Genomic DNA, 57,671 nt, shown 5'->3' on the forward strand with positions numbered 1-57,671 from the left:
GCATCTGCATCCCGTTTGTCTGAGTCATGCTCGCCCCGTCAGTGGTTGTCGCGCGATTCGCCGCGTAACTCGATGATGTTGAGAAACGGCGTCGCCGGTTCGAGGCACGCGCCGTTGCCCTGCTGACCTACCATGCTTCGATACATTTCCTCCCAGGGTGTCTGGTTCGCCAGCGACGGCGCAGACCACGCAGCCCGGCGCGCGGCGAGTTCGTCATCGGAGACCAGCAGATCGACGCGCCGCCTCTTCAGATCGATGCGTAGCCGGTCGCCTGTTTTCAGCAGCGCCAGCCCGCCGCCCAACACCGCTTCCGGCGATACATTCAGAATGGACGGACTGCCTGAAGTGCCACTTTGGCGCCCGTCGCCCATCGTCGGCAGCGTGTCGATGCCGCGACGGATCAATGCTGCGGGCGGCTGCATGTTGACCACTTCGGCACCGCCCGGATAACCGACGGGTCCGCAGTTCCGCATGACCAGCATCGAGTTTTCGTCGATGGCAAGTGCGGGATCGTCGATCCGTGCGTGATAGTCCTCAGGGCCTTCGAAAACCACAGCCGTGACTTCGAATGCATCCGGATCGTCGGGATTCGACAGGAAGCGCTCGCGGAACCGTGCATCGATGACGCTGACTTTCATCACTGCGTTGTCGAACAGGTTCCCGGTGAGCACGATATGGCCGCCTACGGGCTTGAGCGGCGCATCGAATGCCCGGATCACTTCGCGATCCGGCTCAGCGACCTGCGCCAGATTCTCCGCCAGCACGCGTCCGGTGACTGTCATCTCGCCGCCGTGCAACCGGCCCGCGGCAAGCAATTCCCTCATCACGCCCGGCACACCGCCGGCACGATGAAAGGCTTCGCCAAGGAAACGCCCCGCTGGCTGGCAATCGACGAGCAAAGGAATGTCGGCACCGACGCGCTGCCAGTCATCGAGCGAATGGGCCACGCCCATGTGTCGAGCGATCGCGATCATGTGGATCGGGCAATTCGACGAAGCGCCGATCGCGGCTGCGACGGCCACTGCGTTTTCGAAGGCCTTGCGCGTCATGATGTCCGACGGCCTGAGGTTTTCGCCGATCATCTGCACGATCCGCTTGCCCGTCTCGTACGCAAACCAGCCGCGCTCGCGATACGGCGCAGGCACCGATGCGCAACCGGGCAAAGACATGCCGAGTGCTTCGGCGAGCGAATTCATCGAAAGCGCCGTGCCCATCGAATTGCAGTGTCCCGCCGACGGCGCCGACGCCGCGACCTTCTCCATGAACGCCGCGTAATCGAGTTCGTCTCTCGCGAGTTCCTTGCGCGCCTCCCACACGACGGTGCCGGAGCCCGCCAGTTTCCCCTGATACCAGCCGTCGAGCATCGGACCACCCGAGAGCACGATCGCCGGAATGTTGACGGTCGCAGCGGCCATCAGGCAAGCGGGCGTGGTCTTGTCGCAGCCTGTCGTGAGTACAACGCCGTCTAGCGGATAGCCGTGCAGTACTTCGACCAGCCCGAGATAGGCCAGATTGCGATCGAGCGCCGCCGTCGGCCGCTTGCCCGTTTCCTGAATCGGATGAACAGGAAACTCGAGCGGAATGCCGCCCGCGTCGCGGATGCCGTCGCGCACGCGTTTTGCAAGCTCGATATGGTGTCGATTGCACGGTGCGAGATCGGAGCCTGTCTGCGCGATTCCGACGATCGGCTTGCCCGACTGCAACTCTTCGCGCGTAATGCCGAAGTTCATGTAGCGCTCGAGATACAGCGCAGTCATGCCGGGATTCGATGGATTGTCGAACCAGCGGCGGCTGCGCAGCGGCCTCGGCGCGCGTGCTGACTGATCAGATGTCAACGCTTTCTCCTCAGTCTGCGTATCAGGTGCGCAGCAGCGCTTCATATCGGTCGATGAACGACGCCACCGCTTCTTCGAGACGTTGCAAATCACCTTCGTCGTGTGCCAGTGTCAGCACGATGAAACCACGGCGCGCGACGTAGCATCCACGTTCAATCATGTGAAAGAAGAACAGGTCTTTGAGCGGCGTGTCGGCCTCGCCGAGGTCGTCGACGGAATGGATCGGCTGAGTGCCCGCATGCAGATTCATCAGCGACCCGATGCCTGTGAACTGCATCGCGACCTGGCGTTCGCGGCACAACCCGTTGATTCGCGCCCGCAACCGCTCGCCTTTTTCGTTGAGCGCAGCGGCAGCGCCCGGCGTATAGAGGCGAGAGAGGCCCGCGTATCCGGCTGCCATCGACAGCACGTTGTTGTTGAACGTACCTGCGTGCGGCGTGGCGCCAGGCAAGCGCGGATCGAACTGCGCCATCACATCCTTGCGGCCGCCAAATGCGCCAAACGACATGCCGCCGCCAATGTACTTGCCGAACGTCGTGAGGTCGGGACGGATGCCGAGCAACGCCTGCCGTCCACCGCCTGACAGGCGCGATGTCACGACTTCGTCGAAAATCAGCAACGCGTCGTGTCGTTGCGTCAGCGCGCGCAATCCCTTCAGGAATTCAGGTTCACCGACGATGCATCCACCCGCAACCTGTATCGGCTCGACGATAACTGCAGCGATATCGTCCACGTGTGCAGCGAAGACGGCTTCGACGGCGCCGAGATCGTTGTACGGTGTGACTACGAAATCGTGCGGCACGTTCACCGCGCTATTGCCACTACCGAAAGTCAGAACACCGCCGTGATAGCCGCCCTTGAAAGCTATGACCTTCTTGCGTCCAGTGAAGATGATCGATGCCGCAATGGCCATCAGGTTCGACTCAGTACCCGAGTTCGTAAATCGCAGTGATTCGACGGAATCGAAACGCTCCTGCAACAGACGCGCAAGCGGCACTTCCAGCGTATTGTGGCCCGTCAGATTGAGACCGTTATCGAGTGCCTCGACAATGGCTGCGCGAATCACGGGATGACTATGGCCATACATCGCCGTCGTGTACTCGGCGAGAAAGTCTGTATAGGCGTGACCGTCTACGTCCCACAAGCGCTTGCCCTCGCCGCGCGCAATCGTCAATGGGAACGGCGAATAGAACAGCACGGAACGGGTATTGCCGCCCGGCATCACGGATAAGGCTTGATGATGCGCCGCTTCACTTTTGGGATTCGCCTTTGCGAACGCACCCGAGGCGAGCGAAGCCGCGCGCGTGAGTTCGACCACATCCGGCTGCGATGGCAACACGTTGGTTATCGACATATGCATTCCTGATTCAATTGCTGAATACGTGTTCTATGAAATCGGTTATTCGACCGGCACGATCGATCCGCCCGCGGACCAATACACCGTCATCGGCGCCTTGATCCATTCGCCGCGTCGATCGAAGCGCACTTGCCCGAACAGGGTGTTGAAGGTTGTCTGATGAAGCGTCTTGTCGAGCGTTTCTGGCGATAGCGATTGCGCGGTCGCGATCGCCTCGCCCATCATCATCGTGGCGGCGTAGAAGGACGGTGCCTTCTGATCAGGATCGACACCATATGCGGTTTTGAAGCGGGCTTCGAAGCGTTTGCCATCGGGTAATGCGGCAAGCGGCACACCGCCTTGTGGACAGTACATTTTCTTGTCGAGCGCACCGTCGGCAAGCTTCGGAAACTCTCCGACGCACAGTCCATCGCCACCCATCAATACCGCGTTGATTCCAAGGTCGCGCATCTGCCGGGCCAGATAGGCCGCCTGCCCGTAATAGCCGCCGTAGAAAATGGCTTGCGGTTTCTCGAGCTTCACCTTCGACAGCACCGCTTTGAAATCGACGGTGTGATCGGTAGCGTATTCGCGCGCAACAATATCGATGCCCTGCTTCTTCGCCGTACTGGCAAACACATCCGCTACACCCGCACCATAGGCGGTGCGATCGTCTATCACCGCGACGCGCTTCAGATGCAGCGTATTCGCCGCATAATCAGCCATCTTTCCGCCAAGTACATTGTCGTCAGTGGTCAGACGGAATACGTACGGATAGCCGGGAACCGTCAATGCGGGATTCGATGCTGCGGGCGTGATCATGATCACCTTCGCATCGTTGTAGATCTTCGACGCGGGAATCGTTACGCCCGAGTTCCAGTGCCCGATTACTGCTAGCACACCGTTGTCTACGAGTTTCTGCGCGACGGTCACTCCTGCCTTCGGATCCGATTGATCGTCCACGGAAATCAATTCGAACCTGAGCGGCTGGCCATTCAGCGTCATATGTTTTGCGTTGAGGTCATCGACAGCGAGTCTCGCGCCGCGCTCGTTGTCCTTGCCGCTCGCCGCCTGCGAACCTGTCAGTGGACCTGCGACACCAATCTTCACCACCGTGTCGGCATGAACCGTCGCGGATGCCAACGCAACGCTCAGGCCTGCCACAAGCATCTTCATTGCAGGAATACGCATGATCATGCTCCCGTCACTCGTTGATGAGATGTTCCAGCACGCTGCGCACAGGTTCGAGCGTCGCGAACTCGTAATCCGGGCGTGCCTGGAAATCACCCAGTTTCTCGGCACCACGGTTGATCCACGCCACCTTGATACCGAGCGGCTTGGCACCGTCGATATCGGCCCACGTGCCGATCGAACAATGGAAGATTTCGTCGGCTCGCATCCCAAGCGTGGCAAGCCCGGTTTTGAAGATCGTTTCCGATGGTTTGTATGCGCGGGCCATTTCCGCCGTCGTCACTTTCGGGAAGTACTCAACCAGACGGCTTCGACGCCACAGATCCGTGTCCATGTTGGTAATCGGCATGAGCACGAACCTGTCGCGTGCCCAGTCGAGGAACGCGACGGCGTCGTCAAAAGGCGGCGATGATTCAACCAGATGTGTCAGCAGCAACTCAGTCAACGCGGCCATGTCCTGACCCGTGGTGCTGCCTTCATGTAGCGCCTCCAGACAATCCGTGAGCGCCTGTTGCGCGACATCGCGATAACGCCGGTACGCGTTGCTTCTGTAGCCCTGCACCGTGCGCCTGTCCCAGTCGGCATAGACATCGGCTGCTGTTTGCGTCGTCGTGAGCGCGAGACGCTGCAATACGCTTTCAATACCGCGAATACCGCCCGACGTCACATCGACGAGCGTGCCAAAGTAGTCGAACGTTAGTGCTTTGGGTTTCATAGGTTTCATCCATCATGTAGTAGTGCTAATTCAACAGAATATTGACCGACTTCGAGGCTGCCCTTCGACTCCAGCAGCCATGTCGACGCGAGCGACACAGGATCCCTTCTCGTCACGCACGAACCAAGCTAAAACCGTCGCGGATCCTCAGCGACGCTCTCGAAGTGAATTTAATGTACGCTGTACAATTAAATTGTGCAAGCGAGCCGATTTGCGGGTTTTCCCGGACGTCTCGCGCGATCGCAGTGTTTGAAGTAGAGTGACGCTCGTTCGAATTCACTGGCGAGAACTCACGTTGAGCAGAAAGGAAGAGTCAGCGGCGGCGACCGCGCCCGAGAAGAAGCGACGTGGCCGGGCCCCGAAGGATCAGGGACTATCGCGGGAACGTATCGTGGAAGCGGCCCTCGCATTGATCGATGCGAAAGGCTATGCATCGTTCAGCCTGCGCGATGTCGCGAGAGAGCTGGGTGTGTATCCGACGGCTATCTATTGGCACGTGCCGAGCCGCGACGAGTTACTCGTCGAAGTGATCGCGGTGGCATTGGGTGACCTTGTTCCGCCAGCACTGCCGGCCACGCGCTGGCGCGACTGGTTGAAGGAACTGTTCAATCGTTATCGCGACGCCGTGGCGCGGCATCCGAACATCGCACCGTTACTGGGTTCGCAGATCATTTCGAATGCCAGTATGAATCCCGTGATGGTCGAGGCTGTTCTCCAGACCTTGCTTTCCGCGGGCTTCAGGCCCGAAGATCTGATTCACGTGTACAACACGGTGATTACCGCGATGGTCGGCTTCGTGACGCTGGAATTCGCAAGCCACGGTGCTGACGAACGTGACGCATGGGAAGGCAGATTGCGCACGCGATTCGAAGAACTCGACCCTTCGGCCTTTCCCGTTCTGACGTCGAATGTCAAACGGCTTTCGAATCAGGCATTCATCGTACGCTGGAAGGGTGGTACCAATTCGTCGCTGAAACAGAGCCACGAGCGGTACATCGATGTCGTACTGGATGGGCTTCAGCGGCAATTACCAGGCGCCGCTTCTTAAGCGGCGACGCTTTCGCAGAGCAGAATCACTCCATATGCTCGATGCCGGTCCCGACGGCATCGCTGACGCGGGTCGCCCTCGACGTAACGCATCGCAGCAAATGTGTGTCCAATCAATCGCTTGCCAGTGTCGGCTCGCGGATTGTCCACAGGCTCATCCACTTTTTCTGTGGACAACTTCTATCGAAGGCCTCCGAACCAGGCGGATCTCGCACGAGAGCCGCTGCTGCCCGTGCCTTAGATGTGTTGGCTAGCGCCCTTATTTTCGTGCGATCGATCGGTATCGTTGGCTGTGCGCCGGCGGCACGCTTCGAACGACGTCTGCCACTTGCAATCCGCGCCAAACCTGTATAAATTCACAGTACTGTATATTGATACAGTATTTCCGGGGAGGTGATCATGGAGCACCTGGTCAGGGTCTACAACGAGAAGGATCGGCAGACGCTTGAGTGGCTTCGCAGACACGTTGGCGATGCGGCGATCGCCAGCGCCGTCAGTCGATATGCGGGGTCGGGCAAACCTTACCTCTCGGCTGTGTGCAGAATCCTGGGCGTCAGAGCGCCGGAATTTTCGACGCCACACAGGACTGCATCGAGTCAGATCGCCGAACACTCCCTGACGACAATCCGCAGCATTCTTGCAGCCCGAACGGTGTCACCAAGAGCGTTAGCCAGCTGGTAGGCGCTTCAGCGCTCCCTTGCTGGCGTCTCCATTCGAGCGGCTTCGCCGGAGGCTAGAGCCGAGCGAGGAAATCTCGAATCAACGGGATCATCTCGTCGGCCTTATCCTCGAGCGCGAAATGTCCCGTGTCGATAAGATGAAACTCGACATCCGGCAGGTCGCGCTTATAAGGGTGTGCCCCGTCTGCGGGAAAGATGAAATCATTCTTTCCCCACACGATCAGCATCGGCGGTCGATGCTCCCTGAAGTAAGCCTGAACCGTCGGATAGAGAGGCAGGTTGGTTCGATAATCAAATAACAGATCCAGCTGAATCTCATTGTTGCCCGGCCGGTCCAGCAAAGCCTGGTCATGAATCCAGTTGTCCGGCGCCACACGCGTGCGGTCGCTTACGCCGTCGGTGTACTGGAAAATGGTCGTCTCCAGCGTGAGTAGCGTTTGCAAAGCCTGTCGGCTCGCGCTCGATTCATCATTCCAGTATTGCTTGATAGGGTTCCAGAATTCCTTCAGTCCTTCGTCATAGGCATTGCCGTTCTGCACGACAAAGCCCGTGATCCGTTCCGGATGCTTCAATGCGATGCGCCATCCAACAGGTGCACCGTAATCCATCACATACAGCGCGTATCGGGTCGCACCCAATTGATCGAGAAGGCCATCCACTAGCGACGCAATCCGGTCGAACGTGTAGGCAAAGTCGGACCGGGAAGGCATATCGCTTTGGCCGTATCCCGGATAGTCCGGTGCGATGACCCGATAACGGTCGGCGAGTGCCGGAATGAGATTCCGGAACATATGCGATGAAGTGGGAAAGCCATGTAACAGCACAATGGTGTCGCCGTCGGCGGGCCCCGCTTCACGATAAAAGAGTTTGATGTCATCGACTACTGCAAAACGGTGATGGGTGACTGGAATAGCGACTTCCGATGTCGGATTAGTCATTCAAGCTCTCCTTTGACGATGCATTCCGTGAATGGATCTCTCTATCAAGCTAGTCCGCCGACAGTACCGGCGACGCGACGCCATTACTCCGACGTCGCTTACCCGGCGCATAGACGGGAAAACGCATGCATAAGCGCGATACCTTGTCGCGGACAGCATCCACAACCGCCGCGTTATCGATGTCGTCGAGAACATCGCACATCCAGCTAGCAAGTTCTCCAGACTCCAGTTCGGTGAATCCTCGTGTTGTAATCGCCGACGTGCCAATCCGGATGCCGCTCGTCACGAATGGAGACTGTGGATCGTTGGGAACTGCATTCTTGTTCACCGTGATGTGCGCGACGCCCAGCGCTGCATCCGCTGCCTTTCCCGTCAATCCTTTTGAAATAAGGCTAACGAGAAAGAGATGGTTGTCTGTTCCGCCCGAAACCACCTGATACCCCCGCCTTTCGAAGACCAGCGCCATTGCGCGCGCGTTTCTCAGTACCTGCTGCTGGTATTCGGTGAATTGCGGCTGGAGTGCTTCAAGAAGCGCCACAGCCTTGCCGGCAATAACGTGCATCAACGGACCGCCTTGCGTGCCCGGAAAAACAGCCGATGCGATCTTCTTCTCGATCTCCGGATTGGCGCGTCCCATGATGATGCCGCCGCGTGGACCGCGCAGTGTTTTGTGTGTCGTCGTCGTGACAACGTCCGCAAAAGCAATAGGGTTCGGATAGTGTCCCGTCGCGACTAACCCTGCGACATGTGCCATATCGACCAACAGATATGCGCCCACCTTGTCCGCGATCGACCTGAACCGTTTGAAATCCAGGAACCTGGAGTAGGCGGAAAATCCGGCTACCAGAACCTTAGGTTTGTGTTCAAGCGCCAGCCGTTCCACACTGTCATAGTCGATCAATCCTTCCGCGTCGACTCCGTACTGGACGGCCGAGTACAGCTTGCCGGAAGAACTGACTTTCGCGCCGTGCGTCAGATGCCCACCATCTTTGAGGCTCATGCCCAAAATCGGATCGCCAGGCTGAAGGAGCGCGAGGTAGACGGCTTCGTTCGCCTGCGATCCTGAATGCGGCTGAACATTCGCCCAATCGGCGCCGAAAAGCCGCCTGGTGCGGTCGATTGCGAGTTGTTCGATCAGGTCCGCGTTCTCGCACCCGCCGTAATAGCGCTTTCCCGGATAGCCCTCAGCATATTTGTTGGTAAGCACGGACGCCTGTGCTTCCATCACTCTGGGACTCGCATAGTTTTCGGACGCAATCAGTTCGATGTGCTCTTCCTGACGCTTCTGCTCGGCCCTGATAGCGGCAAAGAGTTCCTTGTCGAACCCTTCAATCTGCATGTCTGTTGTGAACACTTCAGTGGCCTCCCTGACGGTAATGTGCTGAGAGCCAAGCGCAATGCAATCCACAGGCTGACAATAAGCATTCATTCATGCACTGTCTTCCGGAATCACACTGGAAATATCACGTGAACACGCTGCACGGATAGCGAAATGCAGCGTGTGCTTAGATTCAAACTGGTCGTCTGCCATTCCGTCAAACAGATAAACCTCTTTGGGATCAGAACAAACCATGAGCCATCTTTCTCCGCCGGTAGAGGCAATCGATCGAACCCAGGGCAACGCCTACGCGCCCGTGACGCTAGTCGAATACGGCGATTTTCAATGCCCGTATTGCGGATCGATGTATGGCGTCATCAAGGCGGTTCAGAAATCGATGCAAGCGGATCTGCGTTTTGTATTCCGTCAATTCCCGTTGACGAATCTGCACGCACACGCGCTTCATGCAGCCGAATTCGCGGAGGCCGCTGATAGCGAGGGAAAGTTCTGGGAAGCGCACGACACGTTGTTCGAAAATCAGACTGCACTGGACGACAGTGCGTTGGCGCAATACGCGTCGCAAATCGCGATTCCGCTTCAACGTGTGCGCGCAGCGTTTAACGGCGATGACGACGAGCGGATCAAGCGCGACTTCAACAGTGGCCTCGAGAGTGGCGTGCAAGGCACGCCCACGCTCTTCATCAATGGGCGGCGTTATGAGGGAGAGCATGACGCGGAAAACCTGCTTGCCGCATTGCTCGTTGCGGCCCGGCGCGTGTAGGTACGGAAGACGGCGTCATTCCGCTAGTTCTCGTGCGATGTTCCCGCGCCGTAGCGCGCGGCCTTCCACTCCTGATAGCGATGCTTCGTCTGCGGTTTGACGAACAGGATGACCACTTCCGGGTGCGCCGAACGGATACGCGCTTCGATCTCCACCACACATCGTTCGAGTTGCGGTGTCCGCATCTCATCATCAAACTCGACGCTCAGCGCAACCAGAACCTGGTCCGGTGAAAGATGCACCGTAAAAACCCCATTGGCGCTCGCGACGCCTGGTTCGGCAACCGTCAGGTTCAGTATCGACGTCACGAGCGCGGGCGATGCGCCCTCGCCAATCAACAGACTTTTGCTCTCGTTCGCAATGATCGCCGCTACCGTTGCCAGCACCAGTCCGATCACGATGGATGCAACGCCATCCATCACATAGAGGTGGAACGTCTGCGACAGAAAAATTCCTGTGGCAGCCACGACGATGCTGATCAACGCGGCGCTGTCTTCGAGCAGGACCATGAAGGACGGCGGATCTTTGCTCTTGTGAATCGCTTCCCAGTAGCCATGTTTGCCACGCGTGTCCCGCAGCCGCCGGAAAGCGGTGAACCACGACACACCCTCGAATACGAACGAAAATGCCAGCACGAGGTAACTGACGAACGCGTATTCGATTGGCTTTGGCGACAAGACGTGCTGCGTGCCCTGATAAAGCGACACACCGGCGCCAAAGCCGAACAGCATCAGCGAAACAATGAAACTCCAGAAGTAAAGTTCGCGCCCATAGCCGAGTGGATGAATCGTGTCAGGACGCCGCTCCGATTCGCTATAGCCGTAGAGAAGCAGCGCTTCATTGGCTGAATCGACGATCGAGTGCACCGCCTCGCTCAGCATGGCGGCGCTGCCCGTCACGACTGCCGCTGCGATCTTCGTGCAGACGATCAGAATGTCGCCGATCAGCGCGATGTAGACGACCTTCCTGGAAGTGCTTCGCTGCGTCGCCATAGCCGTGGATGACCTGTAGTGTCTGTTCCGTCAGTAGACTCCGTTTGATTGTAGATGGTCTTTCAGGAACGACGCACGGAGGATGACGAGCGCGTCGTGCACCTGTTGCCCATCCGCAAAAATCGACTGATAGCCACATGCGCGCACGGCAATGCCTCAGGTGCGGAGAAACTCCAGCAGGTCCGCATTGACCTTGTCCGCAGCCGTCGTACACATGCCATGAGGCGCGCCCGGATACACTTTTAGCGTCGAGTTCTTGATGATCTTTGCCGACATCTTGCCCGAAATGTCGACGGGTACGAGTTGATCGTCATCGCCATGAAGAATCAGCGTTGGCACAGTGATCTTCTTCAGATCTTCCGTATAGTCGACCTCGAACTGCTTGACGCATTGATACTGCGCCAGAATCGAGCCGGCCATGCCCTCGCGCCAGAACTCCTCGATCGTGCCTTGTTCGATCTTTGCGTTCGGCCGATTGAACCCGTAGAACGCCATTGCGAGGTTCTTGTAGAACACGGAGCGGTTGTTCGCGAGATTGGAGCGAATCCCATCGAATGCGGATTCAGGCAGACCGTCTGGATTGCTCGCCGTCTTGAGCATGAGCGGTACAACGGCGCTGATCAACACGGCCTTCGCAACGCGCGACGTCCCATGTCGGCCCATATAGCGAGCAATTTCACCGCCACCCATGGAATGACCAACAAGCGTCATTTCCGTCAGATCGAGTGCGTTGATCACCGCGGCGAGATCGTCGGCATAGGTGTCCACATCGTTACCCGACGATGACTGACCTGAGCGCCCATGACCACGACGATCATGCGCAATCACGCGATAGCCGTTCTGTACGAGAAACAGCATCTGGGAATCCCACGCATCCGCATCGAGCGGCCATCCATGTGACAGCACCACGGGCTTGCCGCTACCCCAGTCCTTGAAGAAGATCCTCGTTCCGTCTTTTGCAATGACCGAGTCTGCCGTGAAGCGTTCGCCCGATGCATTCCGGGAAGTGGATGCCATGCGCTTGCGTCCTGTGGTGACGGTGGCCTCAGCCATCGCCATAGCAGGTGCTGCTATGGCAGCCATTGCGGCACCCGTGCCTACTGCGAGTACATACCGGCGATTCGATGAAAGGTTTCCAGAAAGAGTAGCCACGATTTCCCCTTGTTTTGCAGCGCCAAAAGTAGGGAACATGCTAGCGTGGACAACTCCTTTGTTCTTTCTCCAACGCACGGGTTTTAGTTGCTGAATAGGGGCGTTTAATTCTGCGTTAATCAGCAGATAAGAACCGACAGTAAGACAAGCGTTAAAGCGTTTTATCGAAACGTAAGTAATGGGTTTAGTGGCATACAAACGTGTTATCGGGTTTTCAATAATACGAGCAACTCGCGTGCGGCTAGCAGATCAGGTGTGTCGAAACCTTCGGTGAACCTGCCATAGACGGCCGCTAGCAGCGCTTCCGCACGGTCCGTTTCCCCAACTCCATCGAGAAGGCGAGCGAGACTCGTCGCCGCGCGCAACTCCCATGACAACGCGTCCTGCTCGCGAGCCAGTTGCATCGCACGCAGATAATGAGCTTCGGACGCCTCCAGCTGTCCCGACGCATCGATGGCCTGCAGAATGTCTCCCTTGATGCGCAACAGTTCCGGCATGCACCAGCGCTCTTCGTGCGCATCCGACCACTCCAACGCTTCATCGATCGTCGCATGAGCTTCCGCGTGACGGTCGAACGAGAGTAGTCCCTGAGCAAACATCCCCATGTACATCGGATAACGGATGATGAAGTGCTCCATTCTGTGCTGATCCAGCGCGTCGGACATGATCAGCAAGCCGGATGGATCCTTGCGCCGGATCAGCAATGCACCCTGCAGACAGCGCGCCATCGGGTCATAGATAACGAGACCGCGCCGCGCCAGGTGTGCTTGCAGTACTTCGAGCGCTTCTTCGGCTGCACGAAGATCTCCGAGATAAAAAGCCAATGGGACCGATGCAAGCACCAGCACGTAACCCAAGGTCAACGCGTGGCCAATGGCGTGAGCATCTTCTCTCGCATTCTGCGCGGTTCGAAGCGCATGCTCCGGGAATCCCTGAAGCCACAGCACGTTGGTCAGAATCGTACGCGCGGCGTTTCGCCAATCGACATGGAAATGCGAGAGTTGCGAACGCTGACGGGCCGCCACATCCCTCGCCAGCATGCGTTCGAGGCACGCTCTCGCCTCCACCTGCTTGCCAATGCGATGCAGCGTATAAGCGGCCAGGCGGTCGCCATCGGAAATCGCGACTGCATTGCCAATCGAATTGGCCACTAGCCTGAACTTCTGCAGAAACTCATCGATGACGGGCAGCTTTCCTGTATAAACCAGCCCGCAGCACGCGACGAACAACGCGCGCAAGTAGTACTCCTTGTCGCCGAGTTGTTCGGCGATATCGAGTGCGCATCTCCACGCGCTCTCGACCGTCGGCACCATGCCACATGTATAGAGCGTCGATGCGGCTAGCGCTTCATACAGTTTCATGCGTTGACGGTCTTGCTCGGGCGAACCGGCATCTGCTCTACCGAGCGCCTGTTCAACGCGATTCCGGCACTCTTCGAGCGAAGACAAATGGAGCCATGCGGGTATGGCAGACACCGTTAGCGCCACAGCAAGCGCCACGTCACCCTCCGCCGAGAAAGCCCAGTTCAGTGCCATGCGCACATCGTCGATCGCGCGCACGTGGTTCTCCAGCCATGCCGCGTCAGGTGGCTCGTTCCATCGATCCTCTGCCTGCGTGTACATGCCGTAAAAATGCGCGGCATGACGACGCGCCAGCATCGCGGTTTCCCCCGCCTCAGCAAGCTTGCGTCGCGCGTAGTCGCGAGTCGTATCCAGCAGGCGATAGCGCGTGATCTCGCCACAGACTTCGACCGAGACCATCGACATCGCGACCAGCTTCGCCACGGCGTCGACCACGAGTGACACGGGCGCATGATCGTCGACCACGACTTCGAGGACAGAGTCGAGCACGAACACACCCGCGAATATGCCAAGACGGCGTAGCGCAACCCGCTCGACCTCTGCCAGCAACTGATGGCTCCAGTCCAGCAACACCGACAGCGTCCGGTAGTGATTCGGCGTCACACGGCGCCCCGGTCCCAACGCGTGAATCCGACTGTCCAGCAGGCTCTGCAACTCACGAATGCCACATGTATCCACGCGTGTAGCAACGAGTTCGATCGCCAGCGCGATGCCGGCCACGCTATGACAGATGTCCGCTATCACAGCGGCGTTTTCGTCAGTCAGCTCGAAAGCCGAGCAGGTCGCGCTGGCTCGCTCCACGAACAGCGCGATGGCGGGATACTGCAACGCCTGTTCCGCCGTCAGATTTGCCGATTTCATCGCACTGTCGAGTGGCTGCAGTCGGTAAAGCTGCTCACCTTCTGTTTGCAGCGGCTTTCGATTGGTAGCCAGCACCTGCATCTGCGGGCTTATCGACAGTATGAGTTGCGCGGCTGCGGCGGCACCTTTTCTGACGTGATCGCAGTTATCCAGCACAACCAGTTGCGGCCGGTTCCGAAAGCGGAAATAGGTCGCCAGCGCGGACGCAATGTGGTGTTGCGCGGCAAGCCCGACCGCATTCGCAATGGCTTGCGGGACGACATCGGCATTGGAAAGCGTGGACAGATCGACGAACCAGACATCGTGCCGCGCAGCTTCCACAACGGCTCGCGCCACATCGCGCGCGACGGTAGTCTTGCCAATCCCGCCGGGGCCCGTCACCGTCAGCATTCGCACGCGCAGCATCTGCTCCATCAACGCACGCGTGGTTGCGGACCGGCCGACAGGACGCGCCAGCGCAGCGGAAATGTTATGCGCCACGTGTACCGAATGTTCCGGCGATGTCGCACCTGTCTGAAGCGGCTGGCGTTCTACAGGCGCCACGAACTGATAGACTCGGCCCGCAACAGTGGCGATATAGCGCTGACCTTGCTGCCCCTCTTCCAGCACGCTTCTCAAGGTCGCTATCTGCACTTTCAGGTTGGCCTCATCGACAGGCGTTTCTGGCCACGCGCGGCGCATCAGTTCCTGCCACGTCAGCGTCTCACCCGCCCTTTCGACGAGCGCAGTCAATATCTCGAAGGTCCGGCTGCCCAAAGGGACGCGGACGTCACCGCTGAGCAGCAGATGCTGCGCCGGCACGAGACGAAATGGACCAAACAGGAAAACCGCATACGAGGCATCCGGCCGATGGGTCACGTCAATTTACCGAGGGGTTTGAAAACGGGTTACAGGGTAACTCGCCGTAAATGTCGCGCGGATGGGGTGATCGGGATCGTCAACGATCGACTTGCGCCCGTTTCTGTTCGACCGGTCCGGTCGCTATCGTATCGGGCACGCCCTGCGTCATTGCCCCCGGGTGCGCGCGTATGGGTGTGTTCTTGAGTAAAGACTAACAAAGACTCTCGAAAGAATCCCGTTAATTGCGGATGCGTTTAAATGGACGCATCCACACCGAAACTTTAACGACGATTTACTTGACCGGACTGGCTGGGTCTATGTCTGGTATCGGGAAAGAGACGGCCTATGCCGTCGCATCCTGCAGCAACTCGTCGACGAGCCGCCGGCCAGCGGCGAAGCCGCTCAGGATTGCGTCTGCCAGCGTTTCAAGCCGTTGATTGCCGGTTTCGCCCAGACGGAGAGGAGGAAGAACCGGGATACTTTCGCCAATGCGGAGTATTTTCACCACGCTGACGAAGCACACGTCCGGCGACACAACACCCTTATCAACGGGCTCGGTGCACGCTTCGATGCAAATCCTGATGTAGTACCCTTTGTAAGGATAGGCGCGTTCCATATCAGGTTCTCCTGCATGACTTTTCAGACGCGCTGAAGCGCGTCGCGTATCAGCACCGTGCCACCCGCAAATCCGATGATCCTGTTCGTCAGCTTTGCCTCGAGCGCCGCGAGCAAAACAATCGCGACATCTTCCCGCGTCACTGGGGCCAGCGCCGAGCCAGCATGCGAAACGATTTCGATCGTTCCTGCCGCGGGATCGGTTGTGAGCGCGCCTGGACGCAAGATGAGGTAATCGACGCCGCTCGCTACCACGTAATCGTCGGATTCGCGTTTCATCTCCGAGTAATGCCGCAGCGCTTGCGGCGATTGCTCCGGGTCATACGCGAGTAACGCGCTGATCACGACAAGAAGCTTCGTACCGTGTTGCTTCGCATAGTCTGCGGATTTCATCACCGCGTCGCGGTCGATCAGACGTTCCTGCTCCGCGCCTTCCGTCTCCGCGGAGCCGGCGGCGTAGATCACCGTGTCCGCGCCGCCGAATGCTTGCGAAAAGTCAGCCGAAAGGTCCGCAATAACAGTCTGACCACCCAGACGTTCAAATTCCGCACGCTTCGCCGCGTTGCGGATCATCGCGCGGAAAGGGATCACCGCATCGTGCAATTTTTCGGCTATCAGTCGTCCGGTACGTCCGCTTGCTCCGATCAATAACGTGCTCACGAATCTCGCTCCTCGCTCAACCCGCGCTGACTACCAAAGCGCGCCGATCGCAGCTTCGGCAACCTCTATGTCCTGTTCGACGGTGCCCGAACTGGCTCCGACCGCGCCTACGATGGTGCCCTCATGGAAAACAGGAATGCCGCCGCCGAAGATCACCACGGTTCCGGAATTGCTCTGCTGAATCCCGTAGAGCGGCTTGCCCGATTGAGCGAGTGTCGCGAGTTCGGACGTCGACTTGTCGAAAATTCGAGCGGTCACGGCTTTATCAATGGCCAGATCGATGCTGCCGATCAACGCACCATCCTGACGGACAAACGCGATCAACCGTGCGCCCGAATCAACCACCGCGATGTTGTATGCAATGCCGAGGCTCCGCGCCTTTGCCTCGGCCGCCGACAACATCCGCTTTGCATCCTCCAGCGTCAGACTTTCGCAGGATCGTGGCATCTCATCCTCTGTTTGCTCATGGGTCCGGTTGCGCCGCCTCCTGGGAGACAGCCAAGGTCGAGGGCGTGAAGGCCATGAAGACGCATCGAAACAGTGCCGCAACAAACGTTCATGACCGTTCCCTGTAGCGCAAAACTAATTCAATTACAGCGACCTTGTCGGCTCCTCGTGCGTGTACGCAAGACGTCCGATCCCGCAATCGGTGAGCAGATTTCCAAAACAACCGCTCGACGTCGCGTTTCGTGTATCTCCGCTACACTGTGCCTTCCCTCACCTGCGCACAGGTGAACCGTCATGACGTCGGTTGTCAGCATCGTGTTGTGGTCCATGCGTCACCGGATTAGCGTGATGGCGTTTTCGCTCGTCCTCTCGATACTGAGCGGCTATTACGTCGTCCATCACTTCAAGATCAACACGGACACCGACCGTCTCCTGACCGTCGACAAACGGTGGAGTGCATTGTCGAGTTCGATGGATCACGCCTTCCCGCAGCGAGGCGGATCCATTCTGGTTGTCGTCGAAGCAGATGCACCTGAATTCGCCGATACCGCCGCCACCGAGCTTGCAGACACACTGAGAAAAGACACGAAGCAGTTCGTCTCCGTCACGCTGCCGACAGGCGGATCGTTCTTCGAACACAACGGCCTGCTGTTTCTTCCCGTGCACGACGTGCAATCGACGACGACCCAACTGGTCCAGGCACGCCCGCTACTCAACGCGCTCGCTCACGATCCGAGCCTGACGGGTCTTGCCAATCTGCTCACCACTACGTTGCTGCTTCCGTTGCAACTCGGACAGGTCAAGCTGAGTGAGATGGCACCGCTTCTCGAACGCAGTGCTACGGTGCTGGATCGCGTGCAGGCCGGTCGACCCGCTGTGTTTTCGTGGCGCGCCGTGGCGGATCACACTCTGAAACTGCCGGCGCGTGCCTTTGTACTCGTCCAACCCGTGCTGGATTATGCGTCGCTCAGGGCAGGCGGCAGCGCAACGGAAGTAATACGAAGTGCGGCATCCTCGTTGAATCTCGACAGCAAGTTCGGCGCGCGTGTGCGGCTCACCGGCGAGCAACCGCTTGCCGACGACGAATTCGCGTCCGTTCAGGATGGCGCTGCATTCAATAGCATCATTACGTTCCTCGTCGTGCTTTGCATCCTCTGGGGCGCGCTCAGATCGTTCAAGCTCGTGCTGGCCGTGTTCATCACGCTGGTTGTCGGCCTGCTCGTGACAGCCGCAATCGGGCTGATGATGGTGGGTGCATTCAACATGATCTCAGTCGCGTTCATGGTTCTGTTCGTCGGCCTTGGCGTCGATTTTGGTGTGCAGTTCACAGTCAGATATCGGGAACAACGCTTCAAGGATTCGCGTCTGCTGACCGCACTGGTCAACACGGCGCAAACACTGGGAACGCGCTTGCGCCTCGCTGCGATTGCAGTAGCCGTGAGTTTCTTTTCGTTCATTCCCACTGCTTACCGCGGCGTTTCGGAACTCGGCAAGATTGCGGGCGTCGGTATGGTTGTCGCCTACCTGACGAGCGTCACGCTTCTGCCTGCGTTAATCAGAGTATTTCGTCCGCACGAAGAGAAAGTCTCGCCGGGCTTCCGGCGACTCGCGCGCGTCGATGATTTCCTCGACAGAAACCGCAATCCGGTATTGATCGTGGCAGCGTGCATCATCATCGGCGCATCGCCGCTTTTATTGCATCTGCGCTTCGATTTCAACCCGTTGCACCTGAAGGATCCGCATACGGAATCGATGGCGACGCTGCTCGCGCTGAAGGACTCGCCGGAAATGGGCGTCAACAATGTGCGCGTGATGGCAGATTCATTGAAGGACGCCGACACGATCGCCGCGCGGTTGTCGAAGCTTCCCGAGGTCGGCAGAACGGTCACGCTGACAACATTCATTCCGGGCGATCAACCGGAGAAGCTCAAATTGATCGCCAGTGCTGCGCAGGTCTTGCAGCCCATTCTCTCGCAGACGCCCTCTCCTGCCGTGACCGATTCCGTGCGGGTAGACGCCTTGAAACGGGCCGCGAACCAGTTGTCATTAGCGGCCGACGATCACCCTGGACCCGGCGCCACTGAAGCAAAACACCTTGCGCAAACGCTGACCCGACTCGCCAGCGCGTCGAGCGCAACACGCGATCGAACCGACTACGCGATGACGGCGCCTCTGAAGATTGCGCTCCATCAGTTGGCGATGCTGCTGGATCCCGCCGAGATCACCAGCACGAATTTGCCGCCCAGCATCGCAAAAGACTGGATTGCCGCTGACGGCAAGAGCATCGTGGAGATATCACCCAAGGTATTGCCAGGCGCCGATCCCAACGACGACGCGATGTTGCGACGTTTCGCCAAAGCCGTGCGAGTTGCCGAGCCCAATGCAATCGGTGGCCCGATTTCAATTCTCTATTCCGCCGACCTGGTGATCAAGGCCTTCCTCGAAGCAAGCGGCTATGCGCTGGTATCGATCGTCGTCATCCTGTGGTTCGCGCTGCGCCGCGTCGACGACATCCTTCGGACGATTGTGCCGCTGCTGGTTTCCGCCTTCCTGACTCTTGAGCTATCCGTCGCGCTGGGGCTCGAATTGAACTTCGCGAACATCATCGCGCTGCCGCTCATGCTCGGAGTTGGCGTGGCATTCAAGATCTACTACGTGATCGCGTGGCGCGGCGGCGAAACGCGGCTGCTGGAATCGAGCCTGACTTACGCGGTTGTGTTTAGCGCAGGTACCACAGGCGCCGCGTTCGGCAGCTTGTGGTTTTCGCATCACCCTGGCACGTCGAGCCTCGGCGCGCTGCTCGCACTGTCACTCGTGTCGACGCTGATTGGTGCAGTGATCTTTCAGCCTGTGCTGATGGGAAGACCGCGTGTCACGCAGCTGAAATCGACAGCGCAAGCGGGCTGAAATCGTCGGGCACGGATCGTCTTTCCGCGATCCGGTCACGCCGTTTTCAGCGTGAAGCTGAACGTCGAGCCGCCGTCGTCATTGTTCACCGCCCACAAACGCCCGCCGTGCGCCTCGACGATCGAGGCGGCAATCGCGAGGCCCATGCCCATACCGTCCGCCCGCGTCGTGAAGAATGCGTCAAACAGGTGCGGCAAATGTTCGTCCGTGATGCCCGGCCCGTTGTCCTGAACGGAGAGAATCACACGGTCGGATTCGCCACGCTCCGCAGCAAGAACCAGCCCGTGTTTCTTCGATACCGTGGCCATCGCCTGCAAGGCATTCGTGATCAGATTGACGAGCACTTGCTGCAATTGAACCCGGTCGCCCGCCACCGCGGAAACGTCGCGTGCAACGTGCGTCGACACGCGACACCCGTGCATTTCGAGTTCCGGGCGCAGAAACACCAGTACTTCCTGAAGCAGACCTCTGACGTCGATCGACACCATTTCGGGTGGCGTACCTTTTATCAGCCGCCTGACTCTGCGGACGATATCGGCAGCCCGCGTCGCGTCCTCCCGCATTCTCGCGACGAGCCGTTCGACTTCTTCGATGTTCAACGGCGTGCGGTGCAGCCATCCCAGGCACGCGTCGCCATTAACCACCACGGCTGTGAGCGGCTGCCCGACTTCGTGCGCAATAGAAGCACTCAACTCGCCAAGTACGGTGATCCGGCTGGTCCTCGCCAGATCGTTCTCCAGCTGGCGCAATTTCATGCCCGTCTGTCTTGCTTCGGTAACGTCCATCACGGCACCGACGAATTGCCGCTGCCCTCCTTGCGCCGCCACCGAATGACCGACGACCCGCAGGTATTTGATCCGATTCTCGGGAAAACGCAAACGGTACTCGATATCCAGACTATCGCCGCCTGCTTCGATCTGGGCGACCATCGCATCGAAAACAGGCAGGTCGTCGGGATGGACTTGCTCACGCATGCCTGGGATGGTTGGCACAACGCTCACGTCTTGCTCGAAGATCCGGTACGCCTGCGCTGACCAGAAGACCGTACCCGTTCCGGCCGTCCATCCAAGACTTCCCGTGCGGCTTAGCCGTTGAACTTCCTCCAGAAACTGCGCCTGGCTTTTCCGGATCGTCTCTTCAGCACGCTTGCGCCCGGTGATGTCGTTGTCGGTCTCCAGTATCGCGCGTGGTTTTCGTTTATCGTCGCGCTGCAGGGTCCATCGGCTACTGACGATGATCTGCGTCCCGTCACGTCGGGTATGAACAAGCTCGCCTTCCCAATACCCGCTTTGAAACAATGTCTGCTGCAGACGATCGCGCGCTATCGGATATACGCTCTTCAGCAAGGTATCTGCCGGTTTGCCTACGGCCTCGTCACGCGGCCATCCATATAGATCTTCCGCGGACTGATTCCAGTAGCGTATGACGCCATCCGTCTCTCGCACGAATACGGCATCGTGAGTCAGATTCAGCAAACGGGCCTGCTCGCGCTGAATCTGTTCGGCGCGCCGGATCTCTCTGACCAGTGATGTAACGGCAATCGAAGTGACGAGGAATGCAACAAGCGGCAGAAGATCAGCCGTCTTCGCGATTGCAAAGCTGAAGATGGGCGGCGTAAAGCAGACGTTCAGCAGAAGCGCGCCCGCTACGGAAAAGATCGCAGAAGAGACGAAGCTATCCAGCAACGATAGCAACACAATCGCTATCAGCATGCAGAAGCCTGCGGTTGCAAGCTGCAACTGCAGACGCAGGCACACCCACGCGATCAGCCCGACGATCGCACACCCGCCAATCCAGAGTGCGATCAGATAGAACCATTGACTCCTCGCTTCGGACGAACCAAGTGTTCCCACACTTATCTCCGGGACCACGCTCTTCACAAGCACAGAACGATAATGCCACGAGTGCCTGAAGAAAGAATACTGGGTCCCGTCCCGTCCGGTTCAAGGCCGCACCAGACCACTCACGCCAACGGTGTTCGGCATGGTGTCAGGACGTTGTTCCATCTTCACCGCAACGACAAATACCTAATAACTCGAAGCATCGCTGAAGTTTTCCATCCCGCTTCCATTGCAGGTATCTGCCGTAGCAGGTCTGCATAGGCGGAAAACTCAACGGCAGGCGCTTCCAGCTTTCATTGTTCAATTCGATCCATAGAATGGCATCGAGAATCTGTCGTGGGTTTCGCCTGCGTCTGCCCGTTACCTGCTTCTCTTCGACTGTGAAAATGGGCGCTACCAGCGCCCATTCTGCATCCGTCAGCGGTATCGCCAACGACTTTCGCCTTCCTGTCATCGTCTCCCCGATTCGACCCGCACCTGCGCAGGTTTCCCTTTCCCCCGTTTTTGCGTTTTCGAACGACGCGCGGTCGAATCAAAACGCATGGGAACGTTACTGCAGCGTATTCGTACGGGTTAGTTAATCCTGGTTAATCGTGGTGAATCGCCTGAATGAATATGAAGGTGGGCTATCCGCGTTGCCATACCGCGTTTGGGGAGTAATCGGTAGAGGTTCGATCCGGAGACAGTTAGTTGCGCATTCAACCACTTGCAGACCGGATCGCTCGGGCCATTTCCAGTTTGCACGTTTTTTGAATGCGCATTGCGAAGGGCATCTTTCGAGGACTTCAATTACTTTCATCGCAACCGGATCGCGTGCAGGTCGATAAGCGAACGGTAAAGCTTTCACCCCCGATACAAACGTTTCACCCCGTGTGCGGGAACAGTCATGGATGACAGATCGAGTTCGAATCCTTCCGCCACCAGGTCGATCGTCCTGATCGCGGTCGTCGTAATCGTGGCGGTTGCAGCGTTTATCTACACGGCGGGATGGCTTTCGCCCGCACGCATCAGTCCGGCACAACTCGTCGACAGCCTCGCGCCGCCGGGCGGCCCCGCGTTGGGACTTCGACGCAATCACGCGAAAGGCATCTGCTTCACGGGCACGTTCCAGTCCAACGGCGACGCCGCAGCGCTGTCGAAAGCGCCGATGTTCGCCGCGGGCTCCTATGCCGTCACAGGTCGATTCAATCTCGGCACGGCCGACGCAAAGGCGCCCGACGGTGCCGTACCCGTACGCGGCATGGGGTTGCGCGTCGTCACGCCGGATGGCAGCGAATGGCGTTCAGCAATGATCGACGCGCCGTTTTTCGCCGTCGCCACGCCCGAGGCGTTCTACGCCCTTATGCAGGCGCTCGCGAACAGGAACGACCCGAATGCGATGAAGCAATTCATTGCCGCACACCCGGAATTCCCTGCCTTCTACACGTGGCTGACCACGACACCCAAGACCGCTTCCTATGCGCAGGAGCGCTATAACAGCCTCAACAGCTTCGTTTTCACCAACGCGGCAGGACAGGACAACGTGGTTCGATGGTCTTTGGTGCCGGAAGCAAAACCGCAAACCTTGACTGCCGATGAACTAAAACAGCGTGCGCCCGACTTTCTCGACACGGACATCACCCAGCGGGTCGCCAGCACGCCGCAGAGGTGGACGATGATCGTCACCGTGGCGAATCCCGGCGATCCCACGGCCGATCCGAGCAAGGCCTGGCCAGACGATCGTCGCCAGGTGACAGCCGGCACGCTGGTCGTGAGCGCCATACAGCCCGAGGCCGACGGGCCATGCAGAGATCTCAACTTCGATCCGACGGTGCTTCCAACGGGTATGCATGTGTCGGACGATCCGTTTCCCGCTGCGCGTTCAGCCGCATATTCCGTGTCGTTCAACCGAAGAACGGCCGAAGACAAGTTCTATCCGCACACCGCCGCGCGAGGATCAGCACAATGAGCCCCTCCGAAAACCGCTTCACGCCGCTGCAACGCGCGCTCCACTGGATCATGGCGATATGTATCGTCGCGATGCTCTTTATCGGTGTCGGCATGGTGTCTACCATTCGACCCGATTACCTGACACTCGTGTCGGTGCATAAGCCACTCGGCGTCGTGATACTCGTGCTTGCGCTTGTGCGCCTCGCCGTGAGGCTGGTGCGCGGCGCGCCGCCATTGCCGGAATCGATGCCGCAACCCATGAAACTTGCGGCGCATCTATCGCATCTCGCCTTTTACGTGCTGATGATTGCACTGCCGATTCTCGGCTGGGCCATGTTGTCCGCGGCCGATTACCCTGTTGTCGTCGCCGGTATTCGGTTACCGTCGATTGCCCCGCATAGCAACGACCTGCATACGCTGCTTTGGAACGCGCACAGGTTTCTCGCACTATGTTTCTTCGCGCTCATCGTGGTGCATGCCGCTGCAGCGCTCTTCCACGCTCTGCTGAGACGCGACGGCGTGTTTCAATCGATGGCGCCATGGAATGTCGATCAGCCGTCGCTTCCCGTCGGTAATCCGGCGGCTGTATCGCAGGAACGTAGCATCAGGCAGCAGTAGACCCGTTCTCGACAGTCGGTGTGCTGTGTCGCACGCTAGAACTTGTGCAGCAATCCGATTCGAAGCGCCAGTTGCGTGTTGGCGCCAATTCCTGAGTTTCCAATGAACGTGGAGCTTGCGCCTATTTCGGCCTGAACAGGCACCTGCTGCCCGTCGACCTCATTGCTGCCCGATGCCTTCTGATAGATCGCGAGTGCATAAATCTCCGTGGTTTTACTGAACTTGTAGTCGATAAAACTGTTGATCTGATGCCACCGTCCGGTCCATCGACCTGACAGCGCGGAAAACGTGTATCCCAATCCACTCGTAACCGCGGACGTAAACGCGTACTTACCGCCAATTTCATAGTTGTTCAGCGTAGAACTTTGCCCGTCGATCGCGACGAGTTGCGTATGGGTCCAGTTTCCCCATATCGCGCCGATGTCGGCAACGTACCGGCTGCCTATTCCAAGCGTCTTGATGTTGCGAAGCGGACCGGTGTCGACGTTCGCAATGGTCGCGGTGAAAGCGGGTGTTGCGCTCGCCGGGAAGCGGATGTTCGTATAGGCAATACCGAATCCGAACGACTCGTTGTCGTAATTGGCGCCCACGCTATAGGTTCTGGATGAGCCTTCGCTATTCACCGTGCCCGCTGCACTCGAAGGAGAGCCAGCGAACTCGCCAGCCTGATTCGAGAAACCATACATGACGCCAAATCTGAAACCCGAGACGTCCGCGCTCGTGAACCTGACCGCGTTATTGATGCGACTCGTCACCAGCTGATCCAGGTCATTGATGTGATAGGCGTAGTTTCCGGCTGGACTCTCGTGTGCAATCGTGTAGTTGTGGATGAAGTCTCGCGAAAGCGTGTATTGCCGGCCAAATGTCAACGACCCAATGGACTTTGCTTCAAGGCCGACCCACGCCTGCCTTCCGAATAGCGCGCCGCCCTGCAAGATGGTTCCCGTCCCGACCGCAAAGCCACTTTCGACCGTGAAGATCGCCCGCAGTCCATCTCCGAGATCCTCGACACCACGAATGCCCCAGCGGTTCCCCTGCGCGACGCCGTCCGCGAATCGCACCAGAGATTCGTGACCCGTCGATGTGGCGACATGGTTGGCGTAGGTCACGCCCGCGTCGATCAGGCCATAAAGCGTTACGCTGCTTTGCGCCCGCGCCACCGTGCACGTCAGACAAAGTGGAATGATCGCGAGGCGCCATCTGAGCGCGTCACCTGGCATGGCCGGGGCCGGTTTTCGAGAGCTGCACTACGCGGCGACCGCCTGCTGCGCTCTCTGCGACGTCACGATAAAAATAACGAGGCCTGCCAGCGTGAGCGCAAAACCCGCCCACACCGCCGATAGCAATCCCCAGCCTGCGGCGACAGCGACACCGCCTGCCGCCGCCCCTATGGCATTGCCGACATTCAATGATGCGAGATTCATCGCGCCCATCAAGGTCGGCGCTTCCGGCGCAAATCGCGTGAGACGCACCTGAATGGTGGGAATCGCCGCCATCATCGTCGCGCCGACTCCAAATAGCGTCAGCATGAGCACCCACTCATGCGCGCCGAAAATGGCGAGTACCGCCAGCACGACGAGCGCGCAACCGAAGCCGAGCATCAATCCCAACGCATCGTGCATGTCCGCGAGTCGGCCTCCGACGAGATTGCCGATAGTCATGCCGACGCCAAACAGCGCGAGCGCAAGCGGGATCGTCGACGGCTTCAGCCTCGCGACATCCGTCACGAAGGGGCCGATAAACGTATAGACGGAAAAGATGCTCGCAACGCCAACGGCGGCAACGATCATCGTCGCCCACACACGAGGCTTTCTGAGTGCGCCCAGCTCCTGCCCCAGCGGCCCGCCATTGAGCGCTTCACTGCGAGGCAGCCACGCCCACAGTGCGACGAACGCAAGCGCTGCGAGCACCGCGACGGTCACATAGGTTTCGCGCCAGCCCAACTGTTGCCCCAGAAACGTCGCGAGCGGCGAGCCGACGATGGTCGCGATGGTCAGTCCCAGCATCACCATGGCAAACGCCTTGCCGGAGCTGCCTTCCCCGACGACGTACGACGCCACCACGGCTCCCGCACCAAAGTACGCACCCTGCGGCATGCCGCTGATGAAGCGCGCAACGGCAAACATGCCCAGATTGACCGCCGCCGCAGACAGCAGATTGCCCACGATAAAAAGGCCGATCAGGCACAGCAGCAAAGTCCGCCTGTTGAGACGGCTTGCCATCAAGGTAACGAGCGGCGCACCGATCACGACGCCAAACGCGTAAGCCGTGATGGCATTGGTCGCTTCCGAAATGCTCAGATCGAGACTCGCGGCAAAGAGCTGAATGATGCCCATGCTCGCGAACTCCGATGTGCCGATACAGAAGCTTCCAAGCGCCAGCGCAAATAGCGTCAGGCCACGCCTTCTGGATTCCGACTCTTGCGTGCAGTGAACCTTGACCGTTTTGCACTGCGCTTCATAGGCTTTCTCGTGCACGATAGTCTTCCGCTTCTCGTTGACGATATCCGAATGTATCGGACATTAATCAATGCAGATGCGAATCCGTTCATATCGGGAATTGGCCATTTCGTCGGGAAAGATTGCGGCCTCGCGCATGCCCATACTGAATCGAAACGCATTACCCGATGTATGGACCAGAGGTGAAATGACATGCAAGCGGAAGACCATTCCAGCCAATGGGCACGATTCCCCGTCTCGTTCGATCAGTTCGAAGCCGAAGGACGTGCCAATGAACCCACACTCCATCTCAACGCTGTGAGCCGCGTCATGATCGTCGCCGTGTGGGCGTGGTCACTCATCGAAGCTTATTGGGAACTCGGGTACGAAATAAATTCCCTGCATATAGGGATAATCGTGCTGTCTAAACTGGTTCTCTCTGCGTTCGCACTCGCGGCTTTATTCAGTTCGTCGGCCGCTATGATTGCGCTGGCATTCAGCTGTGTAGTCAGCATCGTGGTGATTGGCGTCACGTTACCCGATATGTTTTCGATGTCGCGAGCTTTCTTTTATCTCTCGCTGATCGAAGTGGTGGCCAAGGTGACGCTCGTCGTGACCATTGCCTGTCACTATGTGTCCGATCATCTCGAGGACAGCGAGTCGCAGGCATGGCCGGTCAGATGATCTGTGTGCCACGTCGTGGCACACAGGCGCGCTATGGCGCAAACCATCCGTCTACTTCGTTCTGGTTCTTGCGCATCCACTCTCGCGCCACTTCCTGCTCGGGCTTGTGATCCACGACCAGTTCGCGCTCCAGCTCCGTGACAACCGGAATGCTCAGACGGACCCGCCCCAGCACGACACGGCTGCGTTCCGGCAAGGACATCCACACGGCCTTGCGCACAACCACAACGGCCCGGTCCGTGCCAAACACGCCCTGCGGATCCTTCAGAACACGCATCGAGTACAGCGCGTTGAGATATTGAGGCTGCCAAAGCGGCATGACCATCCACTGCTTCGCCGAATACGCCGAACCCAGCTTCGAGGCCCAATCCTGCGCTGACGCAACATGCAGCGTATAGCCCGCCTCTGTCAGGCCATACTGCTTCATGATTCGCTCCGAGCCGATCATCAGTCCCGAACCGGGCCCCACGCCGGCGATGTCCTTGTCCATTCGCGCGACGACTTCCGGGCGACGCAGATCGTCGATGCTCGACACCGTCGATTCAGGGATATACGAGGGAACGGCCCAATATAGTTGAGCACCCGTGTAGAGCGTCGCCGCTTCGACCAGGCGATCAGCCAGCGGCTGTTGTAGCGGTCCGTGTGCATGTGGCAGCCATGACGCTACGAGCACATCGACCTGGTCTTTGCCGAGCGCCGCGTAAATCTGCGGGTGATTCCCCTCGACGATAGTCACGCGATGTCCAAGCCGTTCCAGTACTTCAACGACGACGGCCGCTGCGACCTTGTAGAAAGTGAGGTTGATCTCCCCAACGACGAGCGGTTGAGGAGCACTCTCTGCGCCGTCTGCGTACGCAGCCTGGTGAAGCGACACCGACAAAACGCACGCAGCGAGCAGCCGCGCAAAAGAACGCATTTTCATTGATGAAGTGTCCGGCATGTTTGCATGCCGCTGCGCCCCGACACAGACAAGACATGCTAAAGAAGGCAGATATCGCGGTAGTCGACCGTACGCCTGTAGACGTTTTTATCTAGCCACGATACGTACGTGTATTCGACATAAGCGTTGCTGCAGACAATGATCCAGTTGTGAAGCGTGTGTGGCATGACGGTACTCCCGGGACAAAAAAGCAACGTGCGTGTGCGGACCGGGAAACATCTGACAGCCTTGCACTCGCACTGTCCCAAGCATAGTCACCGTCGTGGGCGAGTTCTACTCTACCGTGGCATACGGTTGAATTTCGTCGACGTAGCGGGGCTATACCGCGGTATAGCCCGCAACTTCAGGATTGCTCGCGATATGAATGTTGGACTGGCACGCGTGCAATTCACTACGCAATCGAATCCACAATGCCGCCGTCCACGCGCAATGCGGCGCCCGTCGTCGCGGACGCTTGCATCGAGCACGCATACACGACCATGTTGGCTACTTCTTCCGTGCTTGCCGCGCGCTGGATAATCGACGAACCACGTGTAGCAAGAACGAATTCATTCAGTTTCTGCTCTGGCGTCTTGCCTTCCTTTCTGGCGGCTTCGGCGACCATTTCAAGCGCGCCGTCCGACAAGGTCGGTCCTGGAAGCACCGAATTGACTGTGACGCCCGTGCCTGCCGCGAACTTCGCGATACCGCGCGCGATGCTGAGCTGCGCGGTCTTTGAAAACCCATACGCAAGCATGTCGGGCGGGATATTGAGGCCCGACTCCGACGAGAGAAACACCACACGGCCCCACTTTCGATCCATCATGCCTTGAAGATAGGCGCGGGTCAGTCTCACGCCGGACATCACGTTGATCTGAAAGTAGCGCTCCCAGTCTTCATCGCTCGAACTGAACAGATCGCCCGGTCCAAAGACGCCGAGATTGTTGACGAGAATATCGGTGCTGGGCACGGTCTTCACGAACTGATCGACGCCCGCGCGCGTTCCGAGATCGCCCACTACGCCTTGCAGTTTGGCGTTCGGCACGGTCTCGCGAATTTTTCCAATTGCACGGTCGACTGCCTCCTTGGACCGTCCGTTCACGATAGTTTCCGCGCCCGTTCCCGCGAGGCCTGTCGCGATAGCGAGACCGATGCCCGCGCTCGATGCGCTAACCAATGCCGTTTTTCCAGAAAGATCGATATTCACAGTGTCGGCTCCATTGAAGTGAGATGCAGTCCTGTTCGTCGTGTGGCCCGAAGAAAGGGCCATTGATTCTATGTCGCAAGCCTACGGTTTGTCAGAGTGCCCTTGTGCGCGAGCCACGCGCTCTACTCGAATTGATTTCAGCGATTGAATCTTGACGCACTGATCGCGAACATCAGCAGACCTGCCAGTGTCAGCGCGAAACCAGTCCACACAGGAGAGAAGAGACCCAAGCCCGCGCCGATCGTCATGCCGCCAGCCCACGCGCCAATCGCATTCGCGACGTTCAACGCGGCCATGTTCATCGCGCCCATCAGGGTTGGCGCTTCGGGCGACATGCGCGTGAGACGCACCTGGATCGTCGGAATGGCAATCAACGTGGTCATGCCCATGCCAAACAGTGCTGGCAACAGCAACCACGGATGCGCACCGAACGCCGCGAGCGCGGCCAGCACGAAGAGTGCCGAACCAAAGCCGATCACGAATCCACGCGCGGGGAATGCGTCCGCGAGGCGCCCGCCGATCAGATTGCCCGCTGTCATGCCGAGCCCGAACAGCGCAAGCGCCAGCGGCACCATCGACGACGTCAATCCCGCGCCATCCGTGACGAACGGTCCAATGAACGTGTACACCGCAAAGATGCTCGACACCGCAAGCGCCGCGACGAACATCATCATCCAGACATTGGTCCTGCGCAGCGCGCCCAGTTCCTGCGTAATCGAACCGCCGTTCAACGTCGCGGAACGCGGCGTCCAGCGCCATAGCGCAGCGAGCGCCAGTGCCGCGATGGCTGTGACGGCCAGATAGGTGTCACGCCATCCGAGGTGCTGTCCGAGAAAGGTCGCGAGAGGCGAGCCGACAATGGTCGCGACGGTCAGCCCCAGCATCACGAGCGAAAACGCCTTGCCTGCCTGGTCCTTGCCGGCGATGCTCGATGCCACGACCGCACCCGCGCCAAAGTACGCACCCTGCGGCAAGCCTGCGATAAAGCGCGCCACGCTGAGCAATGCAAGATTGGGCGCAAGCGCCGAAAGCAGATTGCCCGCGACGAAAAGCGCCATCAGCGCGATCAGCAGCGTTCTCCGGTTCATTCGCGCAGCCGCGAGCGTCACAAGCGGCGCACCGAGCACGACGCCGAGCGCGTAGGCGGTAATCGCGTGACTCGCAATCGCGATGTCGACATGCAGTCCCTTCGCGAACAACTGAAGGATGCCCATGCTCGCGAATTCGGACGTGCCGATTGCAAAACTGCCTAAAGCAAGGGCGAAAAATGCCAGACGCTGGCTGCGGGTGACGCGCGACGTTTCGGCGCGTGCAGCGGGCAACACGATTTCGGTGATATCGGTTTCCATCGAAAGAACTCGGAGTTATGGCGCTAGCGTCGACGCGGGCCGCCGGATGCAGCGGCGCCCGCGTGCGACAGATGAATCAGGCCTCGCCCGATCCGGCAAACGACGCTGCCAGCGTCTTCAAGCCATCACGGTAGATACCTGCAAAGAGCTTTGTGGCATCTTCGTCGCTGACGCCAACCGGCGTGAACTCGCCGAACCATTCGACCTGCGTCGCGCCGTCTTCGACTTCCTGCACGCGCAGCGTCGCGCGGTAGCCTGTCACAGGAAACGGTGCCTGCAGAATCGAATACGTGTAGCTGCGTGCAGTGTTGTCGAATGCTTCGAGCCGTTCGACGATCACCTCACCGGCGAGATTCGACAGACGGCGCACGCGCCCGCCTTCACTCAGTTCGCTACCCGGTATGTACGGAAGCCAGTCGGGCAGCGAGTTGAAGCCGCCAATCAGTTGCCAGACAGCATCGGGCGATGCCGCCATTCTGGTGGATGCGTAGGCGCGTGCCATGATCGATTCCTTAAGCCTTGTCGATGGGAAGCGGCGCGTTTGCAGCCACCAGTTTCTCTTGACGCATCTCTTGCCAGAACCCGGCAGGGATCACTTCCTTCACGGCTGCCTGATCCTCTGCAATCCGTTCGGGACGGCTCGCACCCGGAATCACGGCGGCGACTGCGGGATTAGCCAGCACGAACTGCAGTGCTGCGGCCTTCACGCTGACGTTATGGCGCCGTGCAATCTCCTTGATGCGTTCGACCTTCGCGACGATCTCAGGCGATGCCTTCTGGTACTCGAAGTTCGGACCGCCCGCGAGAATGCCCGAGCTATACGGACCGCCCGCAACGATCTCGACCTTGCGCGCCGCCGCAGCCGGCATCAGACGCTGCAATGCGCGATCGTGATCGAGCAGCGAGTAGCGGCCTGCCAGCAGGAAGCCGTCCGGTTGCGCTTCGGCGAGATCGAGCGTCAGTTCGCACGGTTCGACGCGGTTGACACCCAGACCCCAGGCCTTGATCACGCCCTCTTCACGCAGACGCGTCAATGCACGGAACGCACCCTTGCGCGCGGTTTCGAACACCGACAGCCATTCGTCGCCGTAGAAGTCCTGCGCAACGTCGTGCACCCAGACGATCTCGATACGGTCGGTCTTCAGGCGCTTGAGGCTGTCTTCGACCGAGCGTAGCGTGGCATCAGCGGAATAGTCGTTGACGATCTTGTTCGGCAGACCCGAAGCGAACACGCCGCCCTTTTCGCCGAGGTCGCGGGCGCTTACGTCTTCGACTTCATCGAGAATCACGCGGCCGACTTTCGTGCTCAGCACGTAGTCGTCGCGCTTGTATTGCGCGAGCGCTTCGCCCAGACGCAGTTCGGACAGGCCCGCACCGTAAAAAGGGGCTGTGTCGAAATACCGCACCCCGTTTTGCCACGCGGCTTCGACCGTTGCGAAAGCCTCTTCGTCGGGGATATTGCGGAACATGTTGCCCAGCGGGGCGGCGCCGAAGCCCAACAGCGTACCGGCGGGCAGTTTGTCCTTGATGCTCATGGTCTTGCTCCTGTGATTGAGTCAGTGGAAGCAAGTCTACGGTGGCGAGTTAAGTCTGTCTAAGACATAATATGGAACATCTGAGTCCCAGGAGGTCTTAAATGCTGGACATCCGCCAGTTGCACTATTTCGTGGCAGTCGCCGAAGACGAGCACGTTGGACGCGCCGCCGAACGTCTGCACATTTCGCAATCGCCCCTTAGCCGCCAGATTGCGCAACTCGAAGAAAAGCTTGGGTTGACGCTGTTCGAGCGCTCGCAGCAGCGCATTCGCCTGACGGTGGACGGCCGCACCTTCCTGGAAGAAACGAAGGCATTCCTCACGCACGCGAAGCGTCTCGAATCGCTCGCGCGGCGGCTGGGACAAGGCGATGAAGGCGGTCTGTGCATCGGCTACATGGAGAACGCGATGCACTCGGGCGTGCTGCCCACTGCGCTGAGAAAGCTGCAGGAAGACCGGCCTGATGTGCATATCGCGCTGTACAACTATCAATCGGCTGAACAGCTGACGGGGCTGCGTCAGCGCAGTCTGGACATCGCGCTAGTCTGCGAGCCGCCCGCCGCCGACGATCCCGAACTCGAAGCGGCACAGGTACTCAACGATCCGATGCTGCTGGCCATGCCTGAAAGCCATCCGCTCGTCACAAGCAAGCGCCTGACGCCCGACGATCTCGCAGCGCAAAAGTGGATCGGCGTGATGCATAAGGCTGGTGAAGAGCGCCACGACAACTTCATCGCGGCTTGCGCGAGCGCGGGTTTCGCGCCCAACATCGCGCTCGAGGCGACCGAACCGCTTGCGGCATTGGGCCTTGTCGCGGCCGGCCTCGGCATGACGATGGTCCAGCAGAGTCTCAAGCATCAGGCGCCCGACGGCGTCGTGCTGCGAGAGGTTTCATGGTTCAGCTACCGCAGTGCGCTGTGGGCCGCGTGGCACCGTGTCAATCTGCGGCCTCTGGTTGAACACTTCCGCAAGACGCTGGTGAGTTCGAGCGCCATGCTGACCACGGTGCCTGCACAGACGCTGCGCGCAAAGGGTACTGCGCTCACGTAAGCACGCTGGGAACGCAACGTTCCCAGTGCTTGCATTCGCTCGCGAGCGGCTGCAATCGTAAGCCCTGTTATCGCGCGACAGCGATAAGCGGATGCGCGCCCGCCTTCAATTTATTCAAAGCCCTATAGGGCGAAATGGCAAATTTCCTCTGATCGCGAAAGCCGCCCTACGGCAAATGCGTCAAGATCGGCCCACATAAAGCGAACTCTCGCGACGGTGTCTCCTCGGGCAGATTCATCTCTGTCCCTTCGTGCCCCGCGTTACCGCGCGGGCACCTTTTCTTCCAGCGATCAATCGCCTGAATAGCAACAGGGCTGCTTGTCCAGCATCGGAGGTCGATATGAAGCTCATCCACGCTGTCTGTCTCACGTGCGCACTCGTGCCGATGGCCGCCTACGCGCAATCGCAACCGCAACCGGCCGACGCGAGTGCGGTCCATGCGCAGTCCGATCAGGCGCAACAAAGCGCCACGCATCGCTTTCTGCGCGACATCAAAGCGGCGAGCGCGAACGATACGTGCGTCGGTCCCGTCAGCTATTGCACGATCTTCTTTGGTAGCTGACACGATCGCGTCCGCGGTCTTCAGATGCCGCCGTGCCGTGCGTCGACATCGAGAATGGTTGAGCATTTCAAGGAGGCTATCTTGGCGAAACCTGCGCTCTTCACGCCCATCAAACTGGGAAAGCTCGAACTGGCAAACCGCATCGTCATCGCACCGATGTGCCAATACTCGGCGACAGACGGATGCATGAATGACTGGCATCTGGTGCATCTCGGCCATCTCGCGATATCCGGCGCAGCAATGCTGACCATCGAGGCGACGGGCGTGCTACCCGAAGGCCGCATTACTTACGCGGATGTCGGCCTTTACGACGACGCAACGGAAGCCGCAATGCGCCGCACACTGGACGCCGTCCGCTACTGTTCCGACATACCCATCGCCATCCAGTTGAGTCACGCGGGCCGCAAGGCGTCGACGGAAGTCCCATGGAAAAAGAGCATGCAGTTTGCGCCCGGTTCGCAACTGGGCTGGCAAACGGACGCGCCTTCGGCGGTGGCATTCTCTGAAGATCATGTTGCGCCCAATGCACTCGATCGCGATGGCCTGAAGCGCGTGCGCGACGCCTTCGTCGCCGCGGCACGCCGCGCGCACAGAGTCGGCATCGATGCGATTCAGCTGCACGTGGGCCACGGATATCTGCTGCATCAGTTCATTTCGCCTTTGTCCAATCATCGCGACGATGAATACGGCGGGTCGCTGGAGAATCGCATCCGTTATCCGCTTGAAGTATTCAACGCGGTCCGCGACGCGTTCCCCGCCGACAAGACGGTGACGATCCGGATCTCAGGCACGGACTGGGTCGAAGGCGGCTGGGATATCGAACAGACCGTCGAGTTTGCGCAGGCGGCCGAGAAGCTTGGCTGTGATGCCATTCATATCACCAGTGGCGGCTTGCATCCGGCCCAGCAGATTCCCGTCGGGCCGAACTATCAGGTGCCGCTCGCGCGCACCGTCAAACAGGCCGTGAAAATGCCCGTGGTCGCCGTCGGATTGATCACGGGATTCGAGCAGGCCGAAGCCATCGTGGGAACGGGCGATGCCGATCTGATCGCCATTGCACGCACCATCCTGTATGACCCGCGCTGGCCGTGGCACGCCGCAGCGGAACTCGGCGCAAAGGTCCGCGCGCCGAACCCCTATCTTCGTTCGCAGCCGCGACGGTTCAAAGACCTGTTCGAGAGCGAATAGATTTCACGCAAGCGTGCGGTTATTCCAGTTCCTCGGCCTGCGTTGCCAGATCGAACTGGAATACCGCGCCGCGCGGTGTATTCGCGAAGACGCGCAGCGTACCGCCATGGGCCTCGACGATCGTGCGGCAGATCGACAGGCCCATACCCATGCCCGTCTCCTTGGTGGTGTAGAAAGGCTCGAAGAGTCGCTCGGCATCCCGTTCGAGCCCGGGGATTCCCGGTCCGGTATCGCTCACCGTGACACGTACATGGTTCTCGCCATGAGCACTGGTCGCAATCGTCAACTCGCGTACGCCGTCGTCGCACTCGCTCATCGCTTCGACGGCATTGATCGTCAGGTTCATGATGACCTGCTGCAACTGCACGCGATCGCCTTCTACGGCAGGCAGATCCCGTTCGAGGTCGGCATAGATCGACACGCGGTGTTTCGCCGCCTCTCCGCGCGTAAGCCCGATCACCTCGCGAATCGCATCGTTGATGGCGAGCTGTTCGGGACGCGCGGGCGTCTTCTTGACCAGATCGCGGATGCGCCGGATGACGTCGTTGGCCCGCGTGCCGTTGTTCACGACGCGCGTGAGCGCCGCGCGCACTTCGACGAGGTTGGGCGGTTGCGCATCCAGCCAATGCGCTGCTGCCTGCGCGTTGATTACCGCTGACGCAACCGGCTGCCGTATTTCATGGCTGATGGAAGCCGTCAGCTGGCCGAGCGTCGATATCCGGTTCGCGTGCGCGAGTTCGATCTCGATCTCATGAAAGCGTCGTTCGCTTTCGCGTGCAAGCGCTTCTGCCCGCTTGCGTTCCGTGAGATCGACGACGAATGCCACCACCTGTTCCGGCGCGCTCGCAAACATTGCCGCACCTAGCAGCACGGCGACGCGGCTGCCGTCTGCCCGGATGTATTCCTTTTCGACGGGCGCGAGCGCGCCAGTTTTGCGCAACTCGGCGATGGCCAGCATATCCTGGTCGTGCCACTCGTGCGGCGTGATGGCGAGGCAACTGATTCGCCCCGCTGTCAGGTCATCTCTGCTATAGCCAATGATGCGAAGGAACGCATCGTTGGCCTCGTAGATCGGGCTGTGCAGGTCCCAGATGAATACACCGATAATGTTCGCATCCACGAGACTGCGAATGCGCGCTTCACGCTCAGCGAGATCACGATACAGCCGCGAATTTTCGAGCGATATCGCCGCCTGCGATGCCAGCAGCTTGAGCGCCGCCACGCGGCTCGTGGTGAAAACGTGCGACGTGATGCTGTTCTCGAGATACAGCAATGCAATCAGCTTGCCCTGATACACGAGCGGCATGCACGCAACCGACAGCGTGCGATGCTCGCGAAGATATCGATCGGACAGAAACTCGTGCTGTCGCGACACATCGTTCAGGATGACGTTTTCACTCGTTCTCAGCGCATAGTGAATGATCGAAATGGGCAACGCGTCCGATTGCAGCGGGCGTCTGTCGAGACTGACCTTGATCGCATCACCCACGGTTTCGGCCATCGCCTCGACGCGCAACTGCGCACCGCTGCCGACGATCAGCAGACCGCGCTCGGCGCCGGCATGCGCAACGGCCGTGCGCATCACCGTGTGAACCAGATTGTCGAGCACGATTTCACTCGACACTGCCTGCGAGAGCTTGAGTACCGTCGTCAGGTCCAGATGTTCGACAGGCGCTTCGATACTGCTCGCTGCCGCAAGCCTGTCGTCGTGCTGCGCGAGTTCGGGGTACAGGTCGTCCAGCTGTTTGACCTTGCCTTTTGCGCCCCATTGCACGTAGGCATGGCGCGCGTTGCGCAGGTACATGTCGGCGATCTGCGCGAGACCGCGCGCCGCGTAGAAACGCGATGCTGCCTGACACGCAATGGCCTCGTTGTGGACGAAGCCGTTTGCGCGGGCCGAACGGATCGCGAGGTCATAGAGCTTTTCGGCATCGTCGATATTGCCTTCGATACGCGCCATCTCCGCACCCACGAGCGCCGCGCGATTTTCGAAGTTTTCGGGGCAATGCAGCGCCCAGACTTCCAGTTGCTTCCGGTGCCGGGCCATTGCGTCGATATGACCGTGCCGGGCTGCGGAATCGGCATCGTGCCAGCAGGCGCCATGGCTCAGCGCGCCGTAGAAATGAAACTCTGCCGTCTCGAACTGGGACGTTGCAACCCACAACACGCGCTCTGCGTTCTTCTTGGCATTCAACGCTTCGGCGAAATCGTCGGCCAGATATCTTGCCTGTAACTTGCGCGCCCAATAGTCGAACTCCGGCAATGCGAGTGTGCTCGAACTGGAGAAATGCGCTTCGAATTCGGCTTCGTCGAACTGCTCGTCGTCGAAGCAGCCGAAGCGCGCGGTCGATCCGCGCAGCGTTCGCACGAAGCCACGATACGTCACCAGCATGTCGTTGACGAGGCCGAATCGGATCTGGCTTGAAATGGCCAGCGCCTTGTCGACCTCCGCTTCTACTTCGCCAAGCGGGTCGCCCACGGAGACGAGGTTCTGTATCAGGTCGCAGCAGGTGTAGAGCGTGTAGGTCAGATCGCCGCTTTCGCTCGCGATATCGAACGCGCGCCGGATCGGCTCGCGTCCTTCGCGCACATGTCTCGCCCAAGGCACGGCGATATTGCCGAACGACGTGGAGGTTCTTGCCTTGAAACGCGTCAGACCGCGGTGCTCGACGAGGTCATAGCCAAGGCGCCCGAAACGGTACCCCATTTCGTATTGATCGAAGAACGGCCCGGCATACGTCGACAGCCATACATACGCGTAACAGGACGCATCGGAATTGCCGTATTCAAGACTCAGATTGACCATGCGGCACAGGACCAGCGCGCACAGATTCTGGTCCGTGAAGAATGCCGGCGTCACGATTTCGGTGAGGACGTCGAGCGTATCCATGACGTCTTCATCGCTCAGCAAGGGCAAATCGATCAGTTGCTCGATCTGCCGCCCGCCGAGTAAGGACATGATCCGCTCGTACTCGATGCGCGCGGTGCGCAAATCGGGATGCGGCGACCAGTCGGTCCCTGCGCGGTGCAGATACTCCAGACAGATTTCTACGCTGCGCTCGCTCTGATCGAGCGTCGTGTACAACGTGATCCGCAAGCGCGTCACCAGCGCGACATGATGGTTCGTCCTGACGCGTTCATCGAGTTCCGAGAGTCGCATTTCTGCCGAGCGCATCTTCCCCGTCAGTAGTTCACATTCGGCAAGCAGATACTCGATGCAAAAACTGAGCTGGTAATGCGTGTTCCAGTCGTCGTCGATCAACAGCGAGCGGCCGGCGGAGAGGAACGTTAGCGCGGAAGCATACGCCGTCGATGCCTTGGCTCGCCGTGCGGCCATCAGATTGAGCGCCGCCACGCGCTCGCGCTCCGCGCGATTCGTGATGAGGTGAATCGCGCGATTGAATTGACTCACTATGTCGAAGACGTCCTCCTCCAGTTGCTCGGGCGGCGTACGCAGCAACAGGAGTCTTGCGATGCGCAGATGCTTCTCCGTGCGCGCTTCTTCGGAAATGAGTGCATAGGCGGCTTCCTGGACGCGGTCGTGCAGGAAACGATAGCCGTCGCCCGCGCGTAGCACGAGTCCCGCGCGCACGGCGTGCAGCAGCGCATCACCCAGTGCTTCACCCGGCAGCTCACAGATCGTCTCGAGTACAGAAAGCTTCGACGCATTGCCGACGCAGGCAAACTTTTGCAGCGCGACCTGCGTTCTCACGGGTAGACGCGTCAGCTTGCCGACCATCAGCTCGACGACATTGTCCGTGTAGCCCTTCGCGTGGATTCGGCTGATATCCCATGACCAGCGCACTGCCGCATGATCGAACGTCAGCAGCCCTTCATCGGCGAGAGAAGACAGAAACTGGAGCGCGAAAAACGGATTGCCGCCTGTTTTCTGGGAGATGACGCGCGCCAGCGGCACGGCTTTCGTGGACGAGCAGCGCAACGCGTCCTTGACGAGTTGCTCGAGATGTTCGGATGCCAATGGCGGGAGCACGATCTCCTGCACGGGCACGTCCGATGCACGGATGCTTTCGAGCGTGCGGGTGAGCGGATGAACGGGCGAGACCTCGTTGTTACGGTAAGCACCGACTAGCAACAGATGGCGCACATCACCCTGAATGAGCAGATCTTCGAGAAAATCCAGCGTTGCTGCATCGAGCCATTGCAGGTCGTCGAGAAACAACGTCAGCGGGTGTTCGCTACGCGCGAAGACCGCGATGAAACGTCGAAACACCAAATGGAACCGCCGCTGCGCGTCCTGCGGTGACAACACTGAAACGGGTGGCTGTTCGCCGATCACGATCGCCAGATCCGGCACCATGTCCACGATCAAACGTCCATTAGGACCCAAAGCCTCGCGAAACGCGTCGCGCCACACCGCAAGCTCGCTTTCGCCCTTGCTCAGCAGCACGCGCACACCGGCCTGAAACGCCATTGCGAGCGTCGCATACGGAATGTCGCGCTTGTACTGATCGAACTTGCCGACCAGAAACAGGCCGCCGCGCGGCACGAGCACCTTGTGCAACTCGTTCACTACCGCCGATTTTCCGACGCCCGAATAGCCCGTCACGAGTACCAGCCCGACAGGCTCACCCTTGACCACGCGATTGAACGTCGCGAGCAGCGCATTGACTTCGGCTTCGCGTCCGTAGAGCTTTTCGGGTATCAGCAGCCGGTCATACGTGTCATATTCGCCAAGCTGGAAATCCGCGATCTTTCCATGCGTGTCCCAATCGGCCAGACATCGGCGCAAGTCGTGCGCGACGCCGCCTGCTGTCTGATAGCGGTCTTCCGCCGTCTTCGCCAGCAGCTTCATCACGATTGACGAAATCACGGGCGGAAGCGCCGGCGCCAGCAGCACGGGCGCGGGCGCCTGCCGCGCAATGTGACAGTGCACCAGTTCCATCGGATCGGTCGTGCCGAACGGCAGACGACCCGTGAGCATCCGGTAAAAGACAACGCCGAGTGAATAGAGGTCGCTGCGCAAATCGACTGAACGGTTCATGCGGCCGGTCTGTTCGGGCGCCATGTACGCGAGCGTGCCGGCAATGAACTCCGGCGGGTCTGGCGATTGCCGCTCCTGCTGCAACGCCGAGGTAATGCCGAGTCCCGTGAGGCGAATCACACCGCTGGATCGCTCCACCAGAATATGCGTCGGATTGATGTCACGGTGCACGAGTCCGCGCGCATGAAGCTTGCCGACTGCGGAGGCGATGTTGATCGCAAAGCGGAGGAAACTGACGGGATCGAATGGCGTGGGGAGTCTTTCGAGCGGCTCTCCGATCCAGTCTTCGAGCAGCAGTGCTGTTTTCCCCTGATCCCGCAGCAGTTGCAGCGGCCGCAACGCAAATGAAGCATCGAGCTTGTCCGCCAGCGCGAATTCGTGCGCAAGCCGGTCAATGACCTCAGCGGCCGGATGGGCCCGTGACGGACGCACGACGCGAACGGCCTCGAAGCTGCCGTCATCCGTTCGACGCCGTCCTCGACAGATTACGTATTCGCCGTCTTCCCAGGAATCTGCGAGGAGTTCGACGGCGACGGCATCGGAGGGAGGGGTCAGAAGATTCAACAAACACTCCCTGATAGCAGCCGCGCGCGGTGGCGTCTGGTGCGGTGGCCGTTGAAATTTTGGCTGCGGTCGTGCCCGACGAGGGTCGCAAAAGACAGTGCGCCTGCCGCCCGTTCGCTGATCAGTGTGACGACGCACTGGGTGCGACGAATCATCCGGGCGGCAATCGTCGTATGCGATTACAAAGAAAATGACTTCTGCACTACTCTACGCGCAAATTAAATCCGATGCTTGATTGGGTCAGGCATTGCGCTCCTTCCGTATTTGACCTCGTCTTATTTGCCCTCAATGAGTGCAGTCCGTCTGGTGTCGGCCGTGTCTTTCAGGTACGGCGGCTGACCACGCCCGACGTCTTCCGTCGGCCCTGACAGCGCAATATCTTCGATAGCATTCAAAAGCCTCTTGGCTTTACGTTGTGCATTCGGCGGGACGGCCACGAGTTCGCGAACCATAGTCTCAGTGAGCATTTCCAGATCGCTGTCGACGACGAATTCCGTCGCAATGCCCCACTCGTAGGCTTGCGCGCCGCGAATATGCCTCGCGCGCATGACGATATCTTTCGTGCGCCCCACACCTACCAGTTTCTGAAGCCGCGCCGAGGCGTCGGCGCCGGGAAGCTGACCTGCGTTTTGCGCCGACAGCGCGTACATCGTCGTTTCCGTGGCGATGCGAAAGTCGCATGCCAGCGAAAGCTCGAAGCCCGCGCCGAAGCAATATCCGCGATTCGCCGCAATCACGGGCTTGCTGCAACGAGAAGGCGCTTCCATATTCCAGGCGAATCGGGAAATGTACTCGGGCGAAGCACTGGCCGTCTCGTCGATAACGTTTCCGCTGCAAAAATGTTCGCCCTGTGCGCGCACGACGATGACCCGCACTCGCGGGTCGTCGTCCAGCACTTCGAACGCCGCGCGCAACTGTTCCCATTGCATGCTCGACACGAGATTGAATGGAGGGCGGTCGAGGATGATGTCTGCGCGCAACTCGTTCTGATTGATGTCGATGCGAAAACCGTCTAGCGCCGGCGAGATTCTCGGCATCTGATGAGAAGGCCTGGTCATGAATAGTCCTTTTGTACGTCTGTCGAAAGATCAACGAAACGTATGATGAAAGGCGCGATCCTGTGACTTGCACCGCGATGTGTCTTTCGAACGGCCGGTCGTTGCGTGACGGGAGGGCGCAGGTCGGTTAATCCGTGTATATGTCCGCCAGAGATGCGCCATGCTCCGTGGCTATACTTTGGCATGGGCGTTGGCTAGCCGCCGCTTAAGCGTGGTTAAACGTGGTAAAGGTCATTCAGGTGGGAATGCTCGTGCGGCACTGAGGCACCACTGAAGCGCGACTGTTCGCGTCGCCGGTACGAGCGATGCAGCGGAAGCCGCAAGGCAAAGCCCGTACGGCAAGATTTCGTAATGAGGGTATCGCATCGCACGCCCCGAAAAGGGGCATGCGGTTTTTGTCATCGTTCAGGGCGCGTGCGTTGCTTTCCTTAATTTGGCAACCTCGCTCGCGCTGACTGCCGGCGCACCGTTGTTCCAGGCCGCGCGGATAAACGTCAGAACGTCCGCGATCTGCTGATCATTCAGAACGGGCGCATATTTCGGCATCGGATAAGGCGCCGGAATACCGCCGATCACAATATCTTCCGTGCCGTTCAAGGTCACGTTGATCAGCGAAAGCGATTGGGTCTCCAGCACGTTCGGATTGCCCGCTAGCGGCGCGAGCAGTGGCGCGAAGCCCCGCCCATCCACGCCATGACAATGCATGCAGAACGCCGTATAAACGCGCCCGCCTGCATCGTTCGCCGGACGATTCAACGAAACCTTCGTCGCCTTTGCATCATAGGCATACGCGGTGGCGCCCGAATCGTTCACCGCGGGCAGCGACTTCAGATAGCGCGCGATTGCGGCAAGGTCGCTGTCCGACATGGCCTGCATGCTGTTATTGATGACGCTCGTCATCGAACCGAACGCCGACGCATGCTGGTTTGCACCCGTCTTCAGAAACTGCGCGATATCGGCTTCAGACCATCGCCCCAGACCGGCGTTATGCGCACCCGTCAGATTCGACGCAAACCAGTTGTCGACGGGAGCGCCTGACAGATACAGGCCGCCGCTTTCATCGAGCGCTTTCTCCTGAAACCCGATGCCGCGCGGCGTATGACATGAGCCGCAATGCCCGAGACCCTGTATCAGGTACGCGCCGCGATTCCACGCCACGTCCTTGCCAGGCTTGTCCTGATACACGCCCTTGTCGAGGAACACCATGTTCCAGAACTTGAGCGGCCAGCGCATATTGAGCGGCCATTTGATATCCGGCTCGCGGTTCGGCTGCCTGATGGGCCCGACGCCGTGCATGAAATACACGTACAGCGCGTGCACGTCGTCGTTGCTGACTTTCGCGTACGACGGATACGGCATCGCCGGATAAAGATTGTGGCCGTCCTTCGCGACGCCCTCGCGCAACGCGCCCCCGAATTCTTCCTCGCTATAGCGTCCAATCCCCGTGTCCGGATCGGGCGTGATGTTGGTCGAGTAAATTGCGCCCATCGGCGTCAACATTTGCAGGCCGCCTGCAAAGGGCTTGCCATGTGGCGCCGAATGACACGCGATGCAATCGCCCGCCTTCGCGAGATATTCGCCGCGTTTGACGAGCGCGTCATCGGCGCCGGCCGCGTGCGCGGAGAGAGCAATGATCGATTGGACGGCAGCGACACAGGCGGCTGCCTTCAACGTGGTTTTCATCGTCGGCCTCCGCTTATACGTTCACGAGCTGGTTGCCCACGGGCAATTGACGCAAGCGCTTGCCCGTCGCCGCGTAAATCGCGTTCGCGATGGCGGGCATCGCCGCCGCCGTTCCCGGTTCGCCGATACCGCCCGGCGCCTCGCTACTCTTGACGATATGCACGTCGATCACCGGCGATTCATGGATGCGCAGAATGCGATAGTCGGTGAAATTGTTCTGCTGCACGCGGCCGCGATCGATCGTGATCTCGCTGTAAAGCGCCGCCGTGATCGCGAAGATAATGCCGCCCTGGATCTGCGCTTCGACGGTGTTCGGATTCACCACCATGCCGCAGTCGACTGCGCACACCACGCGATTCACCTTCACTTCGCCCTGATCGACGCTCACGTCCGCGACCATTGAAAAGAAGCTGCCGAATGCATGCATCACAGACACGCCACGCCCCTGCCCCTTGGGCAGCGTTCCGCCCCAACCGGCCGCCTGCGTGGCGACATTCAGCACGTTCAAGGCACGCGGCGTTTTGCCCAGCAGATCGCGCCGGTACTTGACGGGATCGATCTTCGCCTGCGCCGCGAGTTCGTCGATAAAGCTCTCGACCACGAACGTGCCGCGCGTCGGTCCCACGCCACGCCAGAATGCCGTCGGAATCGCGCGGGGTTCCTGGCGCACGTAGTCGATCAGCTGATTCGGTAGGTCGTAGGGCAGATCAGCGGCGACTTCGACGGCGTCAGGATCGACGCCGTTCTTCATCGCGCCAGGCGCGAAACGCGCGAATATCGACGATCCGACGATGCGATGCTGCCACGCCACCGGCTTGCCATTCGCGTCGAGCCCCGCCGAGATCTTGTCGTAGTAGTACGGGCGATACATGTCGTGCTGGATGTCTTCCTCGCGCGTCCACATCACTTTCACAGGCACGTTCAACTGCTTCGCCACTTTCACGGCCTGCGTGACCATATCGAACTCGAGCCTGCGCCCGAAGCCGCCGCCCAGCAGAAAGTTGTGCACGACGATCTTGTCCGGCGACAGTCCCGTCACCTTCGCGCCCGCATCGCGCGCGCGTGTCGGCACCTGCGTACCGACCCAGATATCGCAGCTATCCGGCTTCACGTGCACGGTGCAGTTGACCGGCTCCATCGTTGCGTGCGCAAGGAACGGCTGCTGATAGACCGCATCGACACGTGTACTCGCTTTTGTGAAGGCATCGCTCACGTCGCCGTCCTTGCGCGCGACGGCGCCCGTGCCCTGCGACGCTTTCTCCAGATCGTCGACGATCGTTTTCGTCGACACCGTCGCGCCCGCGCCTTCGTTCCATGTGATCTTCAACGCAGCCGCGCCGCGTTTCGCGGCCCACGTGTGATCGCCGATCACCGCAACGCCGTTGTCGATCTTCACGATCTGGCGCACGCCGGGGATTTTTTTCGCCGCCGTATCGTCGACGCTCGTGAGCGTGCCGCCGAACACCGGGCAGTTGACGATCGCCGCATGGACCATGTCGGGCAAACGTACATCGAGGCCGAAGATCGCGCTACCGTCCACCTTCTCCGGCGAATCGAGACGCTTTGCCTGCGTACCGATCAGCTTGAAGTCTTTCGGGCTTTTCAGCGGTACGTCTTGCGGCACCGACAACTTCGCCGCTGCATCGACCAGTTCGCCGTACGCGACGCTGCGCTTCGTGTCCGCGTGGATCACCTGGCCGTTCTCCGCATGGCACGACGCCGGATCCACCTGCCATTGCTGGGCGGCTGCATTGATGAGCAGCACGCGCGTGGTCGCGCCCGCGCGCCGCATCGGCTCCCACGCGTAACGGATCGATGTCGAGCCGCCCGTCAGCTGGCCACCCAGCAGCGGGTCCATGAAGCGCTTTTCGTCGGGTGGCGCGTGATCGATCGTGATGTTGTCGAGCGGCACTTCGAGTTCTTCCGCGATCAGCATCGGGATCGACGTGTACACGCCTTGCCCCATTTCGACCTTGGGGACGATGAGCGTGACCTTGCCCGCCCTGTCGATCTGCACGAACGCATTCGGTGCGAACACGCCGTCTTGTGGCGTCTCGACGCCGTCGCCGCCGATGACCGTCTTGCGCGCGTCTCCTTGCCCGCGCGCGGGCATCGTGAAAGCCAGCAACAGTCCGCCGCCTGACATCGCCGCGACGCTTGCGCTGAACTTCAGAAAAGCGCGGCGCGTGACGAGTGCCGAGGTGCAATCGGGCGCTTTGCCATTCTGTGCTTCGAGCAGTCCTTGTGACATGTCACGCCTCCTTCGCGGCCTGCTTCACGGCCGCGCGGATGCGCTGATAGGTGCCACAGCGGCAGATATTGCCCGCCATGCCAGCGTCGATGTCGGCGTCGTCCGGATTGGGAATCTGGGTGAGCAGCGACGCTGCCTGCATCACCTGTCCGGACTGACAGTAGCCGCACTGGACCACATCGAGTTCGCGCCATGCAACCTGCACCCTTTTGCCGACGGGTGTATCGCCGATGGCTTCGATCGTCGTGATCTTTCTGTCGCCGACCGCCGCGACGGGCAACACGCACGAACGCACCGCGACGCCGTCGAGATGCACCGTGCACGCGCCGCACTGCGCGATGCCGCAACCGAATTTGGTTCCCGTGAGGCCGATGATGTCGCGTAGCACCCAGAGAACGGGCATGTCGGGCGGCGCATCGACATCATGCGACTGCCCGTTGACATTGAGTTTGGTCATCTGCTTGCTCCGATGCATGTCAGCTGATTTTTCCACCGCCCCGTTGCAACGCGCCCGCCCCATTGGTCCGGGCGCGTGTCGCTCGTCACAGCTGGCGCATCACCATCAGGCGCAACTCCGTCATGTCCTCGATGGCGTAGCGCACGCCTTCCCGTCCAATACCCGAGTCCTTGACGCCGCCATAAGGCATGTTGTCGACGCGGAACGACGACACGTCGTTGATCACCACGCCGCCCACGTCCAGTTCGTCCCAGGCGAGATGCGCATGCGCGAGCGAGTCTGTGAAGATGCCGGCCTGCAAGCCGAAATCGCTGTCGTTGACCGTCTTGATAGCGCGCTCGAAGTCATCGAATTTTTCGAGGATCGCAATTGGCCCGAACGCTTCCTTGCGGTACAGATCGGTGTCGTGCCCGACGTTTTCCAGCAGCGTCGCCTCGAACATCGCGCCGTCGACCTTGCCGCCCGCGATGATCTTCGCGCCCGCCCCAACCGCGCTTTCCATCCAGCCCGCGAGCCGCCGCGATTCCGACAGCGAGATCATCGGCCCAACGAAGGTGTCTTCGTTCTTCGGGTCGCCCATCTTCAGCGACTTCGTCTTCGCGATCAGTTTCTCGCGCAGCACGTCGTAGACCGATGCGTGCACGAGTATCCGCTGCACGCCAATACAACTTTGCCCCGACTGATAGAACGCGCCAAACGCGAGCCGGTCGACCACATAGTCGAGCTTGTCGCCCTGATCGCCATCGACGATGACAGCCGCGTTGCCGCCCAGTTCGAGCACCACTTTCTTCTTGCCCGCTCGCGCCTTCAGATCCCACCCGACAACGGGCGAGCCCGTGAATGACATGAGCTTGAAGCGGTCGTCGGTAGTGAAGAGATCCGCGCCATCACGATGCGCAGGAAGTATCGAGAACCCGCCCTTCGGGAGATCGGTTTCCGCCAGCACGTCGCCGATAATCAACGCGCCGATCGGCGTGCGGCTTGCGGGCTTGAGCACGAACGGCACGCCCGCTGCGAGCGCCGGTGCGACCTTGTGCGCCGCGAGGTTCAGCGGGAAATTGAACGGCGAGATGAACGAGCACGGACCGATCGGCACGCGCTTCACGTAAGCGTGATAACCCTTCGCGCGCTGCGAGATCTCGAGATTCAGGATCTCACCGCCAATGCGCACCGACTCTTCCGCCGCGACCTTGAATGTGTCTATCAGCCGCGAGACTTCGCCGCGAGCGTCCTTGATCGGCTTGCCCGCTTCGATGCACAGCGCCATCGCCAGTTCGTCGAAACGCTCGCGAAAGCGCGCAACGCAATGTTCGAGTACGGCCTGACGTTTGAAGGGCGGGAAGGCACGCATCTCAGGCATCGCGTCGACCGCGAACCCGATCGCCTTGTCGATCGCCTTCGCGTCTGCCAGTGCAACACGGGTGGCCACTTCGCCGCTGAACTTGTCGGTGACTTCGAGATCGGTGTTTGCCGCGACGGCTTCGTTCGCGAGGTAGTACGGGTAGCTCTTCTGCAACATGACGCACTCTCCTTCTGTCGACATGATCACGCATCGAGATTAATCAGCGCGTGTATACGTGTCTTTCCAGAAAAGCGTGCGGATATTCAGTATCCACGGATCGACTCAACAAGCATGTCGCTGCGACGTCTTTATCTTCCGGCGCCGAGCGTGATGGTGCAGGTCATGCCCATCGCGAGATGAATGCCCTTTGGCACGCCGTCCAGATGAATGCGCACCGGTACGCGTTGCGCGAGGCGCACCCAGGTGAAAATCGGATCGACGTTGGCGAGCAACTCGCCTGTACCCGTCGGATTGTCGCGATCCACGATCCCGCTCGCGATGCTGTCCACGTGTCCGCCAATATCGACGTTGCCGCCGAGCAGGCGCACGACGGCGCGGTCGCCAACGTGCACACCCTGGATCTTCGTCTCTTCGAAATAGCCGTAGACCCAGAACGAGTTCGAATCGATCATCGCCATGCGCGCTACGCCTGCGCTCGAATAGTCGCCCGGGTACAGGTTGAGATTGACGATATAGCCATCGGTCGGCGCGCGGACTTCGCTTCGCACCAGATCGAGGTGCGCCGTTTCCTTGCGGGCCAGCGCAGCCTTGAGTGCCGCCTGCGCTGCGGTATAAGCGGCCCGCGCAGCCTCCAGCGACGATTGCGACTGGCGCGACTGCAGCGCGTAGTCCGACCTGATTTCTTCCGATACGACGTCGCCCGAGAGCTTTTCCCGGCGCGATGCCTGGTCTTTGCGCATTTTCGATTCATACAGGCTCGCGTTCATCTGCGACTCGGCCTGCTGCAACTGGGCCTGCGCTCGCGCTACGTCGGCATCGGCCTGATCGACGGCATACCTGAACCGGTCGGGATCGAGCACGTAGAGCACGTCGCCCTTGCGCACCCACTGGTTATCCTTGACGCGAACTTCCTTGACGAGTCCTGAAACATCGGTGGAAAGATTGATGACGTTGGCGCGCACGCGACCATCGCGTGTCCACGGCGAGTACATATAGCGCACCCATATCGCGTGCATGAGCCACAGGGCGATCATCACGGTGACCAGCGTCATGGCGATTCGAATGAGATACTGCTTGTTCATCTTCCGCCCCGTTGGCTGTAGACATCTTCCCTTGCGCGACTCGCCGTCATGTTCTCTGGACGAGTAGCGCGACACCGCAGAACAGCACGGCAAACAGCGCGACTCTGAAGAGACCGGGGTGCCATGCAAGCCGATAAACACCCAACCTCGCGAGCAGCAGGTCCAATGCGATGAATACGATCACGCATGCGACGAGCGCGAGCAACAGGACGGGCGCAAAGAATCCGAACAATTCAATTTCGACGGGCATCGTCTTGACCTCGGTCGATATTCGCTGGCGTGGCGCCGACATCCGCACCGCCGCCCAGCGCCTTCATCAGCAGCACCCATGCATCGACCCGCTGGGCACGGATCAGCGCGAGATCCCGCTGTTGTTGAAGCATGACTTTCTGGGCAACAAGTACATCCAGATACTCCGTGATGCCTCCGCGATAGCCACGGTTCGCAAGATCGTACGAACGCATCGACGACTTCAGCGCGACATCGGCAGAGCTCTCCTGCTCCTTGAGCGACCTCAGCAAGGTCACCTGTTGCGCGACGTTCTGCATCGCGGACAGCACCGTGTCGTTGTACTTCAGTACGGCATCGTCGTATTCGGCTGTGGCAACACCGAAGCGGCCGCGACGGCGCCCCGCGTCGAAGATCGGCAGCGAGCCCGCCAATCCGACGCTATGTCCCACCGCGTCGCTGTTGATGAAATTGAAGAAGCCGCCGAACGGCGCCACGGAAGCCAGCGATGCGCTCGCGACGAGATTGATGTTGGGATAGAAGTCCGCGTGCGCGGCCTCCACTTTCTTCGCGGCTTCCGCAGCGCGCCAGCGCTGCGCGACAACGTCAGCGCGGTGCCCGATGATTTCCGCCGGCAGTGAAGTGGGCAGCGCGATGCCAACATCGGACGGCAAGGCCGGACGCGTCAACGCATCGCCAAAGCCCGGCCCCTCGCCCACGAGATACGCAATCTGAAGCCTCGCGATAGCGATATCGTTTTTGGCGCGAAGAATGTCGGTAATGCCAGCCTGATACTGAGTCCTTGCCTGGCTTTCGTCGATTTCACCAACGATGCCAGCCTGACGGCGCTTCGTGGCGATGTCGAGGTTGCGTCGCTCTTCATCGTTGATCGACTGGTAGATATCGAGCAGCGTGTGTTGAAGCGCGAGTTGGGTGTACGTGCGGGCCACCGCCACCTGTAGCTCGACTTTCGCGAATTGCGCGTCCGCCGCCGATGCCTGCACCGCGTCGAGCGCGCCTTTCTCGATAGCGCGATTTTTTCCCCACAGATCCAGATCATAGGAAAGCGTCACCGCCGCCGAGTTGTCCCAGACCGTCGTTCCGCCAGGCGGCGACGGCGTGGCGTAGCGCGGAAAACGGGTACGCGCCAGCGCGGCGTCGCCTTCGACATCCGGTAGTTCGTCGGCATGCAACGCACGCGCCTGCCATATCGCCGCCGTCACGCGCGACCTGACGATCGCCAGTGTCGGGCTTCCTGCGGCGGCCCGCGTCATCAGTTTGTCGAGTTGTGGATCGTGCCATGCGCGCCACCATTCGCTCGTGGGCCAGTTTGCGTCGCTTTGCGTCTCGCGCAGCGCGTTTCCTGCGTCGATCGATGCAGGGTCGATGAAGGACGCTTCAGGCTTGATGCCGGCGCCGCTAATGCAACTGAGAAGAACCGGCAGCGTCAGTCCCAGGACGAGTGAGAGCCTGAGTACCTCGGGCATGTTTTGAAGGCGCGCTTTCATGACGCGACGGCCGGGATGCCTGACGCGGCCTGCAGCTGATCTATCAACGCGGCTCGCGTCGAATACAGTCCCGCGCGCATTTCGAATATCGCACGGCGACTTTCGGGTGCCGGTTGATCCGCATGCTTTCTCAGCATGTCTAGCACATGCTCGGTTTGAGAAAGCGCTGTCTTCAGGGCACCGACGTCGGCTTTCTCCGCCACGCATTCCATTGCGTGTAGCCACTCGCGTTGCGCGGCTTGCCATGAGGGTGGTAGCGCATTCGCTTCGGAATCAGCCAATGCCCTGACGTGAATTAACGCGTTGGCAATCCAGAGCTGACCGAACGCCCATTTCGTGATCTTCTCGCGATACGCTTGAGACACGCCCGGCACAGTGACGATACGCACAATGAGATCGCGCATCGACATACCCAATTGCGCCGATGTCTCGACGTCGATCACATCCGTCGAGGCATGCGATAGAACGTCGCCGATACGTCGGGTGTACTGCTTCGCCAGCCATTCACCCTCTTTGGGCGCGACGAGTGAAAACGCAATCGCGGCCACACCGATTCCGATCAGCAGGCCAAAAGCGCGATCGAGAAGATATGGCGGATCATAGACAGCCACATTCATAGGCGTCAGGAGGTAGCACAGGTAAATACTGAATCCTGCGCCCATACTCGCGAAGCGTGGGAACGTGGCGGCGTAGCTGCTGAAGAAGAGCAGAATGCCGAAACACAACGCCAGAAGTGAAACATCGCCAAAGGCGGGCATCAGCATGAAGTTGACGACGAAGCCCACCACGCACGCGATCGCACAGCCCGCGAAGGCTTGCCAGCTCGCGGCGACAGGGGTTGGGCTCAGTGAAAAGAATCCACTCGTAATACCTGCGGATACGACCGCAATGTAGCCGTTGGTCCACCCCGAAGCGATCCATGCGGCACCGACGACACCCGTTGCGATAGTCGCGCGTAATCCCGAAAGCAACGCCGACAAACCATTCGAGCGGATAGGCGCATTGCGCATGAACTTGATGGCCTGAACAATCGGCAAGGACAGCTGGATCTTCGGCGGACTCAGTACGATGCTGCACGCGCCGCAGAAATCGCGTAGCGAACTCGTTGCCGTATAGACCTCGGCGCCAACCATTTCTATCACGCGGAAGTCGGCACTTTCGGGGCTCACCTTGCCGAGCTGAAGCGCCACGAGATCGGGCAAGGATTCTTTTATCGACGTTAGCCGGGCCTGCAGTTCCGTCAACCTTTTCTCGGTCTGCCCGGCATCCGTATCCTCGACAGTTGCGACTTTCACCAGCAGAGCGAACATATCGTTGATCTCATTCTGCAACCCGGCGTCGAGATGCTGCGTCAGTTGCCTCGCGCGGTCCAACGCGTATAGGCGTGTTACTGCATCGAGGAACGAGCGATCGAGCGTTGTCAATGCGTCGTTGCGCAAACGCATTTCCGGATCTTCGAATACGGCGGCGGTACGCAAGTCTTCTATCGCCACACTCTCGTGTATGAGCTTCATGTAGCTTTCGATGGGATCGTCCCTGCTGTTCCCCAAAGCAGCGGAACGTAGCGCGGGCAACAGTTTGGCCAATGCGGTTTGCCGCCACGCGATCAGTGCAGGAACGACTTTCTGGGGAAACACGAGCGCGCTCACCAGACTGCCCGTCGCTACGCCTATCATGACTTCACTGACAATGTGAATCAGGTTCGTAACGACGTCATATGGAACCGACCATTCGGGGACGGTCGTAATGCATGCGGCGTAACCCGACAGCACGAATCCATACGACTGGTAATTCTTGTAGTATGACGACCCCGCGACGAACAGCCCCACCCATATCGACAGACCGGCAATGAACAACGGCGGTTGCTGGGCGAAGAGACTGATCAGCGTCAATCCGGCAAGGCTTCCGCACGCAATCCCCAGCATTCGATAGAAGCCGCGCGCAATCACCATTCCGCTTCGCTGCTGCAGCATCACGATCACGGCTGACACCATCGACGTTCCGGGCGCTCGCAGTTCCAGCCGCATGCAGATCAACATGCTCAGGATGATCGCCAATGCGGCTTTGAACGCGTGCAAAAAGCGCGGGAAATCGTCATTTCGATAGACAACGGCCTCTTTCAAAAGACCACGGAGAGTCGCAATCATGTCCGTTCGACCTTGTCGCATCGAATTTTTGTGGGATGCCGCCGTCTATTCCGACCGTACCGCCCGACGTCGTGCGCGGTTCATATTAACGCCGCAGATTTGCTCATTCTTTCGCGTCCGCACGGGAAATTTCCACAGCAAACCATGATCCGATATGCGTTTGATGTGAATGCTATGGTCGGTTCACATAGACGTTGATTGCGGGTCACTTGCTCTCCATTGGCAACTCTCTTCTCGTGTATGCCTCATTAATCTTCATTTGAAGATCCCCTAATCTTCTGGTCACGAACCGCCTTCATTCAGTGGGAATCTTCAGCATGAGTTGCGGAGGGAAAAAGTTGAGTCCGCTACGATCTATCTTCCTGTTTTGTATCGCCCTGATCTTGCCCGTATCGGCATTTTCGCAAGGCGCGAGCGGCCCACTTACCCGTGCGCAGGTACTTCAGCATCTCTCGGATCTGGAGAGTGTTGGATATCGCCCCTCGGAAGCGTCGAGTCTGCGGTATCCCTACGACATCGAAGCAGCGGAAGCCCGCCTTGCTGAAAAGAAGCGCGAAGAGAACGAACGCAATCAACCACTCCCTGATGTTCAGTCCGCAACCAGCACCGTCCCATCCACCGCCGTCACGCCCGACGGCGAACCGTAAGCTGCCAATGCCCACGAGCAAATAACGTGTGTTCAGAAAAGACGTCGCTATAGCGTGACCGGGACAATGATTCAACGGACGATACAGCGGCGTCACCTACACGCTGTGCCGGTTGCCGGCTTTCAACCCGACACGAGGGAGAATCGCTATGTCTTTAGGCAGAAACCTGATCACCGTTTCGATCGTCGCGGCGGCTGTCGCAGGCGTAGCACCCGCCTATGCACAGACCGACCCTGCGGCAGCCAGTGCGACCACCGCTCCGCCCACCAAAAAGGTCATCCGAAAGCAGAATCACCAGTTGGAGATCAAGGTCCGGCATGCACTGACTGCGACGAAGCACCTCGATTCTTCCGGTGTCGTTATTCTGGCTCGCGGCGGTGAGATCACATTGCTCGGCGAGGTACCGGACGCTTCGCAAATACCGGTTGCGGCATCGGCGGCCAGCAAGGTTGCAGGCGTGACGGGCGTGACTAACAACGTACGCGTTTCCGAACCTGGCAATTGAGCCGTCACGCTTGATGGGATTGTCGTGAGTGGGACCGTTGTCTCATGGTCCCAGATTGCATTTCCGGAGTCGATCATGAAACGAGCATTGTTCGCAGGACTCGTCATCGCCGTAACGACGGCAACCTCTGTGGCGCCTTCCGCGTTCGCGAGCGGATATGGGCCGGCGCCATTCTATCGGCCTTATGTCGGCGCACCGTCCTCGCAGCGCGGCCAGAACTCGCAGACACTCGCCACCGAGCGTATGAACGAGAGAAATGCATACGCAGACGACGTGGGCGGCGTTGCCGCGTCGACCTCAGAGATGGGCGAAAGCGCACCACCATCGAGTCATGCCTGGACTTACCGGCATCACTGATTATTCGTTCTTGCTGTTATCGTTAGACGTCGCGCCGATTGCTTCTTCTTCCTCGGCGAGACTATGCCCTACGTTCTGTTTGATGAACTCGACAAATGTCCTGATCTTCGCCTCGAGATATTGTCGTGACGGGTATATCGCGTAGACGAAACGTGGATGCGTGGAAAGTTCAGGCAGCACACGCACGAGATTCCCAACGCGCAGATCGTCCATGACCGAGTACATCGACAACAGGCCAATGCCGGCGCCCGCGCGCAAGGCGACCGACATGGCTTCATGGTCGTTGACAGAGAAGTACGAATCCGACGGTGTAAAGACGAACTCTTCGGACGTGCTGCACAGTATCCAGTCGTCCGATGCATAGGGAGGCGTATTGATGCGCACGCAGGTGTGCCGGGCGAGATCATCGAGCGTTTCGGGTGCGCCGCTTCTGGCGATGTAGTCCGCTGACGCGACGAGGATCGAACGGCTCAAGCCAATGATTTGCGCGACGTTGGCAGAGTCGGGCAGCGTGGTCGCAGAGAAAATCGACACGTCGATTGCATCGCTAACCAGATCGGGCATGTCCTGACTGAGCGTCAGTTCCACGCAAACGGATGGATGCTCCTTGCGATACGCAATGATCGCAGTCGTCACGTGTTTTTGACCCAGACCGGGAATCGAGTGCACTCTTAACACGCCGCGCGGTTCGCTGATCGCCTCACGCGCTTCTGCGTCGGCGTAATCGATTTCCTCGAGTATCTTCTTGCATCTGGCGTAGTAGCGTTGACCGGATTCCGTCACTGCAAGACGCCTTGTCGTTCGCTGGATGAGTCGCGTAGAGAGATCCTGTTCGAGTTCGGTGACGGCTCTCGATACATTACCCGTGGTGCTGTTCAACTGTCTGGCCACATTCGTGAAGCTACCCATCTCGACTACGCGTGCAAACACTCGCATGTTCCGAAGCTTGTCCATATGCACCTCTGGCAGCAGAGAGACAATTCATATCAAGGAGATTGCCATCCTTGTTGATGAAAATCGACCCGATATGAAACGTGAATTTTCCATTGCGCACGGATATGCGCAGATTCGCGGCGCCTTTATCCGCGACTCGACCAGTAATGTCTCGACTTTCTGTCGTCTTTATAACGTGGGCTTACGAACACACTAGAAACACCGGTCTATTCAGGCGATCTATACTCTGCAAATGATTTGCAATAGCGCCGTCGATCAGGCAGAAGCAGTACGCGGGCAGTGCATGCAAAGTTGCTGATTTTTCTGGATCGGGAGGGCGGCGACATGTCGAGTGACCGTGAAGCAGGCACAGAAGCGCAGGCTACGGTTCCGGTTGTCCAGTCCGGTGAAGTCGCACTGAAACGCGTGATGGAAACCATCATGCGTATGCTGCTCGTCAGCACGGGTGCAACGGTGTGTCAGTTGATGTTCCATGAAGAGAGCGAACTACGCGTACGTGCACGAGCGACACAAGAACGCGATATCGCTGTCGAGTTTGGCTCATCGATCAAACCGGAACCACTCAGCCTTTTTATCGGACGATCAGTGCTGCGTACGGGTGCACCATTGATGGTCGATGTGAAAGCCCACTGCCATGAACTGGCCGGCAGTAGTGCTCGGGATTGCCTGCCGCATACCGGATTTGGCATTCCGCTATATGCCGAGCGCAATCTCATTGCCGTGCTCTACCTGCAAAGCAACCGGCCGAGTTCCGCTTTTTCGCCCGAGAAGCGCACGCTGATCGAACTCATGGCGTCGCAGATCGGTACTTCTCTCGCGCATGCAATCGGGCAGTCGTCGCTGGACGATGAGAAGCAACTTTGGGGCATCACCGAGAATCAATTGCGTCATGCGCGCGACGAACTGCTCGAAGCATCCTGCGCGACGAACACGGGCGAACTTCTCGCATCGATCATCCACGAACTGAGTCAGCCGCTCAGCGCCATCGACGCGTCGACGGGTGCCGGGCTTCGTTGGCTTCAGCGCGACGTGCCCAGTCTCGATGAGGTAAAGATCAGCCTCGACAAGGTTCGAAGCTGCACGGCAAGAGCGAAAAAGTCGATCGACGGACTTCGCGCGCTGATCAGACAGCCTGATCGATCGTTCTTCAGATTCGATGTCCATGCCGCGATTCGCGAAGTCGTCCTGCTCTCGCGCAAACGCATCGACGATCATCGCGCACAGGTCACGTTCACCGGCATGGATTTCATGGGCCCGGTGCTGGGTAATCGCATGCAGATTCAGCAAGTCGTGCAGCACCTGCTTGCCAATGCGCTCGATGCAATATCACACGTCACCGATCGCCCGCGGATCATCACGATTTCATCAGAAGCGGGGCGCGGACAAGGGATCGTCATCTCTGTCGCCAACTCGGGGCCCGGCATTTCGCAGGTACACAGAGAGGAATTGTTTCTCCCTTTCGTCACGACGAAAACGCACGGTATGGGAATCGGGCTATCCGTGTGCAAGAGAATCATCGAAGCACATGGCGGCGAACTGTGGCACGACAACGCCGAGCCGCACGGAACGCGGTTTTCGTTCATGCTGGATCGCGCTCGCGACGACTGCAATAGCGGCCCCGTGTTCCACTCACAGCCTGAGTGTTAGCAATCGCCGCTTTACCACTATGCCGATTCGGATGGCGTGACGGCGAGTCCCAGCAGCTTTGCTTTCTGAATGAACTCACCGAGTGTCTTCACACCGAGCCGTTTCATCCCTTCCCCGCGGTATATCTTCACGGTGATTTCGCTGACTCCGAGTTCGCTCGCTATCTGGCCGTTCAACATGCCGCGTGCGATCCGATGCATGACCTGCTTTTGCCGTGGCGTCAGCTCTATCCAGCGGTCTTGCAGGTCTTGCAAGGCCGATGCATCCGCCAGTCTCAAACGGTCCAGACTGATCGCTTCCGCGATCGCGTCGAGCAGATCCTGGTCGCGCAATGGTTTCGTGAGGAAATCGACCGCGCCCGCCTTCATCGCCTTGACGGTCATGACGATGTCGCCGTGCCCGGTCAGAAAGATCACGGGATGAGAAACACCGCGTCGCGCAAGCTCCTGCTGCACCATCAAGCCGCTTTGGCCCTTGAGACGAACGTCGAGCACGATACACGCAGGCGAGTCGTTCAGAGGCCCGTCTTTCAGCGCCTCGATCAGCGCTTCTCCATTGGAGAAGACGCTGGCCCTGGTGCCAACCGATCTCAGCAGCTGCTGCAACGCATCGCGCACGTCTTCATCGTCATCGACGATGAAGACGGTTGGATTTTCGGTCGCGTGCTGGCCAGTCAGATTGCCGTTCACTGTCTTGTCCCGTGAAACGATCCCAATCTAATACTACTCACCGCCGCGCAACAGAACCACGTTAATTTCCGAATAATGCGTCTGGAGACAGATAAAAAGCGGAAAACGGCATCGTTTACATATGCGGCACGCGCATGTTTATTGCAGCAGATCCCCAGGCGAAGAATCATGTCCGGCCGTCTCCGCCTGGTCGGCCCATTGCGGCGCATGGCGGAGTTTCACCCGGCGGCGTCCAGCGCGAGATCTTCCGCGTAACGGCGCACGTCTTCAGCGGAACAGGGCGCGCAGCGCTGCTCGAGCAACGGCGGCAGTGAAGCGGCACACGCTTCTACCGCCGACGCGAGCACCATCGCTGTCACGTTGCGTGGCGCGGGG

The 57,671-nt window shown here is 59.3% G+C and carries 48 protein-coding genes (2 of these 48 cut by a window edge); 13 read left to right on the top strand and 35 right to left on the bottom strand.

Translation table 11 applies throughout. The features are described 5' to 3' along the window. The 5 genes in view from G3O01_RS11970 to G3O01_RS11990 are tightly spaced (at most 45 nt apart) and all read right to left on the bottom strand, a layout consistent with a single transcriptional unit that may run on beyond the window. Nucleotides 1-28, bottom strand: the start of a protein-coding gene (locus G3O01_RS11970) for an SDR family oxidoreductase (protein WP_205804836.1). 743 nt of this gene lie to the left of the window's left edge; the window shows 28 of its 771 coding nt (coding positions 1-28); it begins with the start codon at nt 26-28; the stop codon falls past the left edge of the window. 10 nt (nt 29-38) lie between these two features. Further along, on the bottom strand, nt 39-1,835 hold the full coding sequence (locus G3O01_RS11975) for an IlvD/Edd family dehydratase (protein ID WP_205804838.1): 1,797 nt from the start codon (nt 1,833-1,835) through the stop codon (nt 39-41). A 22-nt stretch (nt 1,836-1,857) separates the two neighbouring features. Then, nucleotides 1,858-3,189, bottom strand: coding sequence for an aspartate aminotransferase family protein (locus G3O01_RS11980; protein ID WP_205804839.1), 1,332 nt, complete (start codon nt 3,187-3,189; stop codon nt 1,858-1,860). A 45-nt stretch (nt 3,190-3,234) separates the two neighbouring features. Continuing rightward, complete coding sequence (locus tag G3O01_RS11985; RefSeq protein WP_205804841.1) at nt 3,235-4,362, bottom strand: branched-chain amino acid ABC transporter substrate-binding protein; 1,128 nt, start codon at nt 4,360-4,362, stop codon at nt 3,235-3,237. Nucleotides 4,363-4,375: 13 nt separating this feature from the next. Beyond that, a complete protein-coding gene (locus tag G3O01_RS11990; RefSeq protein WP_205804843.1) occupies nt 4,376-5,077 on the bottom strand; it encodes an HAD family hydrolase in 702 nt (233 codons plus the stop codon). A gap of 391 nt (nt 5,078-5,468) precedes the next feature. Between G3O01_RS11990 and G3O01_RS11995 the strand changes: the two genes are divergently transcribed. Then, nucleotides 5,469-6,125, top strand: coding sequence for a TetR/AcrR family transcriptional regulator (locus tag G3O01_RS11995; RefSeq protein WP_346779173.1), 657 nt, complete (start codon nt 5,469-5,471; stop codon nt 6,123-6,125). Nucleotides 6,126-6,857: 732 nt separating this feature from the next. Here G3O01_RS11995 and G3O01_RS12000 read toward each other — a convergent pair. Beyond that, nucleotides 6,858-7,742 carry an alpha/beta hydrolase gene (locus tag G3O01_RS12000; RefSeq protein ID WP_205804846.1) on the bottom strand — a complete coding sequence of 295 codons (885 nt, stop codon included), beginning with the start codon at nt 7,740-7,742 and terminating at the stop codon, nt 6,858-6,860. A 49-nt stretch (nt 7,743-7,791) separates the two neighbouring features. After that, on the bottom strand, nt 7,792-9,081 hold the full coding sequence (glyA, locus tag G3O01_RS12005; RefSeq protein ID WP_241023899.1) for a serine hydroxymethyltransferase: 1,290 nt from the start codon (nt 9,079-9,081) through the stop codon (nt 7,792-7,794). A gap of 232 nt (nt 9,082-9,313) precedes the next feature. On the opposite strand from glyA, the gene G3O01_RS12010 reads away from it, so the two are divergent. Beyond that, nucleotides 9,314-9,841: a DsbA family protein gene (locus G3O01_RS12010; RefSeq protein ID WP_205804847.1), complete on the top strand. Its 528-nt coding sequence runs from the start codon at nt 9,314-9,316 to the stop codon at nt 9,839-9,841. 23 nt (nt 9,842-9,864) lie between these two features. Here G3O01_RS12010 and G3O01_RS12015 read toward each other — a convergent pair whose 3' ends face one another. From G3O01_RS12015 to G3O01_RS12040, 6 genes are all read right to left on the bottom strand, one after another. Next, entirely contained in the window at nt 9,865-10,833 is a 969-nt protein-coding gene (locus tag G3O01_RS12015; RefSeq protein WP_205804848.1) for a cation diffusion facilitator family transporter, read from the bottom strand. Between the two features lie 156 nt (nt 10,834-10,989). Further along, nucleotides 10,990-11,850 carry an alpha/beta hydrolase gene (locus tag G3O01_RS12020; RefSeq protein ID WP_241023871.1) on the bottom strand — a complete coding sequence of 287 codons (861 nt, stop codon included), beginning with the start codon at nt 11,848-11,850 and terminating at the stop codon, nt 10,990-10,992. Between the two features lie 338 nt (nt 11,851-12,188). Then, on the bottom strand, nt 12,189-15,065 hold the full coding sequence (locus G3O01_RS12025; RefSeq protein WP_205804849.1) for a winged helix-turn-helix domain-containing protein: 2,877 nt from the start codon (nt 15,063-15,065) through the stop codon (nt 12,189-12,191). 325 nt (nt 15,066-15,390) lie between these two features. Continuing rightward, nucleotides 15,391-15,663 (bottom strand): hypothetical protein, encoded by a 273-nt coding sequence (locus tag G3O01_RS12030; RefSeq protein ID WP_205804850.1) that lies wholly within the window; start codon nt 15,661-15,663, stop codon nt 15,391-15,393. Between the two features lie 23 nt (nt 15,664-15,686). Next, complete coding sequence (locus tag G3O01_RS12035) at nt 15,687-16,322, bottom strand: SDR family oxidoreductase (RefSeq protein ID WP_205804851.1); 636 nt, start codon at nt 16,320-16,322, stop codon at nt 15,687-15,689. Nucleotides 16,323-16,352: 30 nt separating this feature from the next. Continuing rightward, entirely contained in the window at nt 16,353-16,769 is a 417-nt protein-coding gene (locus tag G3O01_RS12040) for a heme-binding protein (protein ID WP_205804852.1), read from the bottom strand. 294 nt (nt 16,770-17,063) lie between these two features. On the opposite strand from G3O01_RS12040, the gene G3O01_RS12045 reads away from it, so the two are divergent. Continuing rightward, nucleotides 17,064-19,676, top strand: coding sequence for an MMPL family transporter (locus G3O01_RS12045; RefSeq protein ID WP_205804853.1), 2,613 nt, complete (start codon nt 17,064-17,066; stop codon nt 19,674-19,676). Nucleotides 19,677-19,711: 35 nt separating this feature from the next. Here G3O01_RS12045 and G3O01_RS12050 read toward each other — a convergent pair whose 3' ends face one another. Together G3O01_RS12050 and G3O01_RS12055 are read right to left on the bottom strand one after the other, a co-directional pair. Further along, nucleotides 19,712-21,529, bottom strand: coding sequence for an ATP-binding protein (locus tag G3O01_RS12050; RefSeq protein WP_205804855.1), 1,818 nt, complete (start codon nt 21,527-21,529; stop codon nt 19,712-19,714). A 136-nt stretch (nt 21,530-21,665) separates the two neighbouring features. After that, a complete protein-coding gene (locus G3O01_RS12055; protein ID WP_241023873.1) occupies nt 21,666-21,950 on the bottom strand; it encodes a transposase in 285 nt (94 codons plus the stop codon). Nucleotides 21,951-22,403: 453 nt separating this feature from the next. On the opposite strand from G3O01_RS12055, the gene G3O01_RS12060 reads away from it, so the two are divergent. Further along, complete coding sequence (locus G3O01_RS12060; RefSeq protein ID WP_205804859.1) at nt 22,404-23,465, top strand: catalase family peroxidase; 1,062 nt, start codon at nt 22,404-22,406, stop codon at nt 23,463-23,465. Further along, a complete protein-coding gene (locus G3O01_RS12065) occupies nt 23,462-24,064 on the top strand; it encodes a cytochrome b (protein ID WP_205804861.1) in 603 nt (200 codons plus the stop codon). Before G3O01_RS12060 ends, G3O01_RS12065 begins: the two co-directional genes overlap by 4 nt. Before the next feature lie 35 nt (nt 24,065-24,099). Here the strand turns inward: G3O01_RS12065 and G3O01_RS12070 are convergent, their stop codons facing one another. Together G3O01_RS12070 and G3O01_RS12075 are read right to left on the bottom strand one after the other, a co-directional pair. Beyond that, nucleotides 24,100-25,284, bottom strand: a complete 1,185-nt coding sequence (locus tag G3O01_RS12070; RefSeq protein WP_205804863.1) for a porin — start codon at nt 25,282-25,284, stop codon at nt 24,100-24,102. A 27-nt stretch (nt 25,285-25,311) separates the two neighbouring features. Next, nucleotides 25,312-26,541 carry an MFS transporter gene (locus tag G3O01_RS12075; RefSeq protein ID WP_205804865.1) on the bottom strand — a complete coding sequence of 410 codons (1,230 nt, stop codon included), beginning with the start codon at nt 26,539-26,541 and terminating at the stop codon, nt 25,312-25,314. A gap of 174 nt (nt 26,542-26,715) precedes the next feature. On the opposite strand from G3O01_RS12075, the gene G3O01_RS12080 reads away from it, so the two are divergent. Next, entirely contained in the window at nt 26,716-27,186 is a 471-nt protein-coding gene (locus tag G3O01_RS12080; protein ID WP_205804867.1) for a hypothetical protein, read from the top strand. 31 nt (nt 27,187-27,217) lie between these two features. On the opposite strand, the gene G3O01_RS12085 is transcribed toward G3O01_RS12080, so the two are convergent. The 5 genes from G3O01_RS12085 to G3O01_RS12105 form a co-directional block, all read right to left on the bottom strand. Next, a complete protein-coding gene (locus tag G3O01_RS12085) occupies nt 27,218-28,108 on the bottom strand; it encodes a glycine betaine ABC transporter substrate-binding protein (protein WP_205804869.1) in 891 nt (296 codons plus the stop codon). A gap of 409 nt (nt 28,109-28,517) precedes the next feature. Further along, a complete protein-coding gene (locus tag G3O01_RS12090) occupies nt 28,518-29,312 on the bottom strand; it encodes an SDR family oxidoreductase (protein ID WP_205804871.1) in 795 nt (264 codons plus the stop codon). A 137-nt stretch (nt 29,313-29,449) separates the two neighbouring features. After that, a complete protein-coding gene (locus G3O01_RS12095) occupies nt 29,450-30,661 on the bottom strand; it encodes an MFS transporter (RefSeq protein ID WP_205804873.1) in 1,212 nt (403 codons plus the stop codon). Nucleotides 30,662-30,737: 76 nt separating this feature from the next. Continuing rightward, entirely contained in the window at nt 30,738-31,163 is a 426-nt protein-coding gene (locus G3O01_RS12100; RefSeq protein WP_205804875.1) for an SRPBCC family protein, read from the bottom strand. A 10-nt stretch (nt 31,164-31,173) separates the two neighbouring features. Further along, nucleotides 31,174-32,196, bottom strand: coding sequence for an aldo/keto reductase (locus tag G3O01_RS12105; protein ID WP_205804877.1), 1,023 nt, complete (start codon nt 32,194-32,196; stop codon nt 31,174-31,176). A gap of 101 nt (nt 32,197-32,297) precedes the next feature. Here G3O01_RS12105 and G3O01_RS12110 point away from each other — a divergent pair, with 101 nt between their 5' ends. The 3 genes from G3O01_RS12110 to G3O01_RS12120 all read left to right on the top strand — a co-directional run bounded on the left by G3O01_RS12110 (nt 32,298) and on the right by G3O01_RS12120 (nt 34,995). Continuing rightward, nucleotides 32,298-33,245 (top strand): LysR family transcriptional regulator, encoded by a 948-nt coding sequence (locus tag G3O01_RS12110; protein ID WP_205804879.1) that lies wholly within the window; start codon nt 32,298-32,300, stop codon nt 33,243-33,245. 340 nt (nt 33,246-33,585) lie between these two features. Continuing rightward, nucleotides 33,586-33,807, top strand: a complete 222-nt coding sequence (locus G3O01_RS12115) for a hypothetical protein (RefSeq protein WP_205804881.1) — start codon at nt 33,586-33,588, stop codon at nt 33,805-33,807. 81 nt (nt 33,808-33,888) lie between these two features. Beyond that, complete coding sequence (locus tag G3O01_RS12120) at nt 33,889-34,995, top strand: NADH:flavin oxidoreductase/NADH oxidase (protein WP_241023876.1); 1,107 nt, start codon at nt 33,889-33,891, stop codon at nt 34,993-34,995. A gap of 19 nt (nt 34,996-35,014) precedes the next feature. On the opposite strand, the gene G3O01_RS12125 is transcribed toward G3O01_RS12120, so the two are convergent. The 10 genes from G3O01_RS12125 to G3O01_RS12170 all read right to left on the bottom strand — a co-directional run bounded on the left by G3O01_RS12125 (nt 35,015) and on the right by G3O01_RS12170 (nt 52,497). Beyond that, a complete protein-coding gene (locus G3O01_RS12125) occupies nt 35,015-40,561 on the bottom strand; it encodes an ATP-binding sensor histidine kinase (RefSeq protein WP_241023878.1) in 5,547 nt (1,848 codons plus the stop codon). Between the two features lie 275 nt (nt 40,562-40,836). Next, entirely contained in the window at nt 40,837-41,619 is a 783-nt protein-coding gene (locus G3O01_RS12130; protein ID WP_205804885.1) for an enoyl-CoA hydratase/isomerase family protein, read from the bottom strand. Between the two features lie 405 nt (nt 41,620-42,024). Beyond that, on the bottom strand, nt 42,025-43,302 hold the full coding sequence (locus G3O01_RS12135; RefSeq protein WP_205804887.1) for a cytochrome c: 1,278 nt from the start codon (nt 43,300-43,302) through the stop codon (nt 42,025-42,027). Between the two features lie 13 nt (nt 43,303-43,315). Further along, nucleotides 43,316-45,553, bottom strand: a complete 2,238-nt coding sequence (locus G3O01_RS12140; protein WP_205804889.1) for a xanthine dehydrogenase family protein molybdopterin-binding subunit — start codon at nt 45,551-45,553, stop codon at nt 43,316-43,318. A gap of 1 nt (nt 45,554) precedes the next feature. After that, a complete protein-coding gene (locus G3O01_RS12145) occupies nt 45,555-46,010 on the bottom strand; it encodes a (2Fe-2S)-binding protein (RefSeq protein ID WP_205804890.1) in 456 nt (151 codons plus the stop codon). Between the two features lie 85 nt (nt 46,011-46,095). After that, the gene (locus tag G3O01_RS12150; RefSeq protein ID WP_205804892.1) at nt 46,096-47,529 is read right to left on the bottom strand and encodes an aldehyde dehydrogenase family protein; all 1,434 of its coding nucleotides are present in this window, start codon (nt 47,527-47,529) and stop codon (nt 46,096-46,098) included. Nucleotides 47,530-47,660: 131 nt separating this feature from the next. Next, nucleotides 47,661-48,614: an HlyD family secretion protein gene (locus G3O01_RS12155; RefSeq protein ID WP_205804894.1), complete on the bottom strand. Its 954-nt coding sequence runs from the start codon at nt 48,612-48,614 to the stop codon at nt 47,661-47,663. A 46-nt stretch (nt 48,615-48,660) separates the two neighbouring features. Continuing rightward, nucleotides 48,661-48,864, bottom strand: coding sequence for a DUF1656 domain-containing protein (locus G3O01_RS12160; RefSeq protein WP_205804895.1), 204 nt, complete (start codon nt 48,862-48,864; stop codon nt 48,661-48,663). Then, entirely contained in the window at nt 48,848-50,350 is a 1,503-nt protein-coding gene (locus G3O01_RS12165) for an efflux transporter outer membrane subunit (protein WP_205804896.1), read from the bottom strand. The genes G3O01_RS12160 and G3O01_RS12165 overlap by 17 nt, the downstream gene beginning before the upstream one ends. Then, nucleotides 50,347-52,497 carry an FUSC family protein gene (locus tag G3O01_RS12170; RefSeq protein ID WP_205804897.1) on the bottom strand — a complete coding sequence of 717 codons (2,151 nt, stop codon included), beginning with the start codon at nt 52,495-52,497 and terminating at the stop codon, nt 50,347-50,349. Before G3O01_RS12170 ends, G3O01_RS12165 begins: the two co-directional genes overlap by 4 nt. A gap of 338 nt (nt 52,498-52,835) precedes the next feature. On the opposite strand from G3O01_RS12170, the gene G3O01_RS12175 reads away from it, so the two are divergent. The 3 genes from G3O01_RS12175 to G3O01_RS12185 all read left to right on the top strand — a co-directional run bounded on the left by G3O01_RS12175 (nt 52,836) and on the right by G3O01_RS12185 (nt 54,006). Then, the gene (locus G3O01_RS12175) at nt 52,836-53,144 is read left to right on the top strand and encodes a DUF4148 domain-containing protein (protein WP_205804898.1); all 309 of its coding nucleotides are present in this window, start codon (nt 52,836-52,838) and stop codon (nt 53,142-53,144) included. Nucleotides 53,145-53,292: 148 nt separating this feature from the next. Beyond that, nucleotides 53,293-53,649 (top strand): BON domain-containing protein, encoded by a 357-nt coding sequence (locus G3O01_RS12180; protein WP_205804899.1) that lies wholly within the window; start codon nt 53,293-53,295, stop codon nt 53,647-53,649. Between the two features lie 75 nt (nt 53,650-53,724). Continuing rightward, nucleotides 53,725-54,006 (top strand): hypothetical protein, encoded by a 282-nt coding sequence (locus tag G3O01_RS12185; RefSeq protein ID WP_205804900.1) that lies wholly within the window; start codon nt 53,725-53,727, stop codon nt 54,004-54,006. Here G3O01_RS12185 and G3O01_RS12190 read toward each other — a convergent pair whose 3' ends face one another. Beyond that, entirely contained in the window at nt 54,007-54,960 is a 954-nt protein-coding gene (locus tag G3O01_RS12190) for a LysR family transcriptional regulator (RefSeq protein WP_205804901.1), read from the bottom strand. A gap of 324 nt (nt 54,961-55,284) precedes the next feature. Here G3O01_RS12190 and G3O01_RS12195 point away from each other — a divergent pair, with 324 nt between their 5' ends. Beyond that, complete coding sequence (locus G3O01_RS12195) at nt 55,285-56,607, top strand: ATP-binding protein (RefSeq protein WP_205804902.1); 1,323 nt, start codon at nt 55,285-55,287, stop codon at nt 56,605-56,607. Between the two features lie 17 nt (nt 56,608-56,624). Here the strand turns inward: G3O01_RS12195 and G3O01_RS12200 are convergent, their stop codons facing one another. Both G3O01_RS12200 and G3O01_RS12205 read right to left on the bottom strand, forming a co-directional pair. Next, nucleotides 56,625-57,296: a response regulator gene (locus tag G3O01_RS12200; protein ID WP_346779174.1), complete on the bottom strand. Its 672-nt coding sequence runs from the start codon at nt 57,294-57,296 to the stop codon at nt 56,625-56,627. Between the two features lie 218 nt (nt 57,297-57,514). Next, nucleotides 57,515-57,671, bottom strand: the 3' end of a protein-coding gene (locus G3O01_RS12205; RefSeq protein ID WP_205804903.1) for a DUF3331 domain-containing protein. Its footprint extends 332 nt past the window's final position; 157 of the gene's 489 nt are visible here — the last part of the coding sequence; the start codon falls outside the window, past its right edge; it ends in the stop codon at nt 57,515-57,517.

Origin of the sequence: Burkholderia sp. Ac-20365 (genome assembly GCF_017104715.1) — a bacterium.
Lineage (GTDB): Bacteria > Pseudomonadota > Gammaproteobacteria > Burkholderiales > Burkholderiaceae > Paraburkholderia.

Excerpts from the sequence above, each read along its gene's own strand:
- G3O01_RS12160 (WP_205804895.1), bottom strand. The coding sequence starts at position 48,864 with ATGCCCGTCGAAATTGAATTGTTCGGATTCTTTGCGCCCGTCCTGTTG.
- G3O01_RS12170 (WP_205804897.1), bottom strand. The coding sequence starts at position 52,497 with ATGATTGCGACTCTCCGTGGTCTTTTGAAAGAGGCCGTTGTCTATCGA.
- G3O01_RS12155 (WP_205804894.1), bottom strand. The coding sequence starts at position 48,614 with ATGAACAAGCAGTATCTCATTCGAATCGCCATGACGCTGGTCACCGTG.
- G3O01_RS12150 (WP_205804892.1), bottom strand. The coding sequence starts at position 47,529 with ATGTTGCAGAAGAGCTACCCGTACTACCTCGCGAACGAAGCCGTCGCG.
- G3O01_RS12105 (WP_205804877.1), bottom strand. The coding sequence starts at position 32,196 with ATGAGCATCAAGGACAAACTGCCCGCCGGTACGCTGTTGGGCTTCGGC.
- G3O01_RS12060 (WP_205804859.1), top strand. The coding sequence starts at position 22,404 with ATGGATGACAGATCGAGTTCGAATCCTTCCGCCACCAGGTCGATCGTC.
- G3O01_RS12190 (WP_205804901.1), bottom strand. The coding sequence starts at position 54,960 with ATGGACAAGCTTCGGAACATGCGAGTGTTTGCACGCGTAGTCGAGATG.
- G3O01_RS12015 (WP_205804848.1), bottom strand. The coding sequence starts at position 10,833 with ATGGCGACGCAGCGAAGCACTTCCAGGAAGGTCGTCTACATCGCGCTG.
- G3O01_RS12100 (WP_205804875.1), bottom strand. The coding sequence starts at position 31,163 with ATGGCACGCGCCTACGCATCCACCAGAATGGCGGCATCGCCCGATGCT.
- G3O01_RS12110 (WP_205804879.1), top strand. The coding sequence starts at position 32,298 with ATGCTGGACATCCGCCAGTTGCACTATTTCGTGGCAGTCGCCGAAGAC.
- G3O01_RS12010 (WP_205804847.1), top strand. The coding sequence starts at position 9,314 with ATGAGCCATCTTTCTCCGCCGGTAGAGGCAATCGATCGAACCCAGGGC.
- G3O01_RS12080 (WP_205804867.1), top strand. The coding sequence starts at position 26,716 with ATGCAAGCGGAAGACCATTCCAGCCAATGGGCACGATTCCCCGTCTCG.
- G3O01_RS12130 (WP_205804885.1), bottom strand. The coding sequence starts at position 41,619 with ATGACCAGGCCTTCTCATCAGATGCCGAGAATCTCGCCGGCGCTAGAC.
- G3O01_RS12180 (WP_205804899.1), top strand. The coding sequence starts at position 53,293 with ATGTCTTTAGGCAGAAACCTGATCACCGTTTCGATCGTCGCGGCGGCT.
- G3O01_RS12140 (WP_205804889.1), bottom strand. The coding sequence starts at position 45,553 with ATGTCACAAGGACTGCTCGAAGCACAGAATGGCAAAGCGCCCGATTGC.
- G3O01_RS12085 (WP_205804869.1), bottom strand. The coding sequence starts at position 28,108 with ATGAAAATGCGTTCTTTTGCGCGGCTGCTCGCTGCGTGCGTTTTGTCG.
- G3O01_RS12070 (WP_205804863.1), bottom strand. The coding sequence starts at position 25,284 with ATGCCAGGTGACGCGCTCAGATGGCGCCTCGCGATCATTCCACTTTGT.
- G3O01_RS12095 (WP_205804873.1), bottom strand. The coding sequence starts at position 30,661 with ATGGAAACCGATATCACCGAAATCGTGTTGCCCGCTGCACGCGCCGAA.
- G3O01_RS12145 (WP_205804890.1), bottom strand. The coding sequence starts at position 46,010 with ATGACCAAACTCAATGTCAACGGGCAGTCGCATGATGTCGATGCGCCG.
- G3O01_RS12195 (WP_205804902.1), top strand. The coding sequence starts at position 55,285 with ATGTCGAGTGACCGTGAAGCAGGCACAGAAGCGCAGGCTACGGTTCCG.
- G3O01_RS12030 (WP_205804850.1), bottom strand. The coding sequence starts at position 15,663 with ATGGAACGCGCCTATCCTTACAAAGGGTACTACATCAGGATTTGCATC.
- G3O01_RS12040 (WP_205804852.1), bottom strand. The coding sequence starts at position 16,769 with ATGCCACGATCCTGCGAAAGTCTGACGCTGGAGGATGCAAAGCGGATG.
- G3O01_RS12165 (WP_205804896.1), bottom strand. The coding sequence starts at position 50,350 with ATGAAAGCGCGCCTTCAAAACATGCCCGAGGTACTCAGGCTCTCACTC.
- G3O01_RS12115 (WP_205804881.1), top strand. The coding sequence starts at position 33,586 with ATGAAGCTCATCCACGCTGTCTGTCTCACGTGCGCACTCGTGCCGATG.
- G3O01_RS12045 (WP_205804853.1), top strand. The coding sequence starts at position 17,064 with ATGACGTCGGTTGTCAGCATCGTGTTGTGGTCCATGCGTCACCGGATT.
- G3O01_RS12185 (WP_205804900.1), top strand. The coding sequence starts at position 53,725 with ATGAAACGAGCATTGTTCGCAGGACTCGTCATCGCCGTAACGACGGCA.
- G3O01_RS12000 (WP_205804846.1), bottom strand. The coding sequence starts at position 7,742 with ATGACTAATCCGACATCGGAAGTCGCTATTCCAGTCACCCATCACCGT.
- G3O01_RS12135 (WP_205804887.1), bottom strand. The coding sequence starts at position 43,302 with ATGAAAACCACGTTGAAGGCAGCCGCCTGTGTCGCTGCCGTCCAATCG.
- glyA (WP_241023899.1), bottom strand. The coding sequence starts at position 9,081 with ATGCAGATTGAAGGGTTCGACAAGGAACTCTTTGCCGCTATCAGGGCC.
- G3O01_RS11985 (WP_205804841.1), bottom strand. The coding sequence starts at position 4,362 with ATGCGTATTCCTGCAATGAAGATGCTTGTGGCAGGCCTGAGCGTTGCG.
- G3O01_RS12020 (WP_241023871.1), bottom strand. The coding sequence starts at position 11,850 with ATGGCATCCACTTCCCGGAATGCATCGGGCGAACGCTTCACGGCAGAC.
- G3O01_RS11980 (WP_205804839.1), bottom strand. The coding sequence starts at position 3,189 with ATGTCGATAACCAACGTGTTGCCATCGCAGCCGGATGTGGTCGAACTC.
- G3O01_RS11990 (WP_205804843.1), bottom strand. The coding sequence starts at position 5,077 with ATGAAACCCAAAGCACTAACGTTCGACTACTTTGGCACGCTCGTCGAT.
- G3O01_RS12065 (WP_205804861.1), top strand. The coding sequence starts at position 23,462 with ATGAGCCCCTCCGAAAACCGCTTCACGCCGCTGCAACGCGCGCTCCAC.